The following is a 55377-nucleotide window of genomic DNA, read 5'->3' on the forward strand; positions in this document are numbered from 1 at the left end:
TATGACCTGTGGCATGGGCCTTCAACGACCTCAGAGGGCCCACCCTCAACACCCGAAACACCCGAAACCACTGGGGCATAAACGGGGGCATTTCTCGGAGGGTTTAGCCCCAAGTGCCTAGTCTCGTTCCATGTTCCGATGAACTGGCTGTGCTCGCAGTCTCCAGCTATCCAGTCTCGCGATTTCCCTGAGAACAGGGAAATTAACAGGGAAATTTCGAAAGCACATTCCTATGTCGGGGCGGGGGTATTCTCTTGTACCAGAGCTCTGTGTTCCGAATTGCGGCCTCACCGCTTAATCGGCCGAATTCCTGTCTACTAGAACGCTCAAGGCACCGCTTTAGTCAACTCGAAAGAGAACGAAACTTAAGGACCTTCGCTGCGTTTGTCAATCAAATCATAGGCTTATATTGACTTGGGCGGCGACTCATTATATTAACGCAGCGTGGCGAGATGCCCGGCCGAGGATTCCGGTGTCTCGTTAAAATTGTGATGGACGACCTTTTTGGTATTCCCGTCTCGGCCTGGTCGACGCCCCATCGCGACTTTCCTGAAACTGGATTTCAAGGAGGGCGTGATGACGACCTATCCAAAGCCGGCGAGTCCGGAACATTCAATCGCTAAGAAAAACGATCTGCTGCCCGAGTTGAGTATTGAAACCGTTGCGATCAACGATTTGCAGCAGGCAAAACGCAACGTTCGAAAACAGAGTAATCGGCAGATAGCCAAGTGCCGAGCGTCGATCAAGCGATATGGCTTGAATCGACCGATTTTGATTACAGCGGACAACGAAATCATCGACGGTCACGCGATCGTCGAAGCGGCCCGTCAACTGGGGCTGACGGACCTCCCGTGTATTCGAGTGGCGGATCTCACCGACTTAGAAGTTCGAGGCCTGAGAATTGCCCTGAACCAGATACAAACAACCGGCGAGTTTGACCTGCCCAAGCTGACTCTCGAACTGGCCTGCCAGCTCGAGTTCAACACGGATCTGACGGACCTTGGATTTGAACCGCCAGAACTTGATGGGCTGTTTGAGACGCTGCCTGAAGAGGGGAGCGATCCAGACCTCGCTGATCAGATCGCTTCCTCGATTCATTCTGCGTCCTCTGTCACTCAGGTCAATGATGTATGGCGGGCCGGAACGCACCTCATTGCGTGCGCCGATATGCGAAACACTGAACTTTTGTCGGAGCTGCTTGATGGAAAGGTGACCGACATCGTCTTTGCGGACCCTCCTTACAACACGAAGGTCAACGGTCACATCCGCGTCGGCAACTCAGGATTTGATGAATTTGCCGAAGCGTCAGGAGAGATGTCGATCGAAGAATTCATCCTGTTTCTGATTGCCTTTCTGAAGAGCGTGTTGTCCAGGCTGAAACCCGGTGGCTTGATATACTGTTGCATGGACTGGCGGCACGAGTGGGAACTCCACCAGGCGATCCAGGCGACGGGTCTCGAGCTGCTGAACAAATGCATTTGGGTGAAGCCAAATGGCGGGATGGGTTCGTTCTATCGCTCACGTTACGAAACGGTGTTTGTACTGAAGCAGCCTGGCGCTCCGCACACCAACAACGTTCAATTAGGTTCAAACGGTCGATATCGAACAAATGTCTGGGAATATGCTGGCGCCACAGGCGGTGGGGCGGATGAAGCAGACGACTTCACGTTGCATCCCACCGTCAAACCGGTTCGCCTCGTACAGGATGCCATCCTCGACGCGTCGGCCGTTGGGCAAATTGTTCTGGATCCATTTTTGGGGAGCGGGACAACGCTTCTGGCCGCAGAACGAACCAAACGTGTCTGTATTGGGTTGGAGATCTCGGCTGCTTACGTGGACGTAGCGATCCGCCGTTGGCAAGGGCTGACCGGCAACCAGGCAACTCTTCTAAAAACCGGCCAAACCTTTGCTGAGAGGGCCGCAGAACTTGCGGCCGAGACCGATAAGAGCGCCGAACCAATACCTCTGGAAAACGATACTGGAACGGAGGAACAGTTCTGATGACCAACGACAAGAACCGTTCCAACATTGGGTATGGCAACCCTCCAGATGCCCATAAGTTCAAGCCCGGTCAGAGTGGCAATCCTGGCGGGCGACCAAAGGGCTCAAAATCATGGAAAACCGTCATTGAGGCTGAGCTCAGCACGGAGATTGGCCTGAAGGAACAGGGCGTCGAATTGAAAGTTACCAAAATGGAGGCTTTCGCTAAACGCCTCGTGTCGGACGCCCTGGCAGGAAATCCCAAGGCTTTGGGCGAATTGCTCCGGCAGCTCAATAAGTACTTTGGCGATGTGACACCAGTCGAAGCAAAGGATTTGCCCGCCAGTGAAGCAGATGTGCGTCTGCTTCTCAAATACGCTGAGAAAGCAATAAAGACCAAGGTTCAAAACGGAGAGTCCGATGACCAATCCAACAAATTCTGAAGTCTACGCTCTTCTACGGTTAAGTTTTGTGGCCTTCGTAGAGAAGGTTTTTAGGACCTTGCTTAACGGACGGGAGATGCAAGACAACTGGCACATCCAAGCGATTTGTCATGCGCTCGGGCAAGTCCAAAAGGGAACCGAAAAACGTGTTATGATCAACATTCCTCCGCGGAGTCTGAAGTCGATCATCGTTTCCGTGGCATGGCCCGCCTTCTTGCTTGGGCACAATCCAGGACTGCAAATCTTTGTTGTTTCGCACAATCTCGATCTGGCGATCGGTCTTTCCAACAAATTCCGACAGATCGTGAATGCCGACTGGTACAAGGCCGCGTTCCCGACAATGTCTGGGGCACCACAAAAAGACAACGAGCGGATCTTCTTGACTGACGCTGGAGGCTTCAGAGAAGCCATTTCAGTCAACGGGGCTGTTATTGGGAAAGGAGCAGATATTTGCATTATGGACGACTTACTGGACGCATCGGAGGTTGCGACCGAAAACGGCTGTGCAAAGGTCAATAATTGGATCGATACTTCACTGTCCACGCGACTGAATGATCCGGCAAGCAGCGCAATGGTTCTTGTGATGCAGCGGCTGGCTATAAATGATCCGGCCGCACACCTACAAACCCAGGAAGATTGGAACTGTGTCACCCTGCCGGCAATCGCCGAGGAGGACCAAATTGTTCCCATCAGCGATGTCGAAGAATATCACTTCAACAAGGGCGAGCTTCTGGATGCGGCGCGGTTGCCAATGGATACCCTTGACGTTCAGAGGGCTAAGCTGGGTACGGCAAATTTCCTTGCTCAGTATCAACAACGCCCTGTTCCCCCGGGTGGCGGCGAGATCGATATAAGCCTCTTCCAGCGCTACAAAACCCTGCCAAAACTATATGATGTTCGGTTCCTGAGTGTTGACGCAGCTTCAAGCTGCCGGTCAGGGTCATACAGTGTCATTCAGGTCTGGCAAATGACGAACGGAAACGTCTATCTGGCGGACAATCAACGTGGATATTGGACCTTTCCGCAATTGACGAAACGTGTGGTTGATACTCAGACCCTTTGGAAAGCTAACTTCGTAGCGATAGAGCGTGCCAGCTCTGGTCTGGCCCTTATTGATGTCCTTTGGGAGCATTACCCTGACAATATTCGGCGTACTTTAGTGCAGGGGCTCAAACATAAAGGTTTGTCGAAGGAAGACCGGGCTGGCAAAGCCATGGTCCTCGTGGAACAAGGCTTGGTTCACATACCCCTTGAAACGCTCTGGCTAAATGATCTTTTAGCCGAGTTTAGCGCATTTCCTGCAGGGTCAAAAGATGATCAGGTGGACGCTTTCTCACACGCCATTGAATTTTTTCGCAAGCTGCTCGTGAGCCGCTTCAACCCGGAATACAGGGGGCGAGGGCGTGTTTTGAAATAGTGGTGATCTGTTCTTCTCGTGTGAAAACGAGCCTGGATACATGCTAGGCGTCAGAGGTCACGTTGACCGCTGAACGACAAAGGCAGCGTTTCTGAAAAGCGAAGGAGGGTGCAAATGGAAATCTCGTCGGAAGATCGCGAAAGGTTGCAGGCTCTGGCTGCATTTCTTCCAGTTGTTGAAGCTGAAAATTTTACCGCCGGAGAAATGGTGGTCCCTGCAGACACGCCCGACGGTGTCTCGCGATTTCCATACGCCGTACCCGAAGCAGAAGGAGAAGCAGTCATGAGCACACCTAAAGCCGAAGACCTTTCTGACCTGTCGGTGATTGGCGTCGACATCGGCAAGGACGTCTTTCATTTGGTTGGGTTCGATGCGGAGGGCACTCTGGTCCTGCGACGAAGGATCAAGCGTCTGGCGCTGAACGCCACCTTTGAAGCCTTGCCGAGATGCGTGATCGGGATGGAGGCGTGTCTCAGCGCGCATTTTGTCAGCCGAACGTTGCGAGGTTTGGGATTTGAACCGCGGATCATCCCGGCGATCTACGTGAGACCGTTCATCAAGGGGCAGAAGAATGACTACAACGACGTCGAAGCGATTGCCGAGGCCACGCTGCGACCGAACCTGAAGACGGTGACGGAGAAGAGCCAGGATCTCCGTCGACTGCAAAGCGGACAAAGCTGACCTTTTCAGCGCTTACTTCGATGCGAGGTTTCGGAAAATGATTGCGCAACGCAACAACAATGCCCGGACCTTGTACTTTACCAATCTGGAAAACGTGTCGTGACGTAGCTGGGGAGCCAGACTGAAAACAGCCGTTTCAGAGTGGATCTTAGTACAATGCCCACTGTTATTTTCGCGGGGCTTCCATCCATTGGAGAGTAGCCAATCGCTTGCCGTGTTTCGGTGATATTCCAGCGCATCCCCGGGTTATCTGACATTAGGTTCAGGACTGCGAAGGAAATATCCTTGGCATCTATTGCGGCGCGCATTCCGTTTAGAAAGTCCCGATCACTCAACCACATTTCCTGGCCCCACCGGCCCATCGCCATATGTGTGCCGGGTTGGTTGTCGTGAGTCCATTGTGTCCAGCCGATGCGCAAGCAGATGATCGACAGTCCGTGATGCTCAGCAAAGTAGGCCCCTGTCCGTTCACAGAACAGCTTTGACATGCCGTAGGCGTTTACTGGTCCTGGTGGTGTCGTGCTTTTAAGCACATCATGCGTGAACCTTTTGTCGCCGTGGACCCAGTTGGAACTGGCAAGTACTACTCGTCTGACGCCCATGGCCGCCGCATGGTGATAGAGGGAAAGCGTTGCATCCATATTGTGTTTGATCGCGGAGGCCCAAGTGGCGGAGGGCTCTCGGTCTCCGGCAAGATGCACGATAACGTCGACTCCCTTTAGCAAACTGACCCAACTGCTGTCTTCGGACAGGTCTGCTGTGTGAATGTCGGGATGATCAACGGGACGGATGTCGATGCCAGAGACGGTGTAATCGGTGTCGCTTTCTAGCGCGTTGAAGAGTTTGCGTCCGAGATGCCCGCCTGCGCCTGTAATCAAGACATGCATGACAGGAACTCCTTGTTGTTTGTGAGCCCCAATGGCATTTGGGTTGCATCTTCATCCGTCAAGACGCGGAACGTCTGCCGAAAACTCAGCGTTTCATTCGGTGCGAGCTTGCGTGCCGGGGAGTGCCACTCCGCTTCGCAATAGGCGTAGTCGGCTGAATTAAAGACCTCAAACGGATAGTCGTGTGCAAATTGATCGCCCTTTTGAGGTTCTGGTACCGAGCACATTAGCAACGGGGCATCAGCGCCGCACCGTATCAATGTACGACCGTTGGGGTTCGGTAGCCCGACCTTGAATTCCTGCTGTCTGTTGCAATCCAAGACAATGCCATTGCCGTGCGTAGTTATCATCCCTTCGGCAGAGCCAAAAATAGGATAAAATGCAGGGTCTTCCAATTCGACACCGACCTTGGTGGGGGTGTTAAGCATCATGACTGACCAAATGCCGGTCAGGCGCGAGGAGGTCCCATGGTTGACCACGATGTGTTCTATTTCCCAGCTTTCCGCGGAGGTCAGCGTGATGCGGCGCGACACTGACAATTGCGAGGTCGGGCATAATGCGCTGGTCATTTCGATACGAGTGCTGCTTCTTGAAGTGATCTGGTAAGAGCCGCTGTCCAACACGGGAAACGGAGCGCCGTTTACCCATGATGCATCCGGGGCGATCCAAGTCTTCTCGCCGCCCCAGAGCGGAAAACCAAATTGTGGAGAGCGTGTGGGCAGATCAGTAAGCTGGGTACTATCGACATCCAAACCGTTGAGATCCGCGTTTTGAAATAGGAGGGAGCGCCCTTGGAAGTTTACATCCCATAGGCGGCCCCCGATGCCGGGCAGGAGTGTCAGTTGCAGATCATTTTGCTGCAGGTGAAGAACGCTCCATCTGTCCGACATGTAACCCCCTCCTATCGGTTTCCCGGCGCGGTAGAATGCACCGGGACAATCGCTTAGGTGTGCTTGAACTGGACGACGTTCTCGGCAGTAATCGGCATAACCCCGGTTTCAACGCGCTCGGGTAGAGGATTGATGCCAGCCGCCTTCCAATCGGGCAAGACCTTCAGCGCGTCAGTGTTCTGCCAATGCATCATGTGGAAGGCGAGAAAGATCTCAAGATAGGATTTCTGAGCCACTGCGCCGTGAATTGTGCCGTCTTCGATATAGGGAAGCATATCATCATTTCGGTCCATCGCGACGATCTTGATGTCCTTTCGTCCCGCCTCATTGACTGCAATTGCCGCGCCTTTGCCGCTGTCGCCGTCCGTGCCGCCAATGCCAACAATATCAGGGTTCGCCTGAATTGCCTGAAGGTAGGCTGTCGGCGCATAGGACGGGTCGGCCTTGTCGTTGACGACGTCGACGACCTCGATATCTGGGTATTTCTCGGCAAAGATTTGTTTGTACCCTTCGACACGCTCCAATGTGGAAGGGGCAGGGAAAGTGCCGAGGATAACTTTGCCTTTACCGCCAATCGCTTGCGCCAGCATTTCGCCGCCGACTCGACCTGCCTGAACGCCGTTAATACCAAGGAATGTGGACCGGGGACTGTCGGGAATATCGCCAATACAACATGTGACTGGAATGCCAGCCTCCACCGCACGTTCAACGCCGGGTGCCAGAGTGGCTGGATCACCCGGGAAGATAAGGATGCCTGCGGGACGTCTTGCGATCAGTTCATCCAATTGGCGTGCTTGTGCGGCCGTGTCGAAATCCAACGGGCCCGTGAATGTGGCCTTGATGCCCATCAGTTCCTCAAGGTCTTCCATCGCATTTCGATAGTCCACCCAGAAAGGCACCTGCGTGACGATGGACAGGAACACATACTCCTTGCCGGCCGCTTGTGCCATGGCTTCTTTGGACAGCATGGGCAGTCCGAACGCTGCGGCCAATCCAGCGGTGGTGCCCGCTGTCAGCAGCCTGCGCCGATTCACATTCAATTCAGTCATCGTAGTCTCCCTGTTTTGGATCTTTGGTTGTTGTTGAGATTTGGAAAGCTTCGGGCTCAGCCCCGTTTGCTTCGGATCAGCATGTCCAAGGCGACCGCTGTAACGAGTACACCGCCGATGACGATCATCTGCCAGTAGATCGATACGGCCAGCATCGTCATGGTGTTGTTGATCAACGCGACGAAAACGACGCCGAGGAAAGCACCAAGAATAGTACCTTCCCCGCCGCGTAGGGATGCGCCACCGATGACAGCCGCAGCCAGAACCTGAAGTTCGATACCGTTGCCTGCCGTGGGCGTACCGCTCATCAGGCGGGACGCCAGCAATACACCCGCCAAAGCAGCCAGAATACCGGTCAGTGCGTACAGGATGATACGCACGCGTGTTACATGTATGCCTGACAACATCGCGGCCTTTTCATTGGCGCCGATGAAATAGACCTGACGGAAAAAGCGTGTATGGCGGACGGCTAGGTCAAACAGGACGACCAGCAGAATGGTGAACAAGACGATTACCGGAAAACCGCCTACGTCGGCCTTCCCGATCCAGGCAAATGATGCCGGCAGGCTTGAAACAGAAAAACCTTCGGTCAAGACAAGAGCGATGCCTCGCGCGATCGACATCGTGCCGAGGGTCGCGATAAGCGGATTGATCCCGAGTCCGGTCACCAGTAAACCGTTCACTACGCCGACAATTCCACCCAGCACTAATCCGCATACCACCGCAAGCGGAATTGGCATGCCAGTCAAAAGTAGCATGGCCACGACGGTAGAAGACAAAGCCATAACCGATCCAACGGAAAGATCGAACCCGCCGGATGCAAGTAGTATCGCCATACCGATCACGATGATCGCGGTGGGGGCCATGCCCACGGCCACGGCTCGAAAGTTCGAGAAGCTGAGGAAATAGGGATTAACGTTGGACATCACGATGATGATGGCGGCGATCAGAACGATCAGCGTCAGTTCACGAATATCGACAAAAGCTTGTAAAACACGGCGCAGCAGCGGACGCTTCATGGGCAAGTTGGCTTGAGCGGTCATGGTCACGTCGCGACTCCTGATTGATTGGTTTGGGGTGCGTCCACAATTGGAACGGAATTTCCGGCGGCCATTTGAAGAAGCGTGGTTTCGGTTGCCTCAGCGGCTGCGATGTCTCCCATGAGGCGACCGTCGTGGACGACAAGGATGCGGGTTGAGAGAGAGACAAGTTCGGGAAAATCGGATGACACGACGAGGATGGCCATTCCCTCGGCTGCTCGACGCAAAAGCTCCGTGTGGATTTGGAATTTGGCTCCGACGTCGACCCCTTTTGTGGGCTCCTCGATGATCAGAAGAGCTGGCGCGCGTTTGAGCCACTTGGCCAACATGATCTTTTGCTGATTGCCCCCTGACAGATCACCAACAAGTTCGTTAATCCCGCTGGTTTTGACACTGAAGGCGTCAATGGCTGCTTGGCTGGCTGCTTTGATCGAGCCCGAACGCATGAGCCCAGCAGACGAATGATCGGAAAGACTGGCCGCGATCAGGTTGTCGCTGAGTGATTGTTCCAGAAAGAGGCCTTCAGTCTTGCGTTCCTCGGGAACAAATCCGACCCCAGCACGCATCGCCTGCCGCAAGGACGCAAAGTTAACAGACTTGCCGTGAAGTCTGATCTCCCCGGTCTCGCCATGCATCAGCCCGACAATCGATCGAACGATCTCGCTGCGGCGAGCGCCCATCAACCCTGCCATCCCTACAATCTCTCCGGCTTTAATGGAGAAAGAAATATCTTCGAATTCACCTGGATGGGTTAGGTCTTGGACATGCAAAACCTCTTCGCCGTTAACCTTACCTGACCGCGTGACATCACCGGGGTGAGCGCCACCGATCATCTCGGCAACGACTTGTTCCTGAGAAGTTTCCGAAACCGGTAAAGTGCTGATGTGGTGCCCATCTCGCAAAACGGTAATGCGATCCGAGATCTGGAAAATCTCAGCCATATGGTGGCTGACATAGACGATGCCAATCCCTTTTTTTGTCAGGGACTTTAGGACATCGAATAGTGCGTCTACTTCGTCGGGTGCCAATGCCGACGTCGGTTCATCCAGCAAAAGGACGCGGGAATTCAACGACAACGCCTTGGCGATTTCAACAATCTGGCGGGAGCTGATCGGCAAGTTTTCCACGGGTGTTGAAACGTCGATATTCAGACCGAATTCCGCCAGCAACGCCTCCGCTCGACGGCGCAGTTCAGGCCAGTCAACTACACCAAACCGGGTGGGTACGCGGCCCGCGTAGATGTTTTCCGCAACAGAGAGCGCGCCAGCGAGGCTGAGCTCTTGGAAAACACAGCCGATGCCCAGGGATTGCGCATGCGACGGGCTTTCGACCCGCTGCTCCCTACCGTCGCACAGGATGCGCCCAGCAGAAGGTTGGTGAAGCCCATAAAACAGGCCGAGACAGGTGGATTTGCCAGCGCCGTTTTCCCCACAAAGCGCGTGAACTTCGCCGGGTCTCAATTCAAAGTCGACGCCATCCAAAACAATGTTCGTGCCGAAGCTTTTGCCAACCCGATCCAGCTGGATCAGTGGCTGTAGCCCCGGTGATTCAGGTTTCATTGCTGGCGTCATTCAAGCTTCCTCCCGCCTTTTGATTGGCATCTGATATCTCAGATGTCAACTGAAAAAGAAAAGACCGGGAGGTGCCCAAGAGAAAGGGGCGGCGCCGTTTTGGCCCGCCCCCGTCACAACAAAACTACGTTTTTGCTAGGATGCGGTCGCTCCTTCGAGGACGATGGCGGCGCTTTTGTAGGCTTGTCTGGTGCGGTCAATATGCGCAGTGAGAAGAGATTTGATTTTGGCCATGTCGCCTTCGCGAACGGCAATAGCGATTTTCGAATGCTCATCGAAGGAAAGCTCAGTATGCAGTGGCAGCTTCGCCAAATGGGTCCGCAATGCGGCAATCTTACCGATGTAGCGTGTATAGCTGGCCGTCAGATAATCGTTACCGGCATGTTCAAAAATCAACTGATGAAATGTGGTATCCAGTGAAAGGTAGCCCTTTTCATTGCCTCGCCCGCGTTCTTTCTCCATGTCCTTCACGACACGCTGCATGTCGTCGGCAAGACCTTCCGGGCTCCGCAACAACGCAAGTTCAAAGGCGGCAGTTTCGATAGCCTGTCTGAAATCGCAGATCTGAGTCACTTCCGGCTCAGACAGCGAAAAAACGCGTGCGCCTTTTTGAGGCTCGATACTGACCAACCCTTCGTCACGTAATTGAGCGAGTGCTTCGCGGACTGGCGATTTCGATACGCCCAGCTCTTCGGAGATTTTTCGCTCCGACAAAACCTGACCCATTTTCAGGGAGCCATCGATAATACTATTCCGCAAATGTTCCAGTGCGAGTTCACGCAAAGACTTGGGTCTCTCAAGCGCCATCTGAGGATATCTCCAAAAAAAGGTGTTGCCAGATGCAAGATATCTGATACACCAGATTAGGCAAGCTGGTATATCAGATATCAGAATGTACTTGGGAGATCAAAAAAGTGCGCGCAGAGTTGGTCGTCGATTGTAAGAACCAGCACGGGGAAGGGATTTTCTGGAATCCCGCCGATGACCTTATCTGGTGGACCGATATCGAGGGCTGCGCGCTTTGGTCATTTGATCCTGCAACGTCAGAATCCGCATCTCATGAGATGCCAGAGCGTGTGTGTTGCTTTGCACCGCGTGCGTCTGGCGGACTGATCGTTGCTTATGCGGACCGAGTTGTCTTGCTGGATTCGCCCCAGGGCGAGGAAACCCTCGTGACGCGATTCGAGCCGAACAATCCGGAGACACGGCTGAACGATGGGCGAACCGATCGCCAGGGGCGATTGATTGTTGGAGGCATGAACGAAGTTTCTGGCAAGGCCGATTCGTCGGTCATCTGCGTCGATAAGGATTTGAGTGTACAGACGATCATCGAAGGAGTGTCTTGCGCCAATTCGACTTGCTTTACGTCCGACGGTACCACGATGTTCTTTGCTGATACCCCCGCTCGGGAAGTCGTCGCATTTGATTACGACACCCGCAGTGGAACCGTTTCGAACCGTCGGCAGCATGCTTCTTTCTATGATGAGCCTGGCTTGCCTGATGGGTCCTGTGTCGATGTCGAAGGGGGCGTTTGGAACGCCGAATGGGAAGGCCATCGCGTTGTTCGCGTCGCACCTGACGGCACGATAGACCGCGTGATCGAGGTGCCGGTCTGGAAGCCCACCTGTTGCGCTTTCGGTGGCCCTGATCTCGACGCGCTGTTCATCACGACCTCAAGGCTGATGAGTGACGAAGCAGCTTTAACAAAAGAACCGGAATCCGGCGGCCTCTTTGCTGTGAAACCCGGCGTTCGTGGCGTGATCGACGCGCCATTCAAAGGATAACCAACGAAATTCTGGAGGAGAAAACTATGTTGAAAACGCTAATGAGCACTACGCTTACCGCGGGGTTCGCCACGTTGGCAACGGTCGCTCTGGCCGAAAACTATCCAGCGCCGGTTCCGCTTGAGGACGGGGCACAAGCGCCAATCGACGCGATAGAACCCAAAAACGAAACGTTCCGGATCGCGTATATGCCGCCGGCTACGGAGTTCAACTACTACATTGCCATTGGTGAAGGTATCAAAGCGGTTGCCGCTGAGGCCGGGGTGGAAGTCTTCATGCTTGCTCCCCAGTCCGGTGCGGACATCAACGGCCAAATGGGAATGATCCAGGATGTGCTGACGCAGGATGTGGATGCAATCATCTTTGGTACCCACGATGAATTTGCTGCCGCACCACTGCTGAAGCAAGCCGTCGACAAGGGCATGGCAGTTTTGATGATCAACTCGGACATCCCGAACTTCCCGACACCAATTCATGGCGTTGTCGGGTACTCCCAGCGCAACGGCACACATGCTATCGCTGATTGGGCCATTGAAACTTATGGCGATCAACCGTTGAAGGTCGGCATTATCGAAGGGCAGCCTGGCTATCACTCGACCGAACGTGTGGGCGGCTTCCTCGACGGTATCGAGGGCAACGAAAACTTCGACGTTGTGGTGTCTATTGACGGTAAATGGAACGTTGAGGGCGGCAACACTGCTGGTATGGACATCCTACAGTCGAACCCCGATCTCGACATGATCTTCGCGGCGAACGACTACATGATCATTGGGGCATCCTTTGCTGCGAAAGCACTCGGCCGCAATGATATCGTTCTTTTGGGTAATGATGGAGACACGTCTGGCCTTGAAGAGATTGCGGCTGGCAACATCACGGCAACCGTCAACACCTCACCGTTCTTAATGGGTAAAGCGGCTATGCACGCAACCATTGATGCGCTCAACGGGTCCTATCCCGGCGGCTGGATCGAAACGCCCACATCAATTGAAGACAAAGACGGTGCGATCAGCGTGCTGCAAGAGCCAGAAAAGCTCTTCCCGCAGCCGTCCAAAGAGTACTGAACTTTCTCCCCGCTTCCCGGTGGCGCGTCCGCGTGCTGCCGGGTCGCAATTCAACCGAGTTCCCCTTTTGTCGAGGCAATCGCAATGACACCCGCAACGCCACTTTGGGAATTTGTCGATATCACCAAGGCCTATCCTGGTGTATTGGCGAATGACAAAGTCTGCATCCGGCTTATGCCCGGTTCCATTCATGGGCTGCTGGGTGAAAACGGCTGTGGCAAATCGACCATGATCAAGACACTTTCCGGCGTGCAGCAACCCGATAGCGGTCAAATCCTGCACAATGGCAAGCCGGTCACGATCAGCGATCCGCAGGCGGCACGTGAGCTGGGCGTCGCAACAGTTTTTCAGGAATTCTCGATCGTGCCCACCTTGTCGGTTGGCGAAAACATCTTCCTTGGCAATATGCCTCGGTCTCGTTTTGGTGTGATCGACTGGGCCAAGGTTCACAACGAAGCCGCGCGCGTTTTAGCTGAAATGAATGTCGATGTTTCTCCCGAAACCATAACCGGATCGCTATCGGTCGGCGAGCAACAACTGGTCGAGATCGCGAAAGCGGTCGCTATGGACGCCCGCATGATCATCTTGGATGAGCCGACGGCGGCATTGGGTGAAGATGAAATCGAGCGCTTGCACCAGCTATTGCGCAATATGCGTGAGCGCGGCACCGCTATTCTCTATGTGTCGCACAGGCTAGATGAGGTTGAACGGATCGTTGATGAAGTTACGATCCTGCGCAACGGTTGTGTTGTGCGTGCAAGTGGCGAGACCAAGATCAACGTCTCTGAGATTGTCAGCGCAATGGTCGGTGAGGACATTGGTGAGCATTATCCTAAGGAGCAGAACGCGACCAAGGATATTGTGCTAGAGGCGGCGGGTCTGGCCACCAATTCGGGTGTGAAAGATGTATCGTTTTCGTTGCACCGGGGTGAAGTTCTGGGCTTGGGCGGCGTATTGGGCAGTGGCCGCACAGAAATCGCTCGCGCTCTGTTCGGGACAGACGAGCTGACGGGCGGACAGATAACACTTAACGGCAAGCCGGTTCGCTTCCGCCGCGAAATCGATGCGATCCGTGCTGGATTGGCCCTTGTTCCTGAGAACCGTAAGTTTGACGGGTTGTTCTTCAATTTCCGCGCAAGCGGGAACGTAACCGCAGCCTCCCTCGGCGGGCTTAGTCGGTTCGGCGTGTTGAATCTCAAGGCGGAAGAGCAAGCCACCCATGACCTGATCCGCGATTTGGAAATCTCGACCCAGGCCGAGGAAAAGACGGTCAACTTCTTGTCTGGTGGTAATCAGCAGAAGATCGTGATTGCACGCTGGCTGTTTTCAGCCTCGGACATCCTGATCCTTGATGAGCCAACGCAGGGGATCGATATCGGCGCTAAGATCGCTGTTTACAAGCTGATTAACAGGCTCACGCGGGAGGGGAAATCGATCATTCTGATCAGTTCAGACCACGATGAGTTGCTTGCCATGAGCGATCGGATTGCCGTCGTGCAGCACGGAACGATAATGCGCACGGTCGATGCATCCGACCTTACGCATGACGACCTTGTGCGCGCGTCCGCCGACACTCCTCAATCCAAGCCTAAGGAGGCTTTCGCATGAAGCGGATCTTTGACACCCAGTTGATCGGACCATTTGCAGCAATGGTGATCGTCGCACTGATCGTGGCACTTACGACCGAACGCTTCCTGAACCCGGGTAACCTTTCAAACCTGTCCCTACAGGTGAGCATCGTGGCCTTGATCGCAATCGGGTCTACTATCGTGATCTTCGCTGCGGGCATCGATCTGAGTTCCGGGTCTATGGTGGCTTTGCTGACCATGATCCTTGCGCAAATGTTGAAATTTGTTGGCATTCCACTGGTTCTGGCATTGCCACTCATTCTCCTCATGGGCGGATTGCTTGGTCTATTCATTGGGCTGATAACAGCCTATGGGCGTATCCCATCTTTCATCACAACATTGGCGGCGTTGATTGCCTTCAGGGGCCTTGCCCTGACCTTCAACAATGGGTCTCCGATCTTCTCGCTGGATCCGGCGCTGGAGCCAATCTTTTACGGCAAGCTGTTCGGCGTTCCGATGCCTTTCTTCTACCTCGTGTTCTTCTACGTCCTTGCCGCGTTCACTATGAACTTCACGAAACTCGGCCGCGAGATCTATGCCGTGGGTGGTAACCCATCCGCTGCCGTTCTGACGGGTATCAACGTACGTAAAGTTCAGACGACGACATTTGTCATCGCGGGTTTTATGACTGCGGTTGGTGCGATCCTGATGTCAGCGCGCCTCAACTCTGGTTCGCCCAACTATGGCCAGACGCTGGAACTGCAGGCCATTGCCGCTGCTGTTGTTGGCGGAGCCAGCCTTGCAGGCGGCCGCGGCAACATCCTCGCCACGCTGATGGGGGCGATGACAATCGTTATCGTCCAGAATGGTTTGAACCTAAACGCTGCGCCATCTTCGGTTCAGAACATCGTGTTGGGCCTGATCATTCTGTTGGCCGTTGGCATAGACATGTGGCGCGCGGAAATTTCGGGCTTGATGGGTCGAATGTTCGGCCGCCCTTCATCACAGCAGTCATCTAACGTTAAGAAGGAGGCCTGAGATGGATCTGGGGCTCAAAAATAAGCTGGTCCTGGTGACTGGCTCAGGTTCCGGCATCGGCAAAGCCACTGCCCGGGTCTATCTGGAAGAAGGCGCGCGGGTCATCGTGCATGGCCTGACCGAGGCGGAGGTGTCCGACTGCGTCGATGACCTGTCATCTCTGGGTGACGTTGAAGGCATTGCGGCCGATCTAACCAAGACGTCTGATGCGGAAACTCTGGCGGAGTTTGCGCGAGCGCGCGGGGCGGTGGATGTTCTTGTTAACAATGTCGGCATCTTCTCGGTTAAGCCGTTCGAGGATCTCACGGATGACGACTGGATGCACTATTTCAACATCAATGTCCTGTCCGCCGTTCGGATGAGCCGAATTTTCCTGCCTGACATGCTTGGCCGCGATAAGGGATCTATCATCAACATGGCCAGCGAAGCGGCAGTGAAGCCACTACCTCAGATGGTGCATTATTCTGTCACTAAAACTGCCATGTTAGGTCTGACACGTGGCATGGCAGAATTGACAAAGGGGACAAAAGTCCGGGTTAACTCGATCCTGCCTGGTCCAACCTGGACCGAAGGTGTCGAAGCCTATTTTGACGGCCTCGCCGATCAAAAGGGTGAGCCGCTCGACACGATCGTGGGCAATTACTTCAAATCAGATGAACCCACATCGCTCATACAGCGCTTTGTCCAACCAGACGAAGTCGCCCGCATGATCGTCACGATCTCTGCAAGTACAGCCTCCAATGGTTCTGCGCATCGGATCGAAGGCGGCATAGTTCGTAACATTCTTTAACTTCTAACTGGAGGAGCCCTACATGGCCGCTCTCACTTTCTCTCACATTGGCATCACAGTTCCCGACCTCGAAAAAGCCGTGGAGTTCTATTCCAAGGCATTCGGCCTGTACGTGCTGATGGAACCAACTGAAATCCTGCATGACGAAAGCGCCATCGGTCAGATGTGCGACGATGTATTTGGGGAAGGCTGGGGAAGCTTCCGCATCGCACATTTGTCGATGGGCGACGGTGTTGGCATCGAATTGTTTGAGTTCCCGAAGACCGTCGAAGAAGAACGCCCGTTTGAATATTGGCGGCGTGGCTTGTTTCATTTCTGCGTACAGGACGAGGATCTGGAAGGCCGCATCAAGGTTATCGAAGACCTGGGCGGGCGCCAGCGCATGAGCCAAGTGCGCAAGTATTACCCAGGTGAAAAGCCTTATCGCATGGTCTATATGGAAGACCCGTTTGGCAACATCTTCGAGCTCTATAGCCACTCGTACGAATTGACCTATTCGGCGGGTGCCTATGACTGATCGCGCCGACTTTTCCCCCAGAACGGACAAACCTAAGGTCGTGATAACCGATTACGACTTTGGTGATGTTGCCGTTGAGACGGAAATTCTGGAAGCCGCCGGAGCCGAGGTGATTGCGCTTCAGGCCAAACGCCAGGAAGACCTGTTTGATGTCGCGCCGCATTGCTCAGCGATGATGAATCAATATGCCCGGATCGGGAAGGAAACGATTGCGCGGATGCGAAACTGCGAGGTCATCGCGCGTTATGGCGTGGGCGTAGATATCGTGGATGTCGGCACGGCAACGGAAAAAGGCATCCTCGTTACCAACGTGCAAAACTATTGCACGGAGGAAGTCGCCGATCACGCGATTGCTCTTTGGCTGACCCTGGCGCGCAAGTTGCCCGACTATGATCGGGCCACTCATGCAGGGGTCTGGAAGTGGCAAAGCGGGCAGCCGGTCTACCGGTTGCGCGGGCGGACGATGGGTGTCGTCTCGCTGGGAAAAATAGGGCAAGCCATCGTAACGCGGGCGCAATCTTTCGGAGTTACGGTCATCGCCTACGATCCGTATTTGCCAAGAGAAGTCGCGGCAAAGATTGGGGTCGAGCTGGTGAGCAAGCCTGAATTGCTGGCAAGGTCCGACTATATCCTGATGCAGGCGCCGATGACGCCGAACACGCACCACTTTTTGTCGGATGCCGAATTCTCGGTCATGAAACCCGGTGCGATACTCGTGAACACTGGACGCGGACCAACGGTCGACAACAAAGCCCTGTTCCGGGCGCTGACCGAAGGCCATCTGGCTGCTGCAGGGCTCGACGACCCCGAAGAAGAGCCGGCCAAGCGCGCCAACTGGACACCTGATGACAACCCGCTGTTCACACTGCCCAACGTCCTCGTAACGCCGCATGCCGCCTACTATTCCGAGGAATCCATACACGCAGCGCGGGTTACCGCGGCCACGCAAGTGGCCAAGGTTCTGACAGGACAAAACCCCGACTACACAGTCAATGCCGAGGCATTGGCCGTATCTACCGCATAACAGGAGACAAGAATGCCAGACGTCAGCACAGACCTTAGGGTTTTCAATGATTTTGAAAGAAACCCGGAACTTCTCAAAAAATTCGACAAGGTGTTGGAGGCGTATTCTGCTGCTGCCATTTTTGCGGATGTGCAGTACCGAACAGGCGTGATGGACAGCGCCATCAAGCCCGCTTTCCGCGCCAAGGTGACAGGCCAGGCCGTGACGGTTCAGCTTTCAAAAGGCGATCTGGTCGACCCATTGCGAGCGCTTGAAATGGGACAACCCGGGGACGTGATCGTTGTGGACGCGGGTGGTGATCGTCAAACGTCAGTCTGCGGCGGTTTAATGGGTGGTCTGGCCAAGAATCGTGGCATTCGTGGTATGATCGTAGATGGCACCGGCCGTGACACAGATGAGTTGGAAGACATCAACTGGCCAATATGGACGCGCGCGATCACGCCGCGCGGAACGCACACGATGTTCTCGGAACGTAAAGAAGAACTTTCGATCAATGTGCCAATCGCCTGTGGGGGCGTCGTCGTAAACCCCGGTGATTTCATTGTAGCTGATCTTATGGGCGTCGTCGTGGTTCCACAGGAAATTGCCGAGGAAACCGTGCGCCTTGCTCAAGAGCAAGCTGACCGTGAGGAGGAAACCCGTAAATGGGTGGCCCAAGGCAAAACCGTTGAGGATCTGCTGAATGAATTCGGTCGCATCTGAGCCAGCGCTGATCGGCGTAGATTGGGGCACTTCATCGTTCCGTGCATTTCTAATTGGCGCGGAGGGCGAGGTGATCGAAGGGGTCTCGTCGCCTGAAGGTATCATGCAGGTTGCGGGGCAAACCTTTGACGCGGTCCTTGATCGTCTCATCGGCCCTTGGGTCGCAAAAGCTAACCTGCCGATCCTGGCATCTGGCATGATCACCAGCCGCAATGGCTGGGTAGAAACGCAATATGCCGAAATGCCTCTGGGTGCTGGCGGTCTTGCGCGAGCGTTGGTCCCGCACGAAGCGGCCAACGGAGCGCGTATTCATTTTGTGACAGGTGCTTCAACGGAACATGCCGGTGGACCTGACGTAATGCGCGGCGAGGAGACCCAGATCATCGGGGCATCTTCACTAGGCTTGAGCGAAGGTGTGTTCGTGATGCCGGGAACGCACAGCAAATGGGTTCAGGTTGCGGATGGGAAGATCGTGGATTTCTCGACCTACATGACCGGCGAGATTTTTTCGGCGCTGAAAGAACACACAATCCTTGGCACCTTGATGAAGGAGGACGTCTTCAGCGAAGACGCATTCGTGATGGGCGTCGAAGCGGGCCTCAGTGGTGAGTCGAACCTGCTGCACAGCCTGTTTCATGTTCGGACGCTTCCTCTCATGGGAAAAATCTCAAAGGTAGCTACGGCCGACTACTTGTCGGGCTTGTTGATCGGGACGGAGGTTGCTGCCGCGATCGGCGAATTAGAAGACGTTGGTTCGATCACAGTTGTTGGACGTAGCGATTTGTCCGACCGATACGAAATAGCGCTTCGAACTGCTGGTTTCGACAGCCGTCGCGCGCCTGATGATATCGTTGCGAAAGGGCATTTTCTGATTGCTCGCGCTGCGGGGTTGGTCGGATGATTGACCTCACTGCAGCTCTGGCTGAGAACCCGCTGATTGCGATTTTGCGGGGGCTGGCACCAGAAAATGCGCGCCCGGTATCTGATGTACTCTTCGATACCGGGTTTCGGATAATCGAAGTGCCGCTCAACTCACCGGACCCGCTGGAATCGATTACACAGATTGTTGCGAAACATGGTGCTCAAGCCATCGTTGGCGCTGGTACAGTGTTATCTGCGGATCAGGTCGCGGCGGTTGCAGATGCAGGCGGGCGGATCATTGTGTCGCCCAATATGAACCGAGATGTCGGGCGCGCGGCTGTCGCCCGTGATCTGTATTGGTGTCCAGGTGTCATGACCCCCTCCGAGGCCTTTATGGCATTGGATATCGGGGCATCGGTCCTTAAATTCTTTCCGGCGGAAATGGTGCCACCAGCTGCTATTGCGGCCATGCGCGCCGTATTGCCTGCAGACGCAGTGATCGCTGCTGTAGGGGGCATAACGCCAGACACGGTGGCGTCGTATCATGCCGCAGGTGCGGATGGATATGGGCTGGGCTCTGCACTTTTCAAACCGAGCTATACATTGGATGATATCGGCAAGCGCGCGCGCGCCTTCACCAGTGTATTGGAGGAACTTGGATGAAACAGGCCCTTGTAACGGGCGGTACGCGAGGGATCGGTGCGGGTGTTGCGCGGTCGTTGGCGGATGCAGGTTGGTCCGTCATTGCTGCATCCGCCTCCCAATCCGAATTGGATGCATTCGAGCCTCGAGACGGGATAAAGGTGCAGATCTTGGATGTCACCGACCAAGCTTCAATCAATGATGTATTCAGTGGACTCACGGGTCTGAATGCTTTGGTGAACTGCGCAGGTATTCTTCAGCGTGGCGAAGAATACGACATCGACGTATTCGCCAAGGTGCTCGATGTGAACCTGACCGGCACCATGCGCTGCTGTCTCGCCGCGCATCCTTTCTTAGCGGAAACAGGTGGGGCTATCGTCAATACGGCCTCTATGCTCAGCACTTTTGGTGGACCGTTGGTGCCGGCCTATTCCGCTTCCAAGGGCGGCGTGGCACAATTGACGAAGGCACTGGCAGGCCGCTGGGCCGAAGACGGTATCCGGGTCAATGCCATCGCGCCGGGCTGGATCGAGACAGAGATGACCCAGGGCCTTCGGGAAGACCCTGAACGAACAGCGGGGATCATGGCGCGTACGCCCATGAAACGCTGGGGGAAACCCGAAGAAGTCGGTACGCTTGTGCAATGGCTTTTGAGTGAAAACGCCAGCTTTGTGACCGGGTCGGTCTATCCGGTCGATGGCGGCTATCTCGCTATGTGAGGAAAATCAATGAATGACCATGACACCGCCCGAATGCCCTATCAGTTGCCTTTCCCCAAGGATGCGCAAGACGAGATCGTGATCCCGAATGCCATGAGCGAGGACGACAGACTGTGGGTTCCGCAGGCAGAGAACGTCTGGTTCCGACCGCTCTGCCTGAACCGCTCGCAAGGTTATTGGATGAACCTTCTCAAAGTGCGCAAAGCTGGTGTTCTTTCGCGGCACCGCCATCCCCAGCCAGTCCATGGCTTCGTTTTGAAAGGGCGCTGGCATTATCTGGAACATGATTGGGTTGCAGAAGAAGGAGGATATGTCTTTGAGCCGCCGGGTGAGACTCATACTTTGGTCGTTCCCGACGATGTCGAAGAGATGGTTACCTATTTCCAGGTCAATGGCGTGATGTGCTATGTTGATCCGTGGGGCAAGGTCACTGGCTACGAAGATGTCTTTACTAAGATTGATCTGTGCCGAAAACATTTCGCGGAAGTCGGTCTTGGAGAAGATTACGTTGAACAATTCATCAGGTGATGCGCCGCGTTTCGCGCTCGTGGCCCATGATGCTCGAAAGGACGAAATCGTTGAATGGGTGGGTCTGCAATTGGCCCGCCTGTCCAGAGTACAAATCTTTTCGACAGGGACCACCGGCAGTCGCATTAAGCAAGCCTATCCAGAACTGGACGTGACCAGCCTGAAAAGTGGACCACTCGGAGGCGACCAACAGATCGGCGCTATGATCTGTGAAGAGAAACTGGATGCACTGGTTTTCTTTGTCGACCCTCTGTCGCCTATGCCACACGACGTCGACGTTAAGGCTCTGACCCGTCTCGCGACGGTATATGATCTGCCAATGGCGTGTTCGCGCTCAACTGCGGATCTGATCGTGAAGGGACTGATTGACGGGGGTGACAACACGCTTCTCTGATACCCCGGACGCCGCAAGCGCCGATCAGTCAGTTATCAGAAGGTGCTCTCCCAGATTGCCGAGGTTTTCGCTGCCAAGCTGGCTCATGTTGGCCTCTATGTCAGCTTTTAGGATGTGAACGAGATGGTCGATCCCTCGTGCTCCGAACGCTGCAACGGCATATTGAAAGGCGCGTCCGACCATGACGAAATCTGCACCTTTCGCCAGGGCACGCATGATGTCCAATCCCCAGGCAACGCCAGAGTCGTAGATCAGTGGCACATTTGTTCCGACCGCCTCGCGGATGTTCGGGAGTTGGTCAATCACGGCGGGCCCGGCTTCGAATTGACGCCCGGAGTGGTTTGAGACCCAGATGCAATCCACGCCCTCGGCCACCATTTTTTGCGCGTCTTCCGGCCGCAGGACACCCTTGACGATCAAGTGACCCTCCCATTCCTGCCGTAGTTCGCGCAGGTAGTCCCAATCTGGAATCCCACGGATCAGAGCGCCTGCATGGGTAAAACTTTCTCGCCCGCGCGTGGGGACGTAATCGTCAAAGAACCGCATACGTGGCATGATGCCCTCGCGCAAATGCGCAAGGCACCAGGCGGGTCGTGACGCCATTTCAGTCAGCGTGCGCAGGTCAGCTTTTGGAGGCACGGTCAGGTTGGCGCGGCGTTGTCGTTCGCGCCGGCTTTCTTCTGGTACGTCCACCGTGATGATCAGCGTATGAAATCCCGCTGCCTTAATCCTGGGCAGCATCGCGCGGCGCAAATCGCTGGAGTTCACCGGGTAATGCTGAAACCATCCGTTTTTGCCAATGTAAGGTGCCACATCTTCCGGTGAAGCAACCGCCACGCTCGACAGCGAAAACGGAATGTTGTGAGCAACCGCTGCCTTTGCAAGCATCCGTTCTGCTCCCGCCCACATTAGGCCGGACATGCCTACCGGTGCTATCCCGAATGGCAGATCGTAAGTTTGACCCATCAATGTAGTCTGCAGGTCGGCCTTTGTTCGGCCGCATAGTACACGCGGCATGAATCCGATGGCATCAAGTGCGTCCCGGTTGACCTTCAACCCCAGCTCCCGGCCAGTCGCGCTGTCGAGGTATTCGAAAGCAAACTTCGGAATGCGCTTTTGCGCGGTTTGCCGAAGGTCTTCTATCGACGGGTGGGATAGGTCCAAATCCATCCGGGTCCTCTGGTTTTATCGTCTAATGTTTGTAGGCCCTCGGCCGGTCACCAAAGGGACGGCAAGGCCAAGGAAATTGCGGGCACATAGGTGATGAACATCAACAAGATCAGCATGCCTACAAAGAATGGCAGGATCGCCCGGCTGAGGCTTTCGATGGAAACCTTCGAAATGCTGCTAGCCACGAACAGGTTTACTCCCAAAGGTGGTGTGCAAAACCCAATGGCCAAGTTGACCGTCAAGATGACACCAAAAACAATCGGATCGACACCCAGCGCGGTTGCAACCGGCAGCAGGATAGGTGTCATGATGATGATCGACGAAATCGTCTCCATGAACATTCCGATCACCAACAACAGCAGATTGATCAGCAACAAGATGATGATGGGGTTGTCGGACAGGCTGGTGATCGTTGTTGCGAGTTCTGTCGGGATTCTTGCGAGTGTGATCAGCCTGCCAAAGGCGGTCGCCATGATCACCAATATCAGAATAGTCCCGCTGGTCTTTGCACTGCCCGCCAATACCTCTGGCAGGTCCTTGAGGGAGATGTCTCCATAAACAAAGATCCCGATGAAGGCGGCATAAACCACTGCCACGGCTCCGGCTTCGGTAGGGGTGAAGATACCGCTGTAGATGCCCCCAAGGATAATCACAGGCACCAGTAGCGCCCAGATAGAAGAGCGGAAACTCTGCCAGACACCCGGACCTGAGAACGTAATCGTCGATTGGTGTACAACCTCGTCCTTTCGCAGCAGAACCCTAGCAACCAACATGAACATGAGGGCAAAAAGGATGCCAGGAACGACGCCTGCAAGAAACAGTTTGCCGATCGAAACCTCGGCAGTAACACCATAGATGATGAAGGGAATGCTTGGCGGGATCATTACACCGATCATTCCTGAGGATGCTGTCAATGCGCCGCTGAATTTGCGCGTATAGCCGACCTTTTCCATCTCTGGGATCATGTTCGACCCGATGGCGGCTACGGTCGCAGGAGATGAGCCGGATATGGCGGCAAAGAACACACAGGCGAGAACGTTCACATAAGCCAGCCCACCCCGGATATGACCAATCAGCGCATTGGCGAACCCAACCAGTCTACGAGACATTCCGCCGTGCTGCATCAGGTCGCCTGCCAAAATGAACAGAGGGACGGCAATTAGAGGAAACGAGTCCGCGCCTGTTACCACCGACCGTGCCAGAAGAACCATAGGTGGCGTGCCATCCACAAAGACCATCACGAACATAGTGGCTAAGCCCAAACAGATGCCAATTGGCACGCTGGAGAGCAACAGGGCAAAGAGCGTCAAGAAAAGCGTTGTCGCAAGCATGCCGGGTTCCTCACGCTTTGGTTCCTGCGATCAGACGCAGGGTTCGGATTAGATGTTGAGTGACGCGGATCGCAGACAGGCCCGCGCCAATCGGCGCCGAAGCATAAAAGATCGGAATTGGTAGTCCCAAAACGACCGACGTCTGGCTGGCCACAAAAGGCTGTCGGATAAGCTTGATGCATTCAATTGTCAGAACGACCAGAAATCCAAGGACAAGAAGCGCGATCACAACATCCGCGTAAAGCCGTGCCCGCTCGCTTAGGACATCACGCAGGACCGTGATCCGCACATGATCGCCAGTGTGGAAAGCATAGCTGACGCCAAGCCAGACAAACCATACAAATAGCCAAAGCGTTAGCTCTTCGCCCCATGAAAGAGAGGCATTCAGAATGTAGCGCATGAACACATTGCCAAAGATCAATAAGACAATCGCGGTCAAAAGTGCACTGGCTAAGACCTTTTCGGCATTCATATCGATCCATTTGATAACCGACACCGTTCACCTCCCGTTGAACGAAAGGGGCACCCGAACCTTCATTGCACGGGTGACCGTATTGGCTGAGTAGTCCGAGGGTCAGCTTCCGCTCGCTGCGGAAACCGCTGCTACCCAGTCGTCATAGGCTTCGGCGCCAACCTCGTCGCGATACTGCAGACGGACGCTTTCGGTTTTGTCGGCAAAGGCCTGTCGCTGCTCTGCTGTCAGTTCCAGAACCTCGACACCAGCGGCCCGGATTTGTTCCAGCTGTGCTGCATCTTCGCTGGCGACCAACTCGGCCTGATAGTTACGTGCGGCAGCCATCGAGTCCCGCACCAGTTGCTGATGCTCTACGGACAGCGAGTCAAAGAACGGTTTGGAGATGACGGGCATATAGACGGCAAAGACATGGCCCGTGGTCGAAAGGTATTTCTGCACCTCGTAGAAACGCTGTGAGGTAATGATCGCCAGTGGGTTTTCCTGGCCGTCGATCACGCCTTGCTGGAGAGCAGAATAGACCTCACCAAAGTTCATTGGCGTCGGGTTGGCCCCGAGCGTTTCGAATGTCGCCACATGCGCCGGAACCTTCATGGTACGCAGTTTGACACCCTCGAGGTCTGCAGGGGTTGCAACCGGACGGACATTGTTGGTCACATTGCGTACACCCAATTCAAGCCAGCCAAGACCTACCAATCCCTGGTTTTCGACCCGTGCAAGCATGCCATCACCAGCATCACCATCAAGAACATCAAAGGCTATGTCTTTGGAGGAATACATGTAGGGCAGTTCAATTACTGCAAAAGCCGGATCCCAGCCCGCGAAGAAAGAGGAAGGAGGAATTGCCATTTCCAGAACGCCGGTTTGAACACCTTCGATCATCTCGCGATCAGGGCCCATCTGCGATGAAGGGAATATCTGTACGTCGATCTCACCATTCGAGCCAGCTTCGACCAGTTCTTCAAATTTCAGTAGTGCGCGATGCATATGAAACGCTTCTGCTGCGCCATGCCCAACCTTAATGACTGTTTCAGCGGATGCTGCAAAAGCAAGCCCGGCTGACATGACGACGCCAAGCGCCAATGTTGATTTCTTGAACAAGGTATCCTCCCATGGATTTAGTTATTTTCGATCTATTATCTGAGATATCAGATATAATATAGAAATCAAGCTCACATGTGGTATTGTGTTAGAGAGACGAAATAGGACAAAGTGAAAATGACCGAGATCTTGCAGATTAAGCGACCGGATTCGTTGAGTAAAACTGCTGAAGAGCACATACGAAAAGGCATTATCAATGGCACGTTTCAATTGGGTGAATCGTTGCCGGAAGTGAAGCTGTCAAATGCCATGGGCATTAGCAAAACTCCGATTCGCGAAGCTCTGTCAGCTTTGAATCTTCAGGGGCTCGTTCAGATATTTCCTCATCGAGGAGCCTTTGTATTCTCCCTTTCTCAAGAGGACGTGGTGCAGCTTTGTCAGTATAGGCTCATCCTAGAATCTGCAGCTTTGGAGCAGGCGCTTGAAAAGAACCCGTCGGTTCTGATCAATGAGCTGGCTACAATTGTTTCGAAGATGTCAGAAGCGCAGGAAGCGGATGAATTCGAGCAGTACTTGGAACTTGACGCCGAGTTTCACGACGCGTTTTTCAGGTCCTGCGGAAACAGTTACCTGCGGGATGGATATCAAAAAGTCAGTGATATCGTCCAAACTATGCGGACGCATCTGTCTAAGCGTTCCGATCGAACGACGAAATCATTTAAGGAACATCAAGCGATCACATCGCTACTCGGCGAGGGTAAAGTAAAAGCAGCAGTGAACACGCTCAAACGGCAAATTACTCGCGGTGAGCGATCTTATTCTGATTTGGTTGGTCTGAAGCAAGCATAGGCGTCCTGCCATCTGGGTCTTGTCAGATTAACTTTGCTTGAGCGGGGCAGAGCGGTTGCGTAGCTTTTGTCCATGACCAAACCTTCTTTTTTCAGATACTTTAAACCCAGTCCCGAGATCATCCGCATTGCTGTAATGCTGTACATCCGTTTCCCACTATCGCTTCGGAATGTGAAAGCTCTGAAAGATGACCAGGTGGATGCCCTTAGGCGTCCGATTTGGGCTCAACGCAGTCACCTGACGTATTTACTCAGATGACCGAAAAGCGGCCTTGAGCGGACGTTCACCCCCTAAAACTCGGAGTTTCGAATAGGAACGACCGCTATAACCAAAAGCGGTCGCTCTCCTAAATCTTGGCAACGACCGGCTTGCGGACGAAGCCGCCGTTAGCGAAAGCTAATCCAAACAACCGAAGAGCGGACAGTCCAGACTGTGAAAGAAAGTCAACTTTCGAAATCCAATTGCGAATTTCTAGCCCGGCACGCAGTGAAAGCCACTAATCGTGGTCAACGCTGCTCTCTCATCCGGCTCTCCTGAAATTGTGAAGGTTGCACGGGAAAACTGCCTTTCAAAAAACAATTGTGCTTGCTTGTAGACCTCATACCTGCGCAGTGTCGCAAGCCTCATAATTCTCTAAACCATTTTTATGGGGTGGTTCCGGTCGCATGACCTCGAGTGAAGTCGTGTGATCGGGACGTAAGGAGAGCCTCGGCATTCTTTCGCAAAAATATTGCAGCCTATTTGCCCCTACCAAATTGGCTCATTCTTTCCGGTTCGCTGTTGTTTTTGTCTTCCTTGATGCAGGTAGAGTCTCGTAGGACGTGATCCGGCGGAACTTACGTTTGGCCAACAATAAATACGATCAACGTCCAACAGGTGCGGAGATTGGCATCGGTTTTCTAAGCTGAGTCTTCTACGCAGTGTTACACATCGCGTTTAAGACGGGCTTCTTTCAACCGTTTGGTTTTTTCCTCGCGAGCCGCTTTTTCATCGCTGATTATCTCGCGCGCTACTCTGTCAGTTTGCTCGTCTTTGGAAATCCGTTTGTTCGGTAAAAAGGGTTGCTTCTTTTCTGTCATAAACGACAACTTTCGCACACGGGACATAAATGGCTTGGCAGGACAACTAGCGCAGCCGTCCCGCCTGGTCTTACTCAGGCAAGAGCGATATTCGTCGCGTTGCTGCGACCGTCGCGGCCAGCCTCGACATCGAAAGTCACTTTCTGGTCGTCCGCGAGACCGGTAAGCCCGGAGCGTTCGACGGCCGAGATGTGAACGAACACATCCTTGCCGCCGTCCTCCGGCGCAATAAATCCGAACCCTTTGGTGGTGTTGAACCATTTCACGGTGCCATTGGCCATTCCGTCGTCTCCTTTTGAATTGTGCCACCCGCGTAATGCGGTGGCCTTGGCGTCAGTCAGAGCAATCGAGACTGAAGCCTTCAATGGAGACAGCTGGTCGAGGTGCGATAACGGTCGCTATTGGTGTATGACGGCAAGAGATACGAATTACAAGCTACGTCTTCATCTTCCCTTCGGCTGTTCAAATGGGCATGGTGCCTGCAACTGGTCATTCCAAGCTTGTAGTCCCGACCAATCCAATTAGGGATAAGTCTTCTCTGACCAAGTTGGCCGGGACTGCCTCAGGAAGAAGCCCGACACCGTGCGATGAACCTCAAATTGAAAGCAAGAGAATTCAAAGGTACTAGTTAATTTTTCAAAAAAATTCATAGTGCTTGCTGCGTTGACGGTTTGGAATGGCCCACGATCACGTACTTCTTCGCTCGGGACGTCTGAACAGCGCTCATCTTTGGGGACAATGTTGCTTGCCCTGCCGATGCGTACGTCTGAGGCAACACCATAAACGTCTCCTTCGGGCTCAAGGCAGTCATCTGAGTCTTTCAGTCAGATGACGGCTTAGGAACGGAAAGCGGTCATTGTTGGTGGTCATTCCGAGAAATTTCGCCCGAAGGTCTGCATTGAACGACAGCGGACGTTCGCTGAAATCTGCTGCACGTCTGCCAAGCGGACAAACCCGTTACTCGATCCGAACAAAGTCATCCCAATGTAAGTGCTTTCAAGCCGCGTTACTTAACTCTCTAAAAGAATGACGCGAACGTGAACTGCATCCTCTCTGCAACTGCCTTTCGACCGGTAAATAGCTCAAATGCCCGCACGGCCTGAAAAATCGCCATTCCTGCGCCGTTCATCGTATGGCATCCTTTGGCTTTGGCCTGCGCCAGAAACTGTGTCTCAATTGGAAAATAGATGATATCCGCGAGCCATTGATCCGCTCGTACCATCTCTATCGGAAGTGGTATGCCGGGATGTGTATCCATCCCAACCGGTGTTGCATTCACGATACCGTCAAATTCTTCTGCACTTGTGATTGGACCTTTAGAGACTGAAACTCGGCTTCCGGGGAAATTGTGTTCTACCCGTTTTGCCAACTTATTTGCACTTTCCTGCAAAGAATCAGAAATACAGACCTTGCCTACACCGCATTCCAGTAGAGCATGGGCAATGGCAGACCCAGCGCCCCCGGCGCCCAATAGTAGAACACTTCGCTTGGGCACTCGACCAAAGTGTTGCATGAACGCCGTTGCAAACCCCCAATAGTCCGTGTTGTGGGCAATCCTCTTTCCGTCCCTGAAGACAACGGTGTTCGAAGCCCCAACTTTTTGCACCGAACTGCTTACGTCATCTACTTCGTTTAGCACCAGTTGCTTGAAGGGATGCGTTATATTCACCCCAGCAAACCCTTCCGCTTCGCATCGATCCAGAAGAGCATGCAAACTCGAATATGTATGTGCTGTATCGATCGTTTCGTAATCGTAAATGAGGTTGTGGGCCTTGCCCTCCTCGATATGCATTCTGGGTGTCCGAGAAAGACCAATTCCTTGGCCGATCAGACCTGCTTTTATTTCCCTTGGTTGCATATCGTGATCATAGCAAAACGCAGGCCAAAGCACAGTCTCGCCTGTCTTTATGCCTTCAATTAAGACCGCTCGATACCATTGAAACCGTCGCGGGAACGATCGACTGCTAAGGGCTCAAGGCAGTCATCTGAGTCTTTTCGTCAGATGACGGCTTAGGAACGGATAGCGGTCATTGTTGGTGGTCATTCCGAGAATTTTTGCCTGAAAGTCTGCATTGAACGACAGCGGACGTTCGCAGAAATCTGCTGAACGACCGGCATGCGGACAAAGCAGACTTTGTCATCCGCAACAACTATCGCCATTCTGGATCGGCGGGCAAGGCACCGTGGCATAGGAGCAGTAGACACAACAGTCCCCTTCCAACGGCTTCAAGATCGCCGCGCAAGACTTGCATTCATAGAACCACTGGCAAGCATCCGTCGGCATTATTTCGGTTTCGCTGTGACCGCATTTCGGGCACGTCAGGGTGCTTTCAAGCACTACAGTTTGCTCTGTCATTGTTTCACATCTGCATTATCAGGTAATCGTTGATCCGGGCCTCGTTAAAGACGACGACCCAAGCTAACGCGGTGATTGCGGTCGTCCCCGAAAGCCACCATTTCAACTTTGTTAGGGAACCGCGCTGATAAGATACAAGCCACGATATAGCGACAAGCGCCGTCGAAATCGTCAATACGTAGTAGCTTGCCGCCGCGATCTTTCCGAAAATGGCCAGCCAACTGCCCCCTAGTCCCAGCAGCATCATAGTCATGGGTAATACACAGCAAGTCGCGACGCCGAGTGCTGACAGTGATCCCAGATAACTAACGCTAAGGTACTTCTGCATTTCTTTCCCTTGACTAGTTGGAGTTGTCGAAGTGTCAGCCTCTCGTATAATTCCTGTAGTCACTACAGGATAAAGACGGGAAAACTCACATGTTGGCGATTGGGGAAGCATCCCGGCAAAGCGGTGTCGGCATTGAAACGATCCGCTACTACGAGCGCGAAGGGATCGTGCCCAAACCAGAACGGGCACCTAATAACCGGCGAATGTACTCCGCGCACGATGTTGGAAGGCTTCGTTTCCTGAAAAACTGCCGTGATTTGGGCTTTCCACTAGCCGATACAAAGACGCTTCTCAGCCTGTCCGAAGGCGACGGAGAGGATTGCCGATCCGTAAAAGAGCTGGCTGAGCTTCATATCTTCAATGTGCGGGAAAAGATAAACGAACTGAAGCGCTTGGAAGCGGCGCTGAACGAACTCACAGTCAACTGCGACGGCGGGAATGTCTCTTGCCCCATGCTCTCAAAACTGCGTACCGACTAGTGAAACCTTGGACTCGGTGCTGTCGTTCGTCGAATTGTGGTGAGTAACCGCAATGCGGACATAGTTGCCATTCACCCTCGACCAATAACTCTCTTTTCGTCGCGGTCTCGCGTCTGACGTGCGCTTGACGACGCAACTTATATCAAACGATCATCGTCGAACCATTTTGCAGCGGCCCAAAGGATAACCCATGGAAGTATTTGGAAGTGATGCACAGCGGCGTATGTCGACCATGGGTGAGCATCTTATCCAGCTGTTGGGCGATGACCCTCGATTTTGTAGCCATGGACGCGGTATTCAAATTGCCAACGAGTACAGCGGGGCTTTGGATGATGCCGTTGCAATGGCCCGAATACTTGGCATCACGGCGATAGAAAGCATACCGCGTCAGGAGGTAACAAGGACGCGAGAAGTCATTGAAAGTCAGGGATTAAAAACTGACACAATCGCTTGTTATCTTGGCGGACTGAAGTGCGTTGACATCGCTCGGAAAGTAATCGCAACACGGGCGCTGCCCGAGGATTTGACCGTACGTGTGATTGATCGAGACTCTCCGCCAGAATGGCTTCAAGCTTTCGCAGAAGTCGCGATGAGCCACGGTGTTCTGCCGCCAATAGGGCCAGTTATGCGCGGATTATCTCGCCCCGGATTTGCTATGGTCGTCGTTGATAGATTAGGTGCTCCAGTTGCAACTGCCGGTTCGGTTCTGTGCCATCCGCCCAGCAGTCGGTTGCATCGTCGCGCTCAATGGGGGCAACTTTCGACCAAACCTGACCGCATGGGTGAAGGTATTGCAAAAGTCTTGGGGGCCAAAGCTATGATACACTCTCATGAAAAGCTTGGCGCAACAGGGTTCAAGACAGGCATCGCTCCTGGCAACGCTGCCTCAGCACGGTTGTGCGAAAGACTTGGCTTGGAGGATAGCGGCAGCGACATAGTCGCGATCATCGACCCGAATGTATACTCGGAAGATCGGTTGACCAAGTGAGCCATTCGGAAGTTTGTTGTCGCGTTATATCAACGACACTCGCGCGAACCTGACTGAAACTTCTTAAAAAACTAAGATTAGGGCGAGTTCTAGTCTGCATTGGGCTAGCTGTAGCCGCTTGCCGGAGGTTGCTGGCCAATTGCTTTGCCGAACCCAAAGGCCGCGTCCATGATTTCATCGAATAATCTCCAAGGATCGCTATTTGGACACAATTGCCATACGGAGCTGGATCTCGCGGTATGGCAGCCGTTAAAAGGAAACGATAAAGTGGTATGCGGCGCAGGGTTGGTGTAAAACGATCTTCCCATCAAGGGTTTCGACCGACCCGTTGAATGCGTCTTCCACGTCGGAAGAAACCTTTTCATAAGCTCTAGAACGATCTGGATCCGGCCAAACAATCTTTTCCAGGAACGCTTCGAAAGTCGGATATTCACGAGTAAGGACGTACTCTTTTTTGTTTTCCAACCGAAATCCGTCTACTCCGTCCAAGTGGTTAAGTGTTTCGTGAGAATGCGTTCGAACGAGGGTTTCGTCTTCCACCAATCGTACAACGTCAAACATTGTCCCAAAAGGATAGGGCTCCACTATGTGCAACCGCCCACTGCTTCCAAGAACGCGGCGAATTTCAGTGAACGCAGTGTTCTGAGCCTCCACTGGAACGTGATGAAGTGAGAAGAACAAACACGCTAGGTCCTGCGAGCCGGAGTCGAGGGGCAGATCTTCGGCAGCCCCAAGCCTAACGTCTATATTTCTTGGAAGATCTTCTTTGGCCTTCGCAACTTTGTCCGGATCTATTTCTATTGCGGTGACTTTGGCCCCTGCTGCGTACAAGTCTCGCGAATAGACGCCGTCACCGGCACCAACATCGACGACTTGAAGCCCATTAAGTTCGCATATCGATTTTAGGTGATCGATGTGAGTCATTGCCAACTCCAGCAAATCTGAATTGTCCTGCAACAGATTAGCACACCAATTCCCCTGTTTCCGTTTTGGGTTCGGAGCGGAACTTAATCTCCCGCAGAAATTGCTTGTCCGGCGACGTGTTGAAGATCGCTCTGTGGTGGCATTTATCCAGCCTGTGAATGCACCAACGTTTCCTCAGGCGAGCATGATCAGCGACCCGCCCCAGACAATCAAAACCACGCCCAATCCACGACTCAGAAACCGCCCGAATGGCAACGTCTTTTCCGCCAACACCACGATTGTAAGTACGGCAACCCACGGCAGGTTCATAACGCCCAATACAAACAACAGCACCATCAGCATCCAGCAGCAGCCAAGACAGTAGGCCCCGTGGTGAAGCCCCATCTTCGCGGCACCCAGGGACCCCTCCTGCCAATGAGCCGTCAGAAAACTCATGGGCGAGCGGCAATGCTCCAGGCAAGCGTTCTTGAGCGGCGTCCATTGAAACAACCCGGCGAGTATCAACATCACGCCGCCCACAGTCGGCGCAACCCTCCCCATCATTGAGGAAAGCGCGCCACCAGTGTGCAGCCACCAATTCAATACAGTCGCCGCCAGCGAGAACCCCAGCCAAACCAACAGATACCCCGCCACGAAGCAGCCCGTTGGCACGAAGGGTCGCCCTGCCTCCTCCCGCTTCGCGCGGACCCGCTCGTAGATCATTACGGCGGGTGTAACCGAAGGCAGCATCATCGCGAACATCATCACCGCCCACATGATAAGCATGAAGACAAAATCCGCGACTGACCAATGCATCATCATCGGCATGGCCATGTCGCCAAACATCGTCATCGAGGACGAACCAAGCCCGAGGTAAATTGTATAGGCCCACGCCAGCGCCGTGAGCGCAACTAGCGCTGCCAGCACCAGCGCCCGATCTCGTCGTGCGACCCCTACAGCATTCATTATGATGGCCTAAAGATCCGGCCCGGCCTCAGCCGGCCCAAGCGACTTGTCCGACCACACCCGACCGGCCCGTCCAGGTCACGGGCATATCCGCGTCGTTCCAGGTGGTTCCTTCACTGGGGGCCAGATCACCTTCATGCCCCTCATGCCCGAAGGCGAGGCTGAACGCGGCGTTCTGCAGTTTCATCTTGTTGCCTAGGTCATTGACCAAACGGCGGGATTTCATCTCGCCCACACCAGCCACGCTTGCAGTTATTTCGCCATCGGCCTCGGTCACGCTGATCCCGGCGCGTTTGGTCGGAAGCCAGGTCGACAACAGGCTTGCCGGCACCTCCATGCCGCCGCCGGACGCACCCTGCAAGATAGTCTCCAATGCCGCCGCCTGCGCATCGCTGGCGTTTTCGTCAATGTACACTCGCCCGGTGCCGTTCGCATCGAACAGTGTCGGCCCGGGGAAATGCAATGAGACAATCGCATTTTGGCCAGTAAGGTCCACGCCTTCATGAGAGCCCTCGCTAATGCGTATCAACAGGGATGTCGCGCAATACCCTTGGTCCAAGAGCATAAGGTCAGCTTGTCCGAACCAGCATGGGCAAAGCATGTTGCAATTGCAGGTTTCGACGAGTTCCCCTGAAACATTCCAAGACATGATTTCTCCTCCCATCCCATATTTTCCACGGCTGCATTTTAGCAGAAAGGCTGCTTTTCACCAATCAACCAGAAGGTTAACCATGTCTCCTCATGGCTCAGAGATGCCTATCCCTACAACTTGCATGATTAGCTGGTTGGTAGCCCATGCCGGTCCTTCTCAAAAAAGTCGCCATTCGTCAGCAAGCGATCCAAACCGAAGTTCAAGGCCGATATCTCGTTGGGCGTCGAAGCTCAACTGATCTTATCAAGCTGGCTTAATCAGTGTTTCCAAGTATGCCCGAGTGTCGGCGTCCCACGAACTGGGGTCCTCTCCATGGGCGACTACCGCGTGCAGTTCCATGAGCTTCCAGACTTCGTCCTTGGTCGCAGCAACTACTTTACCTGGGCAGGCCTCCATGCCTTCGCAATCCTTGCAGGCATATGAGTATGCAGTGTACATCGCTTTCTCCCCCGTGCGCTCGGAAAGTTGGTTAGAACTCAAGATACGTCGGCAGCCCGTCGTCGAGTTTTATCCATGGCTGCTGATGTGAAACGAAAACGTGGGCCTTAGGTTGCGCAATCGATGGGTCGTCCAACGTTACAGCAGAAAACCAAGCGTCAGCGCTCCAGTCTTGGCCCTCAACTTCATTTAGGGCGGCATAGGTCAACGTCGTTCCGCAGTCCCGACAAAACCCGCGGCGAATACCCGGAGTTTTCTCCATGTGTTGGATTTCGCCTTTTATAACAGCGAAGTCGTCGGCGGCTACCTTAGCCCAAGTTGCAAAGGCGCCACCAAGGGCCATTTGGCATGAACGACAATGGCAATGTCCCGACCAGACAGGTGGTGTCGCGATCTGGTATCGAACAGCACCACAGTAACATCCACCTTGAAGTTTTTCCATCGTATCAAGATCTCCTGGCATGCGGCTAGGTTGACATCGGTACTAAAGCATGCGCACCAATTTTTTATAGTAGCAGCGCAAATTTCACTGTGAACAATGTCAAGAATGCCGATATCATGCGACTCAAATAGTCTAACCAAACGTTAGAAAATCTACAGTATGGATTGATTGCACCTTCCCCCGATGAACGCTTTGCGCGCTTTCTCAGCAGTTGCGGAAGCAGGGAGTTACACCGTGGCGGCTGAACGCTTGAACGTGACCCAAGCGGCTGTCAGCCAGCAGGTGAAATCGTTGGAAAGGCATTTGGGTGTAGCTCTCGTTGCTAAACGTGGGCGCAGCATTGAGCTGACCGAGCCAGGCATCATGCTTTCACGTGAACTGGGTATCGGCTTTGAAATTATCGGAAGGGGCGTCGAACGACTGGCGGAACATGCAGCGCACCGTCCCGTTCAAGTGACCATGTCACCAGCATTCGCAGTGGAGTGGCTATTGCCGAGAATGGCAGAGTTTCAACAACAACATCCAGAGATCACTTTGATGCTGAACCCAACTTCTGAACTGGTTCAGATAAAGCCGGGTGGTATCGATGTCGCCATTCGGTATCACGATAAACGCATGCCAAGAAAAGAAGAGGATACTGTCCTTGTTTCCGACATGGTCGTGATCGGAGCACCTTCACTGGTGGACGGCCAAGATCTGCGTGACCCGGCCTCTTTAACGAAGCTGCCCTGGTTACAGGAACTGGGCACCAACGAGGCGGCCGACTGGTTCACCTATCATGGGGTCGTACCTCCCGAGCCATTGACCATAAATCACATGCCTGGGAACCTGATCATGACTGCGGTTCGCCGGGGTGACGGTATCACGTATTCTGCCAGAGCTTTTTTCGAGGACGATCTGTCATCTGGTCGGATGATTGAGTTGTTCTCTGAGCCACTCTTCGGCGTCTATTACATCCAGACTCAAGCAGAATTTCAGCGTCCCGAGGCTAAGATGTTCGTCAAGTGGCTTAAAGCACAATCACAAGTCGTATCGGCACACACGTCCGTAAACTGATCTAGTTACAGTTGGAAACCTTAGATCCAAGCTAGGCTCTAGGCTGTCTCGTAGCTTATTTGTCCGAAGTTGAAATCAAGTGATCAACTACGTACTCCGCGTCCTCGCCCACGCCATAAAACAGGCCAGACCCTTGTGTATGCATCCAATGCAGTCCGCAGAAGTACAGGCCTGCTATTTCCGTAGTACCTCGCTCATATAGCGGATAGCCACTCTCATCGAAGACTGGCAAGTCGATCCATCCAAAATCGCGGTGAAACCCAGTTGCATATATGACGGTTGAAACATTTGCTGCAGCCAAGTCGAAGAACGGCGGTTCAGGTTTGGGCTGCCAGTTGATCGGGACAACAATTTCCTTGGGATCATCGAGCCCATTCTCTGCAACGAACGTGTCGATGCTCTCCATTTCCGCGCGACACACATCGTCCACTGTCTTGAGCGTCTCTTCAAGTCCGCCCGCCAAAATCAGACACCCGTCTTGAACACCCTCAACCTTGCTGTGTAGCTTGACCCCGTCGAGCGCCATCTGGCGCAGATCAATAATACGACCACCCTCTCGCCCAGAGAGATGTGGATGGGCTTTGAACCGGATAGCTGTCCCTTTGGGATGGTCTTTTACCGCCATGTTCATGTACCCAGTCGCCAAGTCCCATTCAAAAATGTCGCGCCCCCTATAGCGACGTGGGATGCGGCCAGCACTGCCCACTGCGAGATGTACGTCGCGCCCGGATAAGTGCAGGTCCTCGGCGACCTGACACCCTGACTGACCACTTCCAATAATGAACACCGCACCATCCGGTAGGCTCGCTGAATTGCGATAGTCACACGTATGTATGCCAGTAACTCTTTCGGGCAGATCGTAGTGCCAACTTGGTATATTCGGGTGTTGATGCGTGCCAACGGTGACGATCAAGTTCTGCGCTCTGATTTCGCCATCTGATGTGGTTAGTTTGAACCGACCCGGTCCTGCACTTGCCTCGATTCTAGCCACCTCGACGCCCCCTCGATAGGGCGGACCAAAACTGCTCGCATAGTCTTCGATGTACTTGACGATCTCATCGCGGAGCATGAAACCATCGGGATCATCCCCATCGTAATGGAAACCTGGAAGTCGGCAGAGTTTGTTAGGAGAGACCAGGCAGAACGAGTCCCAACGGTTACGCCATGTGTCGCCAATCTGCCCGCGGTCCAAAACAACGTGATCATGACCAGCCTGCTTTAAGTGCCAGCTAACGGAAAGACCAGCTTGACCTCCGCCCACAACCACAGTGTCAATCAGGGTGTACATAGCAGCAAACCTCTCTATGAAACTCTATCGGCGACAGCTAGTTGCTTCAACGTATCAATGTCCGCTCAGGGCTCGATGCGGACGTCGGCCGAAATATCACGAATAACCACTATGCGGGACATTCCGGACACTTGATTACGCGATCTCAACTTGGCTCCAATCTAAACTTTGGAGGCCCATTCGGACACGACGGCCCACCCCAAAGCATTGGTCCCGCAACAGCTAACTGCAGAGATTTGCCCCGCCGCAGATGTCGTGCACGACTGAGATACGGGTGAAGCGCAACACGAGCATCCGGCAAGCATACCTTTCTGGGCAATGCCCGATACATCAGCAAGTGCATACAGCGGCTTTGCTGGCGGATTTATTGTATCCCGGTTTGGCGATAATGACGCGCGGTCGAGATCGAAGTCGTCTGACACTGGAAAAATGTCACCCTCAAGTAGGGTCCCCCAGATACCGATGTCCTTAATCTTGTCGGCTTCAACCTCGAATGGGTCTTCTTCAAGGATGGTGAAATTTGCCAACTTGCCGGGAGCGATAGAGCCAACCTCATCCTCCAATCGCAAGGATTGGGCCGCGTCGATAGTCACAGCACGCAAAGCGTCTTCGACAGACAGGCGGTGTTCTGGGCCTGCGACACGGTCGGAGAAGGTCGTTCGGTTTACGCCAGCCCATACTAGGAACAGCGGTTCACCAGGAGCCATTGGTACGTCGGAATGGAATGAGATCGGAATGCCGTTGGCCTTGATTGGCCCAAGGGGAACGATGTCATCAGCTCGTTCCGGGCCCAGTCCAAGCTCACTATATCGATCTGACAGCGCCGTTACGTAGTATGGATTTCCGCTGACGATGCAGCCCAGCTCAGCGATCCGCTTTGCTTGATCTTCTCTCGCATAACCGAAGTGAACCAATGTCGTACGGTGATCCGCCCGCGGCTTCCGGCGCATGTTTCGCTCAACAGCGTCCAAGATCAAGTCCACGGCAAGATCGCCGGTCTGGTGAACATGTATCTGATAACCTGCGTCCCAATATGCATCGAATACGGGATTGAACTCGTCCGGCTGCATGATCCACTCGCCGTGGAAATCGCCGCCCACATAAGGCTCCGATACCTGCATGGCCAAACTGTAAACAGCGCCATCGGCGAAGAGTTTCACCTGCTTCGGCATGAACGCCGTCTTACCTTCACCCCAGTCCAGCAGTTTTTCGGTCTCCTCAATCATCGAACCATTTTGAAAGTGCAAGGCAGCCAGGGATTTCCCGTCAGGTATGAAATAGGTCCTGAGTTGGGTATCGGATCCTGAAAAGACCGCGTTGGTTGCTTCTTGAAGAGGCCGGGACAGCACACCACCCGGTTCCGCAGCAACTGTGACGCCTGCACGGTGCATATACTCGCGCGCCAGCCTCAAACCCGCGCCCAGGCGCTCTGGTGTAGCAAGCACCGGAGCGACTGCGGGAAGAACGGCGAACATGCCTGCCTCGAAGAAATACCCGTCCTCGAAACTCGATTGTTCAAGAGCAAGCCCCTCAAAGCTATTAACAAAATCCTCGGTGATGCCCAGGAATTTCAATGCTTGAGTGTTAAGGACAAACTCGTGCGCAGATCGGTGGATTATGATGATTGGACGCGTGCTACTAATCTCGTCGAGTTGCGCACGCCTGATGTTGCCGTGAAAGAAGTGATGGTACCCCCATGTCAGCAGCAAGGCGTCGGGATCATCCATAGCCGCTTCGGCGGCTTGCAAACGAGACTTATAATCCGCTTCATCGACGGCGGCCTTCGAAAGGCCAGTCGGAATGTTCCAATCCTCGATCGATATTATCTCGGAGGTCAGGGTCAATCCCGCGAGGAAAGGATGCACGTGCTGGTCGATCAAACCCGTGACAATAACTTTTTCGGAGAACTGATCGTCCAGCCGAAACGGCTGCGAACCAATCCGGTCAACGAGTGTGTCAAGCGGACCGGCGGCCAGAATACGGTCTCCGACCACGGCAACCGCGTTGATAGCCGGGTCGTTGTCCTCCATGGTGATGACGCGCCGCGCTGTGTAGACAGTGATCTCGGGCAGTGTTTGGAGCTGGCTTCCAAAATCCTGCAATGACGAGGCCGCATAAGTGGATGTGGCATTAGAAATCGCGACTATCGATGCGCTGCCAAGGATGGTCATCGCAATGCGGCGGGTAACATTCAGTTTGGTCATAGTTTTTCAATGCTCAGTAAGACGCTATTTATCTGAGCCTAACATCGCGACGATCTCAGGAGGAAAGGAAAATTGATGCCAGCGTTGGATTGAGCGCCAAGTATCCCAAACAAAATGATGCTCTGATATAACGACTGACCCCGACCGCTTTGGGCTCGACTCGGTCATCTGACTATTTTTATCAGATGACGGCTTTTCTGCGTTAAGCGGTCATTCTTCCACTGGACTTGTGAGCCAAACAGAGCGGTACTGTCCATGTTGCGACGTACCCAATGTTGCGCCGCGCCTTTTCCGCCCGGGTCCCCGGGCTCTCCTCGGTAGTAGGGTCACTTTCAGCCTGCGTGAACCAAAAGGAGAAGGCCAAATGACACGATCGCCGAAACCCAAAACCAAGAAAGCGCTGCTCATTCAGATGCTCAGCCGCAAGGCCGGGGCAGATGTTGCCACGATCAGCGAAAAACTCGACTGGCAGATGCACACGACGCGGGCGGCGCTGACTGGGCTGCGCAAGGCGGGCTACGAGGTTTTGGGCGCGAAGCCAGATGAGGGCAAGCCCAAGCGCTATCGGATCTTGGCGATGCCCGCCCAAACTGGTGTGACTTCAACAGCCGAAAAGTCTGATGCCCGGTAAGCCGGATCCGGGTCGACCGCTGGCGATTGCCGCGTGGGAGGAGGCTTTTCGGTCTCCTCCACCGCCGTATTTGTCGGTGGCGTTCCTGCGCAAGGCAGTAGCTTATGACGCGCAGTGCCGCTCTTCGGGCGGTCTGCCGGCGGCGACACGGCGCAAGCTGCGACAAATCGCAGAAGGCAAGCCGATTGCCGTCACCACATGCGGCGACCTTCGATCCGGCGCGCACCTCGTGCGGGAATGGAACGGCCGAACCTATCAGGTCGAGGTGACCGAAGGCGGCTATCGAATGGATGGCAAGGACTGGCCGTCGCTCTCCGCGATTGCAAAGCATATCACCGGCACGACATGGTCAGGCCCACGGTTCTTTGGCCTTACCAGCAGGTCAGGAAGCAGCAGATGAAGAAGATCCGCTGCGCCATCTACACCCGCAAAAGCTCGGAAGACGGGTTGGAGCAGGAGTTCAACTCGCTCCATGCCCAGCGGGAGGCCTGTGCCTCCTATGTGGCCAGCCAGAAACATGAAGGCTGGGTGCTGGTACCGGACCAATATGATGATGGTGGGTTGTCTGGTGGATCACTGGACCGCCCTGCTTTGCAGCAGCTTTTAGCGGATATAGGCGATGAAAAAATCGACCAGATCGTCGTTTACAAGATCGATCGTCTGACACGGTCGCTGGCGGACTTCGCGAAGATCGTCGATATCCTGGATGCCACCGGTGCCTCCTTCGTCTCGGTCACGCAGTCGTTCAATACCGCGACCAGCATGGGACGTCTGACACTGAACATGCTGCTCAGCTTCGCCCAGTTCGAGCGCGAAGTGACGGCGGAGAGGATCCGGGACAAGATTGCTGCCTCAAAGCGTCGGGGGCTCTGGATGGGCGGGCAGGTGCCGATGGGGTATGATCCGGATGGCCGGACGCTGAAGATTAATGAACCTGAGGCCGAGACGATCCGGACGCTCTACGCGCTTTACGAACAACACGGGACGATCCGGCAGGTGAAGGAAAAGGCCGACGCTTTGTTACTGCGCACCCGGCGCAGATCACTGTCATCGGGCGAGACGCGCGGCGGCGGCGCTTTCGACCGCGGGCATATCCATCACGTTTTGACAAACCCGGTCTATGCCGGGCGCATCCGGCACAAAGATCAAGTGCATGACGGCCAGCACGACCCGATCATCGATCCCGACCGATGGGATGCGGTTCAGCTCAGGCTGCAAGGGATGGCCTCCCGGATACGCTTGAAAAAGACGCCGCGCCACGAGTCGCTACTTTGCGGGAAAATCTTTGATGAAACCGGAGACCGGCTGACGCCATCGCATTCTAAAACGAAGAAGGGCACCCGTTTGCGCTACTACGTCTCGCACCGGCTGATCGCGCGCAGCGGCGAGGAGAACCTCGATGGCTGGCGCTTGCCGGCGGACCAGCTTGAGGCACAGATCGGCACTCTTGCGCGCAGCCATCTTGCTAACCCTACATTTGCAGGGTGTCTCTGCCTACAGTCCGACGCCAGTGAGATCGCCTGCGTTCGAAGCAAACTGACGGAGCTGATCTCAGAGCCGGAGCGCAAAGACATCTTGCCGCTTGTAGAACGCATCGAGATTGCGCCGGGAAAGATTATGCTCAGGCTAGATATCAAAGGCGTAGCGGCGATGCTGGATACCAACGCTGATGCATTGGACGCAAACGCCCTGCGGATCGAAGCGCCGTTCCAGGTGCGAAAGCGGGGTGTCGAAACCAAGATCATTCTCGCTGATACGACCGCCGCAAGAGACGAGACGTTGATCCGAAACATCGCGCTTGCGCATCACTGGCTGGAGCGGATCAAGGCGGGCGAAACCTTCGGCGACATTGCAGAAGCCAGCAATATCTCCAAACGCCGCGTTCAGCACATGATCGATCTCGCCTTCCTCGCGCCGGATCTCGTGCGAAATGTACTGGAAGGCGAACAGCCCCTCGGCTTTACGTCCGACTGGTGCAAATCGCGAACCCTGCCATCAGACTGGCAGGACCAGCGCGCGCTTCTCGCGACTCTCTGATCCACCACATCCACACCTGCTACCGCGAAAATGCCGAACGCAGACTTTCGGAGATTTGCGGCGCTGCTCTGGCACGGTCCACGGTCTGCGCAATTGCGCCACGCCGCTAACCCGCGGATAACACGTGACTAATCAGAGCACACCTTGCGCGGTCTCGATATGGAGGAGTGGGTGGCTGGGGTGGTAGGATTCGAACCTACGATACACGGTACCAAAAACCGGTCCATTGTTCGCATGCAGTTGTTTATATTGCACAAAAATCAGCAGGTGCGGCACAAGTGTCCAATGCGCGTGGACACCATGGACACCAAACTGGACACCTACTTGCCCCGATTGTTGAGCCAATCGACCGCAGCATCCGCGTGCTGGGGCAGGGCGTGCGTGTATGTGTCCAAGGTCTGTTTGTTGCTGGCATGACCCATGCGTTCCGAGACGACCGCGACCGGCACCTGATGGGCCAGCATTTCCGACGCCATGCCGTGACGCCTGCTATAGCTGCCCGTCGTCAGGCCGTGCTTGTCCGCCATCCGTTTGATGACCTGACCCGCCTGTCGGACCGTCCAAAGCTGTGCGGTCTGCGACGGAAAGACCAGCCCGTCTTTCGGCCAGATGCCGCCCGTAGCGAGGTGCAGTTCTGCGTGGTGTGCCTTCAGTTTCCGCAGCGATGCGATGGTCCGCTGTGACAGCGCGACCCGGCGAACGGACACATCATTCTTCGGCGTTTCTTTGATCCGGTAATAGTTGGCACTGATGCGTTCCTGCGCCCGCCAAATGTCGATGACACCCGCATCCAGATCAACCGCATCCCACATCAGCGCGAGAACTTCACCCGGTCGTGCGCCACTGTCCGCGATGGTTTCGACATAGGTCGCGGCAATGGGTTTCCCGGCTGACCAAAAGTGATCGGCAAGGGTGTAGCTGTCATCCAGCGATGCGACCTTGGCCCGCTTCTTGGTGATCTTCGGGCGCGTGGCATCGATCCACGGTTCATCGGAAATCAGTTTCCACTTTCGTGCCTGCCGAAGCGCGGTGCGCAGAACGTCATAGAAGTGACGCCGCATGAAATCCGAAACGCCAGCGGTCACCATCTGGGCAACCATTCCGTCGATCACCTGCCCGGTCACTTTGTCCAACGGCTTGTCGCCAATGTATTCGAGAACCCGCGCGATCCGCTGTTCATTGGTCCTGGCTGTGGTGACGGACGTGTGCGCCCGCACGTGCGGCAACCACTTGTCGGTGATGAAACCCCGCAGCGTTGTCTTGCGGCCTTCTGTGGCCGTTGGTGCGGCCCGTTCGGTCGCTTCGATGCGGTTGGCTTCGGCCACGACTGCGCGTTTGCCACCGGACCCGGTGAACATCTTCGACCGTTTGGACCGCTTGCCCGTTACCGGGTCGGTGACGGTCCACCGCATGAGCCATTGGCCCGGTTTCTTTTCAATTGCTGTCGCCATGTCACGACTCCTTTCGTTTGGCACGTTTGGCCCGCATCCGTTCCCGGTTCTTCCGGCGACGTTCTTCGGCCTGTTCTGGTGTTTCGGACGCACGCACCCGGCGCATCCGCTTTGTGTTTGCGTCACGTTCGTGTGTGCGTTCGGTACTGGTCATTCCGGCACGGCGCAGACGTTGACGGGCCGCATCGTCCAGCGGGTTGCCCAAATGCCGGTCGATCATGGCAAAGCCCACACGGACAGCTTTGGGGCTGTAGCCGTGGTGATCCGCGACCATGAAGAAGCCTTTGACCAAGTGTCCCGCTTTGGGATCGTCCATCAGGTCAGCCACATCAGCGGCAATCAGGTCCGCGTGCGGTGCGAGTTGTTCCAGCAAATCCCAATGGACTTGTTTGCAATCCATGATCAGACCGGACCAGATCGCGTGACCGATCCCGGTCCGCAGGTTCTTCGCGGTTTCGGTGTTGTCGCCAGCGATGGCGATACCTTCTTCATTTGTCATCAGCCTGCATCCTTCTGGCGGGACACGGCCATCCGGCAACGTGTCGAACAATAGGTCTGGTTTGATTTCGTCATGACCATGTAGCGTCCGCAGTGCTGGCAATTGCCAACTTTGCGGCCCGCCATCAGGTCGGAATAGGCGGTGCTTTCGAGATACGCGGCCAGTGTCTTGGCCCGCACGCCGATCCCGGTTTCCACATCCACGACCAGCCGACCGGCGTCCCGGTGATCTTCGACCGCCTGACGCAGCGCAGCGGGGTCCATGGCCCGCAAACGGTCTAAGACGCCCTGCCACTCACTTGCCGGTTCACTGGTCCCTTGTGCGTCACCACAGGGGCCGAACGCGTTGAAAGCGGCATAGTCCGACAGGCCGATCACTGCGGCCCATGCGTCGGGCATTCTCAATTCATATTCGTGGCGATCTTTCGAGCCAGGAAACTGGATCGACGCGGCAGCCGGGAACACATGCCCGTCAGGAATCACCCCCGCATCTGCAACGAACGAAACCGCCCCCCCTTTGAGCGGTCGCCATCTGGTGTCCAAAGAAATCATTCCGCTTCTCCGCATTAAGCGCACGTAGCGCACAGAGTGGTTATAGGTATGTAAATAACATATTGCAAGAAAATGAATCACATTGTTACGTTAGAATCTGTAACGATCAACCAAGAGGGTAAAGACAAATGCAGAAGATGTTTCTGTCCGTTGCAGAATTTTCCGAAATCATGGGTCAGTCCGACAGCATGACCCGCAAGCAGGTGAAGAACGGTAACATTCGTTTCATGCGTTCGGGTGACCGCATCCTGATCCCGCACGATGAGCCCCAGCGCATCTATGACCGCGCGTTCGGGCCGGGGGATGCCGCGTGATGCGGATCGACCGGGCCACCGCATGGGAAAAGATCGACGCGTGGCAAACCTGCCTGTTTGAAGCAGTGGCGGAACAACCCGCCCGCCGCGTTTCGATCTATTCCGCCGCAATCGACACCCTTTCGACACTGCTGATCGGGGGTGATGCGGTTCTGGAACTGGACGAAGACGACACCGAAACCATCAACCAAGTAGAAGGAAACTGACACATGAAAATTCGTTATTGCGACTGCGTTATGAAGGGCGGATGCCCGCGAGACGTTATTGTCGAACGCCCGTTCGACTTCGACCCGAACGCACACACGACAGCCGAAAGTGCCGCCCACGCTTTCCATGCCGCTTTGGTCAAGTTGATCCAAGAGGCCAAACCTTATGACCCTTGGTTCGGCCAAGACCCGGCGCGAGAAGTTGCGATCTGGTCACCGGGCGAACGCGAAGACATGACCGAAGCCCCGACCGCATGGGGTGTCATCTGGGAAAGCGGACCGTATCGTTGGTCTTTCTGTTCCGAGAACGAGCCGACGGCTTACCGAATGGGATGGGGTGATTGGCCGTGGGTTCGGACCTTTGCTGACCGGGTGGCAGCATGAGCCCTGAACAGATCGATGCCATCGGCCAACAACTTCACGACGCGATTGAAGGCGCGAAGAAGGTTGCCGACGAAACCGGCTACCCGCGATTGATCCTGCATCTGGAAATGATCGATGAAATCATTGGACCGATCCAAAGCGCACTTACCGATCTGGTCGAAGGCGAAACCCACTAAAGCGAACACCCGACCACATGGGCCGGGTGCTGATTGAAACCGGGTTGTCAGTTTTTGCCGACGGGCAACCCACCATCATCATGAGTATGAAATGAGTAATACACAAACCCGCCGCCGCCAGCAAGATTTCCAAGCCGGGGATCGCAAGTTCTTCCAACGCCACCCGGATCGACAATTCCGCCTGCGTCGTATGAGCCAGGACGAAATGGCCGTCGTGTTGCACGATGACGCCCCGAAACCGGCCGAGGGGAATGTCTGGGTGGTCGTTGTCCAGAATGTCGCGCCCGGTATGCGCACTTATCAGTCGTTCCAGATGATGAAGAAGGCGTCTGTGTTCTGCCACATGTGGGATGATTTCCACTGCGGATTTGCCGTGCATCAGGGCTGGTTGATGTGTCCCGATGTGGTCGCGCAGGCCATGACGAACCGGGGGATGTGCTGATGATTGAGTTTGACCGGTACCAAGTCCGCGAACGCACACACGGCAAGACGGTCGTTTGCGCACGGGAACTGTATGACCAGATGGGCTACCCGGCTGATGAATGGAACATGTCGGTCAGTCAGAGCCTGACCCGCATTTTGAAAGACCTTGGCTTCACGGTGGTGCGCAAGACGGATCGACCGGCTTATGGCGGCTTCTATGAGTACGCCAAGCCGATGCCGGAACCAGAGCCCGTGCCACCACGGCCACCATCGACCCAATCAATCCCGATGGACCCCAAGCTACTGATGCTGGCCGCAACGATCCGCGACCATTTCGGTGGCGGTGAACTGGCGGCTGAAGTTCTGCGGCAAACGCTCAAATAAAACGACCCGGTCACCGCATGGGGCAGGACCGGGCCAACTGAAACCCTTCGATGAAGGACAACTAAAGATGCCCAACGATACCACAGGATTCGCCCTGACCCTAGTCACCAAAGACGAAGGCATCATGTCGAAGTCGATCTATTTGAACGGCAGCGGGAAGCCGCACAACGACAGCAAACAATGCGCCTTGGAAACCGGCACAGCACAGACCATTCAATTGCCGACACTGACCCATCTGGCAGACCTATTAAACACGATGCCATCCAACCAGTGCATCACCTTGGGGATTATCTCGAATGACCCGTCAGGCGACACGCTATGGCCACTTGTGACCAAAGCGGTTGCACGGACCATGCCACCCGGCACGCACATCACCCGGTCACAAGATCACATAGGATACCGCGAAGGTTTGCCGGGTCTGATGCTGATCGACTTCGACCAGAAAGGAATGCCGGACCGAGTGCGCCAAAAGCTGCAATCAGTGCGGGCGGTTGATGCAATTTTAGGCCATATTCCGGGCGCGTCCCAAGTCGGTCACGTGTTCCGCAACAGCACGTCGTCAGGATTGCGCAACATCCAGACCGGCGAAACCTACCCGCACAATGGGGGCTTTCATTTGTATCTGCCCGTTGCGGACAGCGCAGACATAGACAGAGCGTTGAAAGTCCTTCACCAGCACATGTTCCTGGCTGGGTTCGGTTGGCATTGGGTCGCCAGTCGGGGTGCGTTGATGGAACGGTCTTTGGTGGACCGTTCCGTCGGAACACCGGAACGCCCGATCTTTGAAGGTGCGCCATTTGTGGCTGAACCCTTGGTGCAGGACGCAGCCAGCCGTGCTGCTGTCGTTTCACCGGGGGTGGGGGTGCTGGATACACGGATCGCGTTGCCCGACCTGACACCGGAAGAACAAGCGCAATTCGACAATCTGGTCCGACAATCGAAGGCGGAAGTGAGCGATGAAGCGCAAGCCGTTCGCAACACTTTTGCACAAGATGAAGCGCAACGTACCGGCAAGTCGATTGAGACGATCCGCAACGAATTGGCCATGGCTGACAAGGGTGTCTTGGCTGTCGATCACGTTCTGAAGTTCGATGATCCTGAGATTGGGCTAAAGACGGTCGGTGAAGTGATGCGTGATCTGATTTTTTATCACGACAAGTCACTGGCCGATCCGACGGACCCGGATGACGGTCGCGGTAAGGCGATGGTTTTCAATTCCGGTTTGATCAACTCTTACGCCCATGGTGGTGCTGTCTACAAAATGACACCACCGCCTGACGTGATCGGTTCCATGATGCAGGCCGCAGGCGGGCCGGAATTTGGACAGATGCCACCGGGCGTCGTCCCGGTCGAAATCAACCCGGTCGTGGACAAGGTGGCCGAACTGATTTCGGGCAGTCAGGTGGACATGGCTTACCGCACTGTCATCAACCCCCATGATCTGGAACAAACAGCGCGTCTGATCGTTGCCGGGTACTTCACGGTCAATGACCGGCGCACATTGACCCACTGGCGGGGCGACTTCTATCGGTGGATCGGCACGCATTGGGAAGTGATGGCCGAAGATGACATTAAAGACGTGCTGTTCCACTTCTTCAGCAAGATCGTTTGTTACGAGAAAGAGATGCAGGACGGGATCACACGCCACAAAGTCAGCCCGACCAAAGTGCTGGTGTCGAACTATGTCGCGGCACTGCGGGCGGTCACGAAGCGATCCGCAGCCATTGAACCGGGATGGAACAAACCAGAGCCAGGAACATGGCGATCCGTTCAGAATGGCATCCTTGATCTGGACACCGGCAAGCTGGTGGCGCACACGCCTGACTTCTTCAATCACACATGGATCGACGCTGACTGGCAGGCCGATGCGGTCTGGATCGGGACACGGGCCGAAGCGTTCTTTAACGAAGCGTTGGACACGCCCGATCAGATCGGGTCGATGCAGGAGATTTACGGATACTTGCTGTCCGGTGCGACGTGGCTTCAGAAGGGGTTCATGTTCGTTGGCGAGAAACGAACCGGCAAAGGTACCAACATCAAGTTGCTGAAGGCACTGGAAGGCAATCTGGTCTATTCGATCCGGTCCAGCTTGTTGGCCAATCAGTTCGTCATGGAAGGCGCGGTGGGCAAAAGCCTGATGGTGGTACCCGACGTGCGCTTGAGCAAGGACTCGGACTTCAGTGCCATTGGTGAATTGATCCTGACCGTGACCGGTGAAGACGATGTGGACGTGCAGCGCAAGAACAAGCCCGTGTGGACCGGCAAGACGACCGTGCGCCTGATCCTTATGTCCAACAGCATTCCGTTGCTGCGCGATCCTGACGGTGTGCTGGCCAGCCGGTTCATCTATCTGACCTTCCCCAATTCGTTCTATGGGCGGGAAGACCCGGAACTATTCGACGCGTTACTGGCCGAACGGTCCGCGATCCTGCGTTGGGCTGTAGAAGGCTGGCAGCGTGTTCGTAGCCAGAAGCGTTTCACCGTGACAGAAATCAACGCTCAGATGCAGGCCGACGCGGAAATGAGGATGAACCCAGTTGGTCAATTCGTTGAAGAACGATTGGTCGTGACCGGTGATCAGGAAGACTTCATGAGCAGTGAAATGTTGTTCGGTGTGTTCAAAGCGTACATCGATGGGCGGGATGTTGGTGATTGGACACAGGACGGTTTTATAAAAACACTGAAAACCAAACCGCTGAAAATTACCTCTGGTAAAAATAAAACACAAACACAGCGCGGTTTTCGCGGCGTAAAATTAAAAATACTGCCGATACCGTCCTGAATAGGACACCTAGGACACCTTTCTGAAATTACTACGCGTAAGGAAAAAAGAGTCCCTTATATACCCCGGTGACCAATAAGTTTCCGAAACGTGTCCTAGGTGTCCTGCCGATCAATCACCAAATCATCTAGCTGGAAATCTATAAGCAATGGCACAGAAGAAGACGCACCCGTTCTATTCATCACCAAAGTGGAAGAAGCTACGGACGTTGGCGAAACGTCGTGACAATTACAGATGTACGAACTGCGGTGCCGACGTTCGGCGTTCTGGTGCTGCAATAGTGGATCACGTCAAACCACGCGACCAGTTCCCTGACCTTGCCCTATGGCTACCTAACCTTCGGACACTGTGCCGGTCATGTGACAACGCACGGCACCGGGAAAAGGGTAGGCGTCGGGATACGCCACTGATCGGACCTGATGGATTTCCTGTTGGCAGTGAATGGTCAACGGTCTGCAACGGCAACGATGATGACAACAACGACACGTGAAGATCGTTCTTTGATTGATTGTGATTTTGAGCACATCCGTGCTCACCCCACCACCAACATCCATCCCCATCACCATCTTCACACAACGCAACGATGATGACTGATCACTGATCGTCAACGGATCAATGACGGATCGCTGATGGTCGGTCGCGTGATCAAGCTGGGGCGGGGTAGTCGGAAACAAAGTTAGGGAGTGCGTCACCGGCGTGGGTCCAAAACTTTACATGCCAATTTCAGATTTGACCGGGGTTCACGCAAAAATCTTGCAACGAATGGCAATTTGACGCCACAATGCTACCGTCTAAACACACCGATTCAGGATGATTTACGCGCAATCAGACAGGATTTGCACGAATGCCCCGTAAACAGCACAAAACACGCAATGACAGCCTGACCGGCTTACGACAGGCCGCACAGGCCGATGAACCCGCCAGCGTGGCCGTGCCGGATGTGGCCGGATTGGAAGTGTTGAACGATCTGGGCAAACAGACCTTTGCCGACCTGTACCGATCCGCACCGGACAAATGGACGACAGCCGATCTGAATATGATCATGGAACTGGCGTTCGTGACACAGCAGATGGCCGACAACCGCATCTTGTGCATGATGACACCCGCCATCGTCACGCACGTGAACGGATCGTCAGGTCGAAGCCCGATCCATGCACATCAGCAGGAACTAAGCCGACAGATGCAAGCACTGGCCCGCGATCTGGGATTGCGCACCAAGGATGGCATCGCCTTGGCGGCATCTGCGACCAAAGCACCATCGACCGCAGAACCAGAGCCAGGGGGTGAAAACGTCACCAGCTTTGAAGCGTTCCTGAACGACGCGATCAACAGGGGGTAATGTGGTTCATTTACCATCGGACATTACCGAAACAGAAATGGTTCGCGCCAATGGGGGCAAGCCGCTCGAATGGCCGAACGACCCGCTTCACCGGATCGCGTACACACTTTGGCTAAGGAACAACCTGAAAGCCTTCGTTGATCAGGACCGGCTGAACCAAGCGTTCATGATCGGCAGTCACGGCAACCCCGATACCGCCCATAAGGTTCACACTGCACTGCGCACGCTGGCCAAGATCAACGGCTATCACCGATACCACAACTGGCCGACCGGTCTGGAAGGCATCATCAAACTGATCAAGACGGACCCGGATGAATGGCCCGCAACGCCCAAACAGTACGGGTTGATCTGATGACCAAGCGCAAACGTGAGAGACAAGCCAATGCGAAGACATCACCTAAACCACATCAGCGCGGATGGCCGCTCAGAGCGGCGAACCGGTCATCCGACGAAAAGCCTCAGATGACGGCAGTGAGCCCAAAGCGGCCGTCTAGTTCTTGATCAGAAGACGACCTAGATTGCCTTTAGGATCGCCTCGGCCATGCTCTGAGGATTTATGACCATTACGTTGTGATGACCGTCCACCTCGGCGGTATCGAAACGATTATCCTTGGAGGACCGTTCGTGAAACTCTTTGAAAACATGATTGCCGTTCTTCATACAGCGCATGTAGGTCAAGCGACGCTCACCCTGAAATGGGTCACCCTCAACTTTCTCGAGGAAGCAGTTCGGAGACATTGGACGCAGACGAGGCTCAGCGTGATCTGCTGCCGGGCCGGTCATTCCCCAAATCTCTGCCCAGGTGTCACGTGGCCGAGCCGGAACGTACTCGCCAGATGACAACGATTGAAGCATTCCATCACGCACCTCTTGGCTCTGATAATCCGAAACTGCTTCACCCTCTCCAAGCCTGAAGGCGTCAAGATAGATGCCGTGAGAAATCCGCTCTTCAGTGTCCTTTGCTAGTACCTGTGAGAGCGCTCCGCCACCGTATGAGTGGGCGACAACGACGGCGTCTTGGATGTCGAAGAAGAAAAGATGGTTCAGAATATCCTGACCGTGAGTGTGCAATCCTATCTCGAGAGACTGCAAATGCGCAGTTGTACCCATGCCGGACAGGTCGAGGGCTGACACGTTGAGCCCCCTTTGAGCGAGAAGCGGGATCGTCTCTTTCCAAGCCCACGCACCGTGCCATGCTCCGTGAACCAGAACGACGTGTTTTTTGCTCACGCTGGCTTTCGCGCTCGTAAGATAGAACGGCGCACTGAGCATCACTGTCGCTCCAGCGAGCACCGTCCGACGTGTTGTCGCCTTCATGATGGCAGTTCTCCCAATTGGCATGTTCCTAATGTATGGCACAGTTTTAGGGCTCGTCATTTAGCGCATCCGCGTTTCCGCATCGTCAGCATAGTGGCCAATCCACATGTTCAGAGCAGGTCTGTAACCAAGAGCAGCTTTGTCCGCAGGGTGGTCACTGATGCTCTACGCAGCGAACGACTCCATCGAGCCCAATGCAGACATGCTTTGCGGGTGAAGTTCCTGGTTAGGCGGTGTCGGTTCTCAAGCCTCGGACATGGGTTTGGATAGACAACGCGGCGGACGCTGCGTTAGAAATCAGAAAGCTCATTGAATGGCTAGTGCGAACGGGCAAAGTCGATATCCGACGTTCGCTGAACCAATAGCTCGGATGCTTCGACAGATAGGTCTAGGCAATATTGAAGAACAGACGGGAAATTCTGTCAGGTATAGGTGTTTGTTGGAGTGCAGGTCTTGCTGCTCCTTTGTTTTTGTCTTCAAAGGCGAATGCATCGCAGAAAGTGCTGCGTATCATGCGCTGGAAGAACTTCGTTCCGGCATATGAATCCTGGTTCAATGACGAGTTCGTAAAAAAATGGTCTCGTGAGAACGATACAGAAGTCGTCGTATCAAACGTGGGCCTTGGCGAAATCGGGCGGCTTGCGCAGCAGGAAGCGAAAGCTGGAGAGGGGCACGATCTGGTGCTCTTTCTGTCTCCACGGCCATCGCTGGAAGATTATACGATCGATCACAAAGACATTCACATCGAATGCGAAAGGCGATTTGGTAAAGCATACGATTTTGTGCGGCAAAGCGTTTTCAATCCGCGCACAGGCCGACACCATGGCTTTGCCGAAAGCTATGCACCGACAGTTGTCACATATCGCAGCGACATCTGGAACGCGGTAGGAACCGTTCCTGACGACTGGGATAAGATTAGAAATGCGGGCCGTGCTGCAAAACTTCTGCACGAAGCGCCGATAGGGCTTAGCCTCGCACCTGAACATAATGCAGACCACAGCCTTCGGGCACTGATGGCGGCTTTCGGATCGTTTGTTCAAAATGAGGGCGGGCGTCCCGCACTGGTCTCCCCAAATACCCTCGAGGCTCTGAAGTTCGGGAAATCTCTTTACGAAGAAACGATGTCTCCGGAAGTCCTCAACTGGACATCCGCATCCAATAATCAGGCGATGTTGTCCGGCGCCGCGAGCCTGACAATCGACACCATGTCCATCCTGCGCGCGGCAGAAGCAAAACGCCTGACTGCAGAGCCTTTTCTAACGTTAGCAAAACTCCCCGACGGACCTGCAGGACGCGGTGGCCCGGCCTTTGCCACGAATACGTTCGTCATCTGGCGCTTCGCTCGCAACATCGAAGGCGCGAAAAAATTTCTGCTGGACTACATCGGGTCATTTAGAGATGGATTGCTCAGAAGCGGGTTCCAGAACATGCCGGCTTTTCCGGGCGCAGTGTCCGACCTCGACGAGCTGATAAGCCCCCTTTCCGCAGCGAGCGGACGCTACGATGTTCTTTCTCACGTGCCGGACACCCTTACGAACCTTGGGTTCCCCGGCCATTCCAATGCCGCGACTGATGAAGTTGTGAGCCGCCGTATCATCCCTGAAATGTTTGCCCGAGTCGCGAAAGGAACCGCCACCCCACAGGAGGCAATGGATCTGGCCGGAGCAGCGATTGGTTCCGTTTTCGACAGATGGCGAGAATTGGGTAAAATATAGCCAGATCACAGAAGGTTGGGTTCATGCGCATTCGGAACAAGCTGCTTTTTGCTATGACCGTTCCGATCGGCCTTCTGGTTTTACAGATCCTGCTTGTGAACGTGTTCATTCGCGAACTGCAGACCGCGGTGAACTTCATCTCGTCTGCACATGAGACCATCGAAAACAGTTTTGCCGCGGGAGATTTAGTGACCGATCTGCGCGCAGAAGCAAAACAACTGCCTGTTTCGTTTATGACAGAAAGCGCAGTTCAGGATGACGATGTCCAACCATTCAGGGCCGGCTTCGAACTATTGGAAGCACGCATTGCAGCTATTATCATGATCACCGAAGGCCAGCGCACTATGGGGGCCGAGGCAGCCGTTCAAGAAGCTTTTGATCGTGTCAGGGTCGAACTTGAGGCGACAGAAGACTCGCTCTCAGTGGATGCGGCGGACATGGATACTCTGTTGGAACGTGCGATATTTCTGGATGCTGCACTTGTTTCACTATCTGACGCGTTAGAGGCGCTTACCCGCGATTTGCGCGCGGAGTTGCAAAGTGCCGTAAATCACGAACGGGAAATCCACAATCGCCCGATCTTTGCAGGTATCGCCATCGGTGCTCTTACTGTGATTATGCTGCTGTTTTTCACTTGGCTCGTTGTTGATCGGCATTTTGTCAAACGTTTGAGCAGTCTGAGCCAGTCGATGCTGGCCATCGCCGGCGGTGATCTTCGTGCCTATGTGCCTGAACCTGCGTCCAGAGACGAAATCGCTGAAATGGCGAAAGCACTGGTTGTGTTCAGAGACACCGCGGTGGAGGTAGAGGAAAACAACCTGCGCCAGGTGGCCGAGGCGCGGCAACGGCTGATCGATGCCATCGAAAGCATTGAAGAAGGGTTTTCGCTCTACGACAGCGAGGATCGTCTCGTCCTGTCCAACCGGCGCTATCAGGATCTCGTTCAACCAGACACGAATGAGGCACTCAAATCAGGAGCCAAGTTCATAGATGTCATCAAAGCAACCGCGCGGTCTGGTCAGATTATTGACGCGACAGATCGCGAGGAAGAATGGATCAATGACAGGCTCCGCCGTCACAGCAACCCGGCGGGTCCTTTTATTCAACGTCACAAGCCGGATCGATGGATAGAAGTGACTGAACACAAAACCAGCGATGGCGGAACAGTTGCGATTTACGCAGACATTACGGTGCAAAAACGATCCGAACTGGCCCTACTTGAAGCCAAACAGCGCGCTGAGGAAGCAACCGAAATGGTGTCCCAAAAAAACGCGATGCTGGAAGGATTGTCCGCGCAGCTGTCCAAGTATCTTTCGCCACAGATTTATTCTTCGATTTTCAGTGGTCAGCAAACAGTGGAAATCGCTAGTAAACGTAAAAAATTGTCCGTGTTGTTTGCCGACATCGTCGGCTTTACTGAAACTGCTGACACTCTGGAATCGGAAGAACTCACCAATCTGCTCAACAATTACCTTACGGAAATGTCGCAGATCGCGCTCCGAAACGGAGCCACAATCGACAAATACATCGGTGACGAGAT

At 54.5% G+C, this 55377-nt stretch carries 61 protein-coding genes and 2 pseudogenes (1 of these 63 only partly in view); 37 read left to right on the forward strand and 26 right to left on the reverse strand.

Annotated features, from left to right (window positions below):
* Positions 1-576 precede the first annotated feature (576 nt).
* From ACR0JW_RS22400 to ACR0JW_RS22415, 4 genes and pseudogenes are all read left to right on the forward strand, one after another.
* Complete coding sequence (locus ACR0JW_RS22400; protein WP_170614897.1) at positions 577-2001, forward strand: site-specific DNA-methyltransferase; 1425 nt, start codon at positions 577-579, stop codon at positions 1999-2001.
* On the forward strand, positions 2001-2423 hold the full coding sequence (locus ACR0JW_RS22405; protein ID WP_170614896.1) for a DUF5681 domain-containing protein: 423 nt from the start codon (positions 2001-2003) through the stop codon (positions 2421-2423). Before ACR0JW_RS22400 ends, ACR0JW_RS22405 begins: the two co-directional genes overlap by 1 nt.
* Positions 2401-3840: a phage terminase large subunit gene (terL, locus tag ACR0JW_RS22410; protein WP_170614895.1), complete on the forward strand. Its 1440-nt coding sequence runs from the start codon at positions 2401-2403 to the stop codon at positions 3838-3840. Before ACR0JW_RS22405 ends, terL begins: the two co-directional genes overlap by 23 nt.
* Before the next feature lie 282 nt (positions 3841-4122).
* A pseudogene (locus tag ACR0JW_RS22415) lies at positions 4123-4509 on the forward strand (IS110 family transposase); the annotation flags it as partial.
* An 89-nt stretch (positions 4510-4598) separates the two neighbouring features.
* On the opposite strand, the gene ACR0JW_RS22420 reads toward ACR0JW_RS22415, so the two are convergent.
* From ACR0JW_RS22420 to ACR0JW_RS22445, 6 genes are all read right to left on the reverse strand, one after another.
* Positions 4599-5408 (reverse strand): NAD-dependent epimerase/dehydratase family protein, encoded by an 810-nt coding sequence (locus ACR0JW_RS22420; protein WP_170614894.1) that lies wholly within the window; start codon positions 5406-5408, stop codon positions 4599-4601.
* Positions 5396-6298, reverse strand: coding sequence for a hypothetical protein (locus tag ACR0JW_RS22425; protein WP_170614893.1), 903 nt, complete (start codon positions 6296-6298; stop codon positions 5396-5398). Before ACR0JW_RS22425 ends, ACR0JW_RS22420 begins: the two co-directional genes overlap by 13 nt.
* A gap of 53 nt (positions 6299-6351) precedes the next feature.
* Positions 6352-7347, reverse strand: coding sequence for a substrate-binding domain-containing protein (locus ACR0JW_RS22430; RefSeq protein WP_010437236.1), 996 nt, complete (start codon positions 7345-7347; stop codon positions 6352-6354).
* Positions 7348-7403: 56 nt separating this feature from the next.
* Positions 7404-8390, reverse strand: a complete 987-nt coding sequence (locus tag ACR0JW_RS22435) for an ABC transporter permease (RefSeq protein ID WP_216604511.1) — start codon at positions 8388-8390, stop codon at positions 7404-7406.
* Positions 8391-8392: 2 nt separating this feature from the next.
* Positions 8393-9946 carry a sugar ABC transporter ATP-binding protein gene (locus ACR0JW_RS22440; RefSeq protein ID WP_253740669.1) on the reverse strand — a complete coding sequence of 518 codons (1554 nt, stop codon included), beginning with the start codon at positions 9944-9946 and terminating at the stop codon, positions 8393-8395.
* Between the two features lie 147 nt (positions 9947-10093).
* Positions 10094-10765 carry a GntR family transcriptional regulator gene (locus ACR0JW_RS22445; protein ID WP_170614890.1) on the reverse strand — a complete coding sequence of 224 codons (672 nt, stop codon included), beginning with the start codon at positions 10763-10765 and terminating at the stop codon, positions 10094-10096.
* 107 nt (positions 10766-10872) lie between these two features.
* Here ACR0JW_RS22445 and ACR0JW_RS22450 point away from each other — a divergent pair, with 107 nt between their 5' ends.
* The 13 genes from ACR0JW_RS22450 to ACR0JW_RS22510 all read left to right on the forward strand — a co-directional run bounded on the left by ACR0JW_RS22450 (position 10873) and on the right by ACR0JW_RS22510 (position 21586).
* Positions 10873-11742, forward strand: a complete 870-nt coding sequence (locus ACR0JW_RS22450) for an SMP-30/gluconolactonase/LRE family protein (RefSeq protein WP_170614889.1) — start codon at positions 10873-10875, stop codon at positions 11740-11742.
* Between the two features lie 41 nt (positions 11743-11783).
* Positions 11784-12803, forward strand: a complete 1020-nt coding sequence (locus tag ACR0JW_RS22455; RefSeq protein WP_480714485.1) for a sugar ABC transporter substrate-binding protein — start codon at positions 11784-11786, stop codon at positions 12801-12803.
* A gap of 84 nt (positions 12804-12887) precedes the next feature.
* Positions 12888-14411 carry a sugar ABC transporter ATP-binding protein gene (locus tag ACR0JW_RS22460; protein WP_170614887.1) on the forward strand — a complete coding sequence of 508 codons (1524 nt, stop codon included), beginning with the start codon at positions 12888-12890 and terminating at the stop codon, positions 14409-14411.
* A complete protein-coding gene (locus tag ACR0JW_RS22465) occupies positions 14408-15409 on the forward strand; it encodes an ABC transporter permease (RefSeq protein ID WP_170614886.1) in 1002 nt (333 codons plus the stop codon). The genes ACR0JW_RS22460 and ACR0JW_RS22465 overlap by 4 nt, the downstream gene beginning before the upstream one ends.
* A 1-nt stretch (position 15410) precedes the next feature.
* Positions 15411-16199, forward strand: a complete 789-nt coding sequence (locus ACR0JW_RS22470) for an SDR family NAD(P)-dependent oxidoreductase (RefSeq protein WP_170614885.1) — start codon at positions 15411-15413, stop codon at positions 16197-16199.
* A 22-nt stretch (positions 16200-16221) separates the two neighbouring features.
* Positions 16222-16716 (forward strand): lactoylglutathione lyase family protein, encoded by a 495-nt coding sequence (locus ACR0JW_RS22475; protein WP_108861949.1) that lies wholly within the window; start codon positions 16222-16224, stop codon positions 16714-16716.
* A complete protein-coding gene (locus ACR0JW_RS22480) occupies positions 16709-17740 on the forward strand; it encodes a C-terminal binding protein (RefSeq protein WP_170614884.1) in 1032 nt (343 codons plus the stop codon). The genes ACR0JW_RS22475 and ACR0JW_RS22480 overlap by 8 nt, the downstream gene beginning before the upstream one ends.
* Positions 17741-17752: 12 nt before the next feature.
* Positions 17753-18442: an RraA family protein gene (locus ACR0JW_RS22485; protein ID WP_108861947.1), complete on the forward strand. Its 690-nt coding sequence runs from the start codon at positions 17753-17755 to the stop codon at positions 18440-18442.
* On the forward strand, positions 18423-19343 hold the full coding sequence (locus ACR0JW_RS22490) for a 2-dehydro-3-deoxygalactonokinase (RefSeq protein WP_170614883.1): 921 nt from the start codon (positions 18423-18425) through the stop codon (positions 19341-19343). Before ACR0JW_RS22485 ends, ACR0JW_RS22490 begins: the two co-directional genes overlap by 20 nt.
* On the forward strand, positions 19340-19966 hold the full coding sequence (locus tag ACR0JW_RS22495) for a 2-dehydro-3-deoxy-6-phosphogalactonate aldolase (protein ID WP_170614882.1): 627 nt from the start codon (positions 19340-19342) through the stop codon (positions 19964-19966). Before ACR0JW_RS22490 ends, ACR0JW_RS22495 begins: the two co-directional genes overlap by 4 nt.
* Positions 19963-20664 (forward strand): SDR family NAD(P)-dependent oxidoreductase, encoded by a 702-nt coding sequence (locus ACR0JW_RS22500; protein ID WP_170614881.1) that lies wholly within the window; start codon positions 19963-19965, stop codon positions 20662-20664. The genes ACR0JW_RS22495 and ACR0JW_RS22500 overlap by 4 nt, the downstream gene beginning before the upstream one ends.
* A gap of 9 nt (positions 20665-20673) precedes the next feature.
* Positions 20674-21192: a 2,4'-dihydroxyacetophenone dioxygenase family protein gene (locus tag ACR0JW_RS22505; RefSeq protein ID WP_170357704.1), complete on the forward strand. Its 519-nt coding sequence runs from the start codon at positions 20674-20676 to the stop codon at positions 21190-21192.
* Positions 21173-21586, forward strand: coding sequence for a methylglyoxal synthase (locus ACR0JW_RS22510; protein ID WP_170614880.1), 414 nt, complete (start codon positions 21173-21175; stop codon positions 21584-21586). Before ACR0JW_RS22505 ends, ACR0JW_RS22510 begins: the two co-directional genes overlap by 20 nt.
* A 24-nt stretch (positions 21587-21610) precedes the next feature.
* On the opposite strand, the gene ACR0JW_RS22515 is transcribed toward ACR0JW_RS22510, so the two are convergent.
* The 4 genes from ACR0JW_RS22515 to ACR0JW_RS22530 form a co-directional block, all read right to left on the reverse strand.
* On the reverse strand, positions 21611-22756 hold the full coding sequence (locus tag ACR0JW_RS22515; protein WP_170614879.1) for an alpha-hydroxy acid oxidase: 1146 nt from the start codon (positions 22754-22756) through the stop codon (positions 21611-21613).
* A gap of 47 nt (positions 22757-22803) precedes the next feature.
* Positions 22804-24087, reverse strand: coding sequence for a TRAP transporter large permease (locus ACR0JW_RS22520; RefSeq protein WP_170614878.1), 1284 nt, complete (start codon positions 24085-24087; stop codon positions 22804-22806).
* 10 nt (positions 24088-24097) lie between these two features.
* Complete coding sequence (locus ACR0JW_RS22525) at positions 24098-24583, reverse strand: TRAP transporter small permease (protein ID WP_170614877.1); 486 nt, start codon at positions 24581-24583, stop codon at positions 24098-24100.
* 78 nt (positions 24584-24661) lie between these two features.
* Positions 24662-25660, reverse strand: a complete 999-nt coding sequence (locus ACR0JW_RS22530) for a TRAP transporter substrate-binding protein (RefSeq protein WP_170614876.1) — start codon at positions 25658-25660, stop codon at positions 24662-24664.
* A 117-nt stretch (positions 25661-25777) separates the two neighbouring features.
* Here ACR0JW_RS22530 and ACR0JW_RS22535 point away from each other — a divergent pair, with 117 nt between their 5' ends.
* Both ACR0JW_RS22535 and ACR0JW_RS22540 read left to right on the forward strand, forming a co-directional pair.
* The gene (locus ACR0JW_RS22535; RefSeq protein ID WP_170614875.1) at positions 25778-26449 is read left to right on the forward strand and encodes a GntR family transcriptional regulator; all 672 of its coding nucleotides are present in this window, start codon (positions 25778-25780) and stop codon (positions 26447-26449) included.
* 72 nt (positions 26450-26521) lie between these two features.
* Positions 26522-26632, forward strand: a pseudogene (locus ACR0JW_RS22540) (IS6 family transposase); the annotation flags it as partial.
* 740 nt (positions 26633-27372) lie between these two features.
* Here the strand turns inward: ACR0JW_RS22540 and ACR0JW_RS22545 are convergent.
* The 5 genes from ACR0JW_RS22545 to ACR0JW_RS22565 all read right to left on the reverse strand — a co-directional run bounded on the left by ACR0JW_RS22545 (position 27373) and on the right by ACR0JW_RS22565 (position 30212).
* Complete coding sequence (locus ACR0JW_RS22545) at positions 27373-27555, reverse strand: hypothetical protein (RefSeq protein WP_480714486.1); 183 nt, start codon at positions 27553-27555, stop codon at positions 27373-27375.
* Positions 27556-27602: 47 nt separating this feature from the next.
* A complete protein-coding gene (locus ACR0JW_RS22550; protein WP_170482233.1) occupies positions 27603-27809 on the reverse strand; it encodes a cold-shock protein in 207 nt (68 codons plus the stop codon).
* 737 nt (positions 27810-28546) lie between these two features.
* On the reverse strand, positions 28547-29386 hold the full coding sequence (locus ACR0JW_RS22555; protein ID WP_170816220.1) for a shikimate dehydrogenase: 840 nt from the start codon (positions 29384-29386) through the stop codon (positions 28547-28549).
* A gap of 279 nt (positions 29387-29665) precedes the next feature.
* Positions 29666-29884 (reverse strand): GDCCVxC domain-containing (seleno)protein, encoded by a 219-nt coding sequence (locus ACR0JW_RS22560; RefSeq protein ID WP_480714487.1) that lies wholly within the window; start codon positions 29882-29884, stop codon positions 29666-29668.
* A gap of 4 nt (positions 29885-29888) precedes the next feature.
* Positions 29889-30212, reverse strand: coding sequence for a hypothetical protein (locus ACR0JW_RS22565; protein ID WP_480714488.1), 324 nt, complete (start codon positions 30210-30212; stop codon positions 29889-29891).
* A gap of 89 nt (positions 30213-30301) precedes the next feature.
* On the opposite strand from ACR0JW_RS22565, the gene ACR0JW_RS22570 reads away from it, so the two are divergent.
* Together ACR0JW_RS22570 and ACR0JW_RS22575 are read left to right on the forward strand one after the other, a co-directional pair.
* Complete coding sequence (locus ACR0JW_RS22570) at positions 30302-30691, forward strand: MerR family transcriptional regulator (protein ID WP_480714489.1); 390 nt, start codon at positions 30302-30304, stop codon at positions 30689-30691.
* A 190-nt stretch (positions 30692-30881) separates the two neighbouring features.
* Positions 30882-31679 carry a GNAT family N-acetyltransferase gene (locus ACR0JW_RS22575; RefSeq protein ID WP_480714490.1) on the forward strand — a complete coding sequence of 266 codons (798 nt, stop codon included), beginning with the start codon at positions 30882-30884 and terminating at the stop codon, positions 31677-31679.
* A gap of 249 nt (positions 31680-31928) precedes the next feature.
* On the opposite strand, the gene ACR0JW_RS22580 is transcribed toward ACR0JW_RS22575, so the two are convergent.
* The 5 genes from ACR0JW_RS22580 to ACR0JW_RS22600 form a co-directional block, all read right to left on the reverse strand.
* Positions 31929-32603: a class I SAM-dependent methyltransferase gene (locus tag ACR0JW_RS22580; RefSeq protein WP_480714491.1), complete on the reverse strand. Its 675-nt coding sequence runs from the start codon at positions 32601-32603 to the stop codon at positions 31929-31931.
* A 174-nt stretch (positions 32604-32777) separates the two neighbouring features.
* A complete protein-coding gene (locus ACR0JW_RS22585; protein WP_480714492.1) occupies positions 32778-33548 on the reverse strand; it encodes a DUF2182 domain-containing protein in 771 nt (256 codons plus the stop codon).
* Positions 33549-33576: 28 nt separating this feature from the next.
* Positions 33577-34212, reverse strand: coding sequence for a DUF1326 domain-containing protein (locus tag ACR0JW_RS22590; RefSeq protein ID WP_480714493.1), 636 nt, complete (start codon positions 34210-34212; stop codon positions 33577-33579).
* A gap of 231 nt (positions 34213-34443) precedes the next feature.
* Complete coding sequence (locus ACR0JW_RS22595; RefSeq protein ID WP_170519304.1) at positions 34444-34638, reverse strand: DUF1059 domain-containing protein; 195 nt, start codon at positions 34636-34638, stop codon at positions 34444-34446.
* A 31-nt stretch (positions 34639-34669) separates the two neighbouring features.
* On the reverse strand, positions 34670-35080 hold the full coding sequence (locus tag ACR0JW_RS22600; RefSeq protein WP_480714494.1) for a GFA family protein: 411 nt from the start codon (positions 35078-35080) through the stop codon (positions 34670-34672).
* A gap of 183 nt (positions 35081-35263) precedes the next feature.
* On the opposite strand from ACR0JW_RS22600, the gene ACR0JW_RS22605 reads away from it, so the two are divergent.
* Positions 35264-36136: a LysR family transcriptional regulator gene (locus tag ACR0JW_RS22605; protein WP_480714495.1), complete on the forward strand. Its 873-nt coding sequence runs from the start codon at positions 35264-35266 to the stop codon at positions 36134-36136.
* 55 nt (positions 36137-36191) lie between these two features.
* On the opposite strand, the gene ACR0JW_RS22610 is transcribed toward ACR0JW_RS22605, so the two are convergent.
* Positions 36192-37424, reverse strand: coding sequence for a flavin-containing monooxygenase (locus tag ACR0JW_RS22610; protein ID WP_480714496.1), 1233 nt, complete (start codon positions 37422-37424; stop codon positions 36192-36194).
* A 161-nt stretch (positions 37425-37585) separates the two neighbouring features.
* Entirely contained in the window at positions 37586-39628 is a 2043-nt protein-coding gene (locus ACR0JW_RS22615) for an amidohydrolase (protein WP_480714497.1), read from the reverse strand.
* A gap of 364 nt (positions 39629-39992) precedes the next feature.
* On the opposite strand from ACR0JW_RS22615, the gene ACR0JW_RS22620 reads away from it, so the two are divergent.
* Genes ACR0JW_RS22620 through ACR0JW_RS22630 form a run of 3 tightly spaced genes read left to right on the forward strand, consistent with a single transcriptional unit; the run spans position 39993 to position 42296 of the window.
* Positions 39993-40259: a DUF3489 domain-containing protein gene (locus tag ACR0JW_RS22620; protein ID WP_170614868.1), complete on the forward strand. Its 267-nt coding sequence runs from the start codon at positions 39993-39995 to the stop codon at positions 40257-40259.
* Entirely contained in the window at positions 40249-40659 is a 411-nt protein-coding gene (locus tag ACR0JW_RS22625; RefSeq protein ID WP_170614867.1) for a DUF2924 domain-containing protein, read from the forward strand. The genes ACR0JW_RS22620 and ACR0JW_RS22625 overlap by 11 nt, the downstream gene beginning before the upstream one ends.
* Positions 40656-42296: a recombinase family protein gene (locus ACR0JW_RS22630; protein WP_170614866.1), complete on the forward strand. Its 1641-nt coding sequence runs from the start codon at positions 40656-40658 to the stop codon at positions 42294-42296. The genes ACR0JW_RS22625 and ACR0JW_RS22630 overlap by 4 nt, the downstream gene beginning before the upstream one ends.
* Positions 42297-42616: 320 nt before the next feature.
* Here the strand turns inward: ACR0JW_RS22630 and ACR0JW_RS22635 are convergent, their stop codons facing one another.
* From ACR0JW_RS22635 to ACR0JW_RS22645, 3 genes are read right to left on the reverse strand one after another with little or no spacing between them, the layout of a single operon-like run.
* Positions 42617-43747: a site-specific integrase gene (locus tag ACR0JW_RS22635; RefSeq protein ID WP_480714498.1), complete on the reverse strand. Its 1131-nt coding sequence runs from the start codon at positions 43745-43747 to the stop codon at positions 42617-42619.
* Position 43748: 1 nt separating this feature from the next.
* Complete coding sequence (locus ACR0JW_RS22640) at positions 43749-44246, reverse strand: hypothetical protein (protein ID WP_480714499.1); 498 nt, start codon at positions 44244-44246, stop codon at positions 43749-43751.
* Positions 44246-44797, reverse strand: a complete 552-nt coding sequence (locus ACR0JW_RS22645) for a hypothetical protein (RefSeq protein ID WP_480714500.1) — start codon at positions 44795-44797, stop codon at positions 44246-44248. The genes ACR0JW_RS22640 and ACR0JW_RS22645 overlap by 1 nt, the downstream gene beginning before the upstream one ends.
* A gap of 128 nt (positions 44798-44925) precedes the next feature.
* Here ACR0JW_RS22645 and ACR0JW_RS22650 point away from each other — a divergent pair, with 128 nt between their 5' ends.
* From ACR0JW_RS22650 to ACR0JW_RS22695, 10 genes are all read left to right on the forward strand, one after another.
* Complete coding sequence (locus ACR0JW_RS22650) at positions 44926-45111, forward strand: MerR family transcriptional regulator (RefSeq protein ID WP_480714501.1); 186 nt, start codon at positions 44926-44928, stop codon at positions 45109-45111.
* Entirely contained in the window at positions 45108-45317 is a 210-nt protein-coding gene (locus tag ACR0JW_RS22655; protein ID WP_480714502.1) for a hypothetical protein, read from the forward strand. Before ACR0JW_RS22650 ends, ACR0JW_RS22655 begins: the two co-directional genes overlap by 4 nt.
* 3 nt (positions 45318-45320) lie before the next feature.
* Positions 45321-45701, forward strand: a complete 381-nt coding sequence (locus tag ACR0JW_RS22660) for a hypothetical protein (RefSeq protein WP_480714503.1) — start codon at positions 45321-45323, stop codon at positions 45699-45701.
* The gene (locus ACR0JW_RS22665; protein ID WP_171091495.1) at positions 45698-45877 is read left to right on the forward strand and encodes a hypothetical protein; all 180 of its coding nucleotides are present in this window, start codon (positions 45698-45700) and stop codon (positions 45875-45877) included. The genes ACR0JW_RS22660 and ACR0JW_RS22665 overlap by 4 nt, the downstream gene beginning before the upstream one ends.
* Positions 45878-45968: 91 nt before the next feature.
* Positions 45969-46319 (forward strand): hypothetical protein, encoded by a 351-nt coding sequence (locus ACR0JW_RS22670; RefSeq protein ID WP_480714504.1) that lies wholly within the window; start codon positions 45969-45971, stop codon positions 46317-46319.
* Positions 46319-46684, forward strand: coding sequence for a hypothetical protein (locus ACR0JW_RS22675; protein WP_480714505.1), 366 nt, complete (start codon positions 46319-46321; stop codon positions 46682-46684). Before ACR0JW_RS22670 ends, ACR0JW_RS22675 begins: the two co-directional genes overlap by 1 nt.
* Positions 46685-46751: 67 nt before the next feature.
* Positions 46752-49466 (forward strand): DNA primase family protein, encoded by a 2715-nt coding sequence (locus tag ACR0JW_RS22680; RefSeq protein WP_480714506.1) that lies wholly within the window; start codon positions 46752-46754, stop codon positions 49464-49466.
* Between the two features lie 148 nt (positions 49467-49614).
* Positions 49615-49956 carry an HNH endonuclease gene (locus ACR0JW_RS22685; protein ID WP_480714507.1) on the forward strand — a complete coding sequence of 114 codons (342 nt, stop codon included), beginning with the start codon at positions 49615-49617 and terminating at the stop codon, positions 49954-49956.
* A gap of 354 nt (positions 49957-50310) precedes the next feature.
* Positions 50311-50805, forward strand: a complete 495-nt coding sequence (locus ACR0JW_RS22690) for a hypothetical protein (protein WP_171091485.1) — start codon at positions 50311-50313, stop codon at positions 50803-50805.
* A gap of 1 nt (position 50806) precedes the next feature.
* Positions 50807-51157 (forward strand): hypothetical protein, encoded by a 351-nt coding sequence (locus tag ACR0JW_RS22695; protein ID WP_480714508.1) that lies wholly within the window; start codon positions 50807-50809, stop codon positions 51155-51157.
* A gap of 161 nt (positions 51158-51318) precedes the next feature.
* On the opposite strand, the gene ACR0JW_RS22700 is transcribed toward ACR0JW_RS22695, so the two are convergent.
* Positions 51319-52122 (reverse strand): alpha/beta fold hydrolase, encoded by an 804-nt coding sequence (locus ACR0JW_RS22700; RefSeq protein WP_480714509.1) that lies wholly within the window; start codon positions 52120-52122, stop codon positions 51319-51321.
* Between the two features lie 398 nt (positions 52123-52520).
* On the opposite strand from ACR0JW_RS22700, the gene ACR0JW_RS22705 reads away from it, so the two are divergent.
* Positions 52521-53837 (forward strand): ABC transporter substrate-binding protein, encoded by a 1317-nt coding sequence (locus ACR0JW_RS22705; RefSeq protein WP_480714510.1) that lies wholly within the window; start codon positions 52521-52523, stop codon positions 53835-53837.
* A 53-nt stretch (positions 53838-53890) separates the two neighbouring features.
* Positions 53891-55377 carry the 5' portion of an adenylate/guanylate cyclase domain-containing protein gene (locus ACR0JW_RS22710; protein ID WP_480714511.1) on the forward strand. It continues 547 nt past the right edge of the window, so only the first 1487 of its 2034 coding nucleotides appear in the window; the start codon lies at positions 53891-53893; its stop codon lies beyond the right edge, outside the window.

The organism is Ruegeria sp. BG6 (assembly GCF_056538465.1).

What these genes read in the sequence shown, in the direction of transcription:
- ACR0JW_RS22400 (WP_170614897.1), top strand. Translation starts at nt 577, where the DNA reads ATGACGACCTATCCAAAGCCGGCGAGTCCGGAACATTCAATCGCTAAG.
- ACR0JW_RS22490 (WP_170614883.1), top strand. Translation starts at nt 18,423, where the DNA reads ATGAATTCGGTCGCATCTGAGCCAGCGCTGATCGGCGTAGATTGGGGC.
- ACR0JW_RS22580 (WP_480714491.1), bottom strand. Translation starts at nt 32,603, where the DNA reads ATGACTCACATCGATCACCTAAAATCGATATGCGAACTTAATGGGCTT.
- ACR0JW_RS22435 (WP_216604511.1), bottom strand. Translation starts at nt 8,390, where the DNA reads ATGACCGCTCAAGCCAACTTGCCCATGAAGCGTCCGCTGCTGCGCCGT.
- ACR0JW_RS22405 (WP_170614896.1), top strand. Translation starts at nt 2,001, where the DNA reads ATGACCAACGACAAGAACCGTTCCAACATTGGGTATGGCAACCCTCCA.
- ACR0JW_RS22620 (WP_170614868.1), top strand. Translation starts at nt 39,993, where the DNA reads ATGACACGATCGCCGAAACCCAAAACCAAGAAAGCGCTGCTCATTCAG.
- ACR0JW_RS22470 (WP_170614885.1), top strand. Translation starts at nt 15,411, where the DNA reads ATGGATCTGGGGCTCAAAAATAAGCTGGTCCTGGTGACTGGCTCAGGT.
- ACR0JW_RS22680 (WP_480714506.1), top strand. Translation starts at nt 46,752, where the DNA reads ATGCCCAACGATACCACAGGATTCGCCCTGACCCTAGTCACCAAAGAC.
- ACR0JW_RS22610 (WP_480714496.1), bottom strand. Translation starts at nt 37,424, where the DNA reads ATGTACACCCTGATTGACACTGTGGTTGTGGGCGGAGGTCAAGCTGGT.
- ACR0JW_RS22480 (WP_170614884.1), top strand. Translation starts at nt 16,709, where the DNA reads ATGACTGATCGCGCCGACTTTTCCCCCAGAACGGACAAACCTAAGGTC.
- ACR0JW_RS22650 (WP_480714501.1), top strand. Translation starts at nt 44,926, where the DNA reads ATGCAGAAGATGTTTCTGTCCGTTGCAGAATTTTCCGAAATCATGGGT.
- ACR0JW_RS22445 (WP_170614890.1), bottom strand. Translation starts at nt 10,765, where the DNA reads ATGGCGCTTGAGAGACCCAAGTCTTTGCGTGAACTCGCACTGGAACAT.
- ACR0JW_RS22520 (WP_170614878.1), bottom strand. Translation starts at nt 24,087, where the DNA reads ATGCTTGCGACAACGCTTTTCTTGACGCTCTTTGCCCTGTTGCTCTCC.
- ACR0JW_RS22560 (WP_480714487.1), bottom strand. Translation starts at nt 29,884, where the DNA reads ATGACAGAGCAAACTGTAGTGCTTGAAAGCACCCTGACGTGCCCGAAA.
- ACR0JW_RS22630 (WP_170614866.1), top strand. Translation starts at nt 40,656, where the DNA reads ATGAAGAAGATCCGCTGCGCCATCTACACCCGCAAAAGCTCGGAAGAC.
- ACR0JW_RS22440 (WP_253740669.1), bottom strand. Translation starts at nt 9,946, where the DNA reads ATGAAACCTGAATCACCGGGGCTACAGCCACTGATCCAGCTGGATCGG.
- ACR0JW_RS22690 (WP_171091485.1), top strand. Translation starts at nt 50,311, where the DNA reads ATGCCCCGTAAACAGCACAAAACACGCAATGACAGCCTGACCGGCTTA.
- ACR0JW_RS22685 (WP_480714507.1), top strand. Translation starts at nt 49,615, where the DNA reads ATGGCACAGAAGAAGACGCACCCGTTCTATTCATCACCAAAGTGGAAG.
- ACR0JW_RS22565 (WP_480714488.1), bottom strand. Translation starts at nt 30,212, where the DNA reads ATGCAGAAGTACCTTAGCGTTAGTTATCTGGGATCACTGTCAGCACTC.
- ACR0JW_RS22555 (WP_170816220.1), bottom strand. Translation starts at nt 29,386, where the DNA reads ATGCAACCAAGGGAAATAAAAGCAGGTCTGATCGGCCAAGGAATTGGT.
- ACR0JW_RS22545 (WP_480714486.1), bottom strand. Translation starts at nt 27,555, where the DNA reads ATGTCCCGTGTGCGAAAGTTGTCGTTTATGACAGAAAAGAAGCAACCC.
- ACR0JW_RS22570 (WP_480714489.1), top strand. Translation starts at nt 30,302, where the DNA reads ATGTTGGCGATTGGGGAAGCATCCCGGCAAAGCGGTGTCGGCATTGAA.
- ACR0JW_RS22505 (WP_170357704.1), top strand. Translation starts at nt 20,674, where the DNA reads ATGAATGACCATGACACCGCCCGAATGCCCTATCAGTTGCCTTTCCCC.
- ACR0JW_RS22600 (WP_480714494.1), bottom strand. Translation starts at nt 35,080, where the DNA reads ATGGAAAAACTTCAAGGTGGATGTTACTGTGGTGCTGTTCGATACCAG.
- ACR0JW_RS22500 (WP_170614881.1), top strand. Translation starts at nt 19,963, where the DNA reads ATGAAACAGGCCCTTGTAACGGGCGGTACGCGAGGGATCGGTGCGGGT.
- ACR0JW_RS22635 (WP_480714498.1), bottom strand. Translation starts at nt 43,747, where the DNA reads ATGGCGACAGCAATTGAAAAGAAACCGGGCCAATGGCTCATGCGGTGG.
- ACR0JW_RS22460 (WP_170614887.1), top strand. Translation starts at nt 12,888, where the DNA reads ATGACACCCGCAACGCCACTTTGGGAATTTGTCGATATCACCAAGGCC.
- ACR0JW_RS22625 (WP_170614867.1), top strand. Translation starts at nt 40,249, where the DNA reads ATGCCCGGTAAGCCGGATCCGGGTCGACCGCTGGCGATTGCCGCGTGG.
- ACR0JW_RS22675 (WP_480714505.1), top strand. Translation starts at nt 46,319, where the DNA reads ATGATTGAGTTTGACCGGTACCAAGTCCGCGAACGCACACACGGCAAG.
- ACR0JW_RS22575 (WP_480714490.1), top strand. Translation starts at nt 30,882, where the DNA reads ATGGAAGTATTTGGAAGTGATGCACAGCGGCGTATGTCGACCATGGGT.
- ACR0JW_RS22550 (WP_170482233.1), bottom strand. Translation starts at nt 27,809, where the DNA reads ATGGCCAATGGCACCGTGAAATGGTTCAACACCACCAAAGGGTTCGGA.
- ACR0JW_RS22485 (WP_108861947.1), top strand. Translation starts at nt 17,753, where the DNA reads ATGCCAGACGTCAGCACAGACCTTAGGGTTTTCAATGATTTTGAAAGA.
- ACR0JW_RS22425 (WP_170614893.1), bottom strand. Translation starts at nt 6,298, where the DNA reads ATGTCGGACAGATGGAGCGTTCTTCACCTGCAGCAAAATGATCTGCAA.
- ACR0JW_RS22700 (WP_480714509.1), bottom strand. Translation starts at nt 52,122, where the DNA reads ATGAAGGCGACAACACGTCGGACGGTGCTCGCTGGAGCGACAGTGATG.
- ACR0JW_RS22595 (WP_170519304.1), bottom strand. Translation starts at nt 34,638, where the DNA reads ATGTACACTGCATACTCATATGCCTGCAAGGATTGCGAAGGCATGGAG.
- ACR0JW_RS22515 (WP_170614879.1), bottom strand. Translation starts at nt 22,756, where the DNA reads ATGGATTTGGACCTATCCCACCCGTCGATAGAAGACCTTCGGCAAACC.
- ACR0JW_RS22585 (WP_480714492.1), bottom strand. Translation starts at nt 33,548, where the DNA reads ATGAATGCTGTAGGGGTCGCACGACGAGATCGGGCGCTGGTGCTGGCA.
- ACR0JW_RS22660 (WP_480714503.1), top strand. Translation starts at nt 45,321, where the DNA reads ATGAAAATTCGTTATTGCGACTGCGTTATGAAGGGCGGATGCCCGCGA.
- ACR0JW_RS22645 (WP_480714500.1), bottom strand. Translation starts at nt 44,797, where the DNA reads ATGATTTCTTTGGACACCAGATGGCGACCGCTCAAAGGGGGGGCGGTT.
- ACR0JW_RS22420 (WP_170614894.1), bottom strand. Translation starts at nt 5,408, where the DNA reads ATGCATGTCTTGATTACAGGCGCAGGCGGGCATCTCGGACGCAAACTC.
- ACR0JW_RS22670 (WP_480714504.1), top strand. Translation starts at nt 45,969, where the DNA reads ATGAGTAATACACAAACCCGCCGCCGCCAGCAAGATTTCCAAGCCGGG.
- ACR0JW_RS22615 (WP_480714497.1), bottom strand. Translation starts at nt 39,628, where the DNA reads ATGACCAAACTGAATGTTACCCGCCGCATTGCGATGACCATCCTTGGC.
- ACR0JW_RS22605 (WP_480714495.1), top strand. Translation starts at nt 35,264, where the DNA reads ATGAACGCTTTGCGCGCTTTCTCAGCAGTTGCGGAAGCAGGGAGTTAC.
- ACR0JW_RS22535 (WP_170614875.1), top strand. Translation starts at nt 25,778, where the DNA reads ATGACCGAGATCTTGCAGATTAAGCGACCGGATTCGTTGAGTAAAACT.
- ACR0JW_RS22495 (WP_170614882.1), top strand. Translation starts at nt 19,340, where the DNA reads ATGATTGACCTCACTGCAGCTCTGGCTGAGAACCCGCTGATTGCGATT.
- ACR0JW_RS22665 (WP_171091495.1), top strand. Translation starts at nt 45,698, where the DNA reads ATGAGCCCTGAACAGATCGATGCCATCGGCCAACAACTTCACGACGCG.
- ACR0JW_RS22465 (WP_170614886.1), top strand. Translation starts at nt 14,408, where the DNA reads ATGAAGCGGATCTTTGACACCCAGTTGATCGGACCATTTGCAGCAATG.
- ACR0JW_RS22640 (WP_480714499.1), bottom strand. Translation starts at nt 44,246, where the DNA reads ATGACAAATGAAGAAGGTATCGCCATCGCTGGCGACAACACCGAAACC.
- ACR0JW_RS22590 (WP_480714493.1), bottom strand. Translation starts at nt 34,212, where the DNA reads ATGGGAGGAGAAATCATGTCTTGGAATGTTTCAGGGGAACTCGTCGAA.
- terL (WP_170614895.1), top strand. Translation starts at nt 2,401, where the DNA reads ATGACCAATCCAACAAATTCTGAAGTCTACGCTCTTCTACGGTTAAGT.
- ACR0JW_RS22455 (WP_480714485.1), top strand. Translation starts at nt 11,784, where the DNA reads ATGAGCACTACGCTTACCGCGGGGTTCGCCACGTTGGCAACGGTCGCT.
- ACR0JW_RS22430 (WP_010437236.1), bottom strand. Translation starts at nt 7,347, where the DNA reads ATGACTGAATTGAATGTGAATCGGCGCAGGCTGCTGACAGCGGGCACC.
- ACR0JW_RS22475 (WP_108861949.1), top strand. Translation starts at nt 16,222, where the DNA reads ATGGCCGCTCTCACTTTCTCTCACATTGGCATCACAGTTCCCGACCTC.